The organism is Sphingomonas sp. CCH5-D11, from assembly GCF_001557395.1.
GTDB lineage: Bacteria > Pseudomonadota > Alphaproteobacteria > Sphingomonadales > Sphingomonadaceae > Sphingomonas.
Window position 1 is genome coordinate 1 of sequence record NZ_LSKH01000017.1, and the last position, 46895, is coordinate 46895.

Below are 46895 nucleotides of genomic sequence, written 5' to 3' on the forward strand. Positions count from 1 at the left end.
CCCCGGCCACCGGCGGCGCAGCGTTTCCGCTGGCTGCAGGGCAGCAATATCGGGAAGATCGGCATCGACCACGCCAGCGGGTACGCTGTCGGCTTTGGCGCTCAAGACCTCGGGCTTCCTTTGCACGCATCCCGCATAACAACTTGCGGATGTCAGGCGCATGACGCCCGATTGTGGTTTCTTTTCGGCGGCAATCTGGGCTGTAGAGGGCCGGCAGACAAGATGAACGGCGCCCGGCACATCCTCAGCTACGCTCAGACGCTTCGTGGCGGCGGGGTCGAACGCGCCCTGCTGCGTCTGGCGGGAGCATGGGCGAGGGAAGGCCGGCGCGTGACCCTGATCATCGGAGAAGCGGAGGGGCCTTTGCGAACCGAAGTTCCCGACACGGTCGAATGCGTCGGGCTGGGGACCAGTCGCTATACCGCCCTGCGAGCGGTCGCTGCCTATGCCGCGGACCTGCGCCCCGATATGATCTTCTGTCCTGGCAGCCATTATACGAGCATCGCGGCATGGACGAAGTGGCGTCTCGGGAAGGGCTGCCCGCCGATCGTGGGCAAGGTGTCCAATGCGCTGGAGCGGCCTGATTACGGGCCGGTGATGACGGTGGCGCACCGCGCGTGGCTGCGCCAGCACCCCGCCTTTCTCGACCGGGTCGTGGTTATGTCGGAGGCGAGCGCCGAGGCGGCGATCCGCCTCATGCGGCTCCCGCGGCAACGCATCGCCGTCATTCCAAACCCGCCCGCCCCGCGCCTACTGGACGCGCCACTGCCGCCATTGCCGCCGCGCTACATTCTTGGCGTCGGACGGCTGGCGCCGCAAAAACGCTGGGATCGCCTGGTCGAGATCATGCCCCGGCTGGCGCAGCGGATCCCGCTTGTCATCCTGGGGGAGGGCGAGTGCCGCGCGGCGCTGAGGGCGCAGGCGGATGCCCTTGGCGTCGAACTGCTGCTGCCCGGCCATGTCGCGGATCCGCTAGGCGCCATGGCGGGCGCCGCCGTGCTTGCCCTGACGTCCGATTTCGAAGGCGTGCCCGGCGTGCTGGGCGAGGCGCTTTCCATGGGTACGCCGGTCGTGACGACCGATTGTGCCCCTGCCGTGCGGGAAATCGTCGCGGCGCCATCGCTCGGGTCGATCGTTGCACGCGGTGATGCGGCCGCATTGGCGGCGGCGCTGGATCATTGGCTTGGGTCTCCAGTGCGCCCCCAGCCCGTTCCGCTGCCCGGCGCGGACTCGGCCGCGCGCTATCTCCGGCTGTTCGACGACCTTATTGCGGCATGACCCGGTTAGGCGCTGCCGCCTGCACGGCGGGCAGCGCAAGGCTGGCGGCTTCCGCCGCACGCAGCTTGGGATAGGCGTCCAGCGGCACGTCGAACCGCCGCGCATTGGCAAGCTGCGGCACGAGGCAGAGGTCGGAAATGTCGGGCGTGTCGCCGCCCAGGAATGGGCCGTCACCGGCCAACTTCTCTACCGCCGTCAGACCCTCCACGATCCAGTGGCGATACCAATCGTCCTTGGCGGCCTGATCCGCGCCGAACTGCGCCTCCAGCCGCTTCAGCACGCGCAGGTTGTTCAGCGGATGAACGTCCGCCGCAATGGCCAGCGCCCGCGCGAGCTGGTCGGATCGCACAAAGGGATCCTTGCTCACCATCGGCGGCTCGGGAAAGTTCGCGTCCAGCCAGTCCACGATCGCCAGACTTTGCGTCAGCGGCCTGCCGTCCACCACCAGGGTGGGCACGAACCCCTGCGGGTTGAGCGCACGGTTGGCGTCCTCGGCCTGCTCACCGGCCAGCAGGTTGACCGGCACCGTCTCATACCGGACGCCCTTCAGGTTCAGGCAGATGCGGACCCGATAGGAGGCGGAGGAGCGCCAGTAATCGTGAAGCACGATCCTCATGCGAGCGCCTCTTGCTCGCGCTCGTCCTCCACCGTCTCACTGCGCCGCTCCATTGCCGCCTTGATCATCGCGGTCATCGGATCGGCCAGCGCGAGGCCCAGAATGCCGAACAATGCGCTCGCCAGGATCTGCGCGCCAAGCGTCAGCGCCGGCGGCATGTCCACCGTACGCTTGGCAACCATCGGGATCAGCACATAGCCGTCGAAGGTCTGCACGATGACATAAGTGCCGATCGCCCAGATGCCGGTGTCCGCGCCCGCGGAGAAGCCGACGGCGATCATCAGCGCACCGGAGATGAAGGCGCCGATGTTCGGGATGAAGGCGAGGATGCCCGTCAGGATGCCGAGGATCATCGCCATGGGAACGCCGCCGATCATCAGCGCAATCCAGGTCAGCAAGCCCTCTGCGACCATGCCGATGATGCGGCCGAACAGGAGCCGCCGCAACGTGTAACCCATGCGCTCCGTCACGATCGCGAACTCTTCGCGCTTCTCCTCCGGGATCATCCACTGGAGGCCGCGTTCATAGACCCGCGGATCCATGGCGATGAACAGGCCGATCACCAGGATCATGAAGATGGTGGTGAGCGCGCCCACCGCAGTGCCGACCCACGAGGTGAGGCGACCCACCGAACTCATCGCCTGCCGGGCGATGCCGCTGATGTCCGACGCGCCCGGCATCAGGCCATGGCTGGTCAGCCAGCTGCTCAACAGCACCGCCTGCGCCTCCAGCGTCGCGCGCAGCTGATTGACCTGCTCCGCCACCTGCACGCCGGTGAGCACGAACGTGCCGATCAGGAAGATGACGGTCAGCAGGCAGACGATCAGCAACCGCCAGGCGCGCCCGATCGGCAGAACCCGGCCGAGCAGGCGTACACCGCCGTCCAGCATGGCGGCGAACACCAGGCCGGCAAAGATGATCAGCAACGGCTGCACGAGCAGCACGATCAAGGCGATGGCCGATGCCATGCCCAGCCATACGGCGGCGCGCTTTATCTCGCGGCGGGTGGCGGGATCGCGAACCTCATTCGGGCTGGCTCCTTCGACAATCCTGACGCCAGCTTCGCTCACCGTGTTTCCTCCGGGTGCAGCGAAATGCCCGCACGGCCGCTGCGCAGCGAACCAAACCACGTGACCGGGTTGATGGTTGCCGATCCATCGACGGAGAAGGTGATGAATTCGGCGCGCCCGCCGATATTTTCCCACGGCACCGGCCCGCCGAGCCCCTTTTCGCTGCCGCCCAGCGCAAAGCGGCTGTCGGCGGAACGATCGCGATTGTCACCCATCAGGAACAGGTGATTTTCCGGGATGCGGATCGGCCCGTAATAGTCGCCCGGGCTGGTGCCCAGCTCGACCGTGTCGAAGCGGCGGCCGTTCGGCAGCGTTTCGGTCACGATCGGCAGGCGGCAGACGGTGGCGCCGTCAGCGCGGGTGATCCGCGCTTCGGGATATTGCCACGGATCGCAGGTGGCGTTCCGGTCGACGGGCAGGTCGCGATAGTGGATCGGCCCGCGCGCCACTGGCCTGCCGTTCAGGATCACGGTGCCCGCGCGCACCTCCAGCGTGTCGCCGGGCAGGCCGATGACCCGCTTGATATAATCGCTCGTCTGCCCGGGCGGCGTGACGATCACGACGTCGCCGCGCTTCGGCATGGCGCCCCACACGCGCCCGCGCCATTCCGGCAACTGGAAGGACCAGCTTTCCACCGGCTCGCGCAGCACCGCTCCCCTGAAGACCGCCGCGGGATTGGGAATGGTCGGCGAGACGAAGGACCACCCGTAGGCAAATTTGGATACGATCAGCCGGTCGCCGACCTCCAGCCCCGGCAGCATGGATTCGCTGGGGATGTAAAAGGGCTTGGCGATGAAGCTGTGAAAGCCCAGCACCGCCAGGATCAGCCAGAACAGGCCCTTCGCCTCACCCCACCAATCAAAGCCGCGCGTGCGGCGTTGTTCGGGCGCTTCGTCAGCCGGGGGCTCGCCCGTCACCGGCAGTTTCTCGGCCAGATCGTTCACGTTCCTGAGGGTCACTCGTCCGGGATGGCCTCGATGATCACAAAGGCCTGCGCCCAGGGATGATCGTCGGTCAATGTCAAATGGATATGCGCGCGGTGGCGTGCGGGAATCATGGCGTCAAGCGCGGCTTTCGCGCCGCCCGACAGCGCCAGGGTCGGCGCGCCGGAGAGCGCGTTCACCACGCCGATGTCCTTCATGAACACGCCGCGGCGAAAGCCGGTGCCGACTGCCTTGGAGAAGGCCTCCTTGGCGGCGAACCTTTTCGCATAGGTGCCCGCGATGGTGAACGGCCGGCGCTTTGCCTTGGCGCGTTCCACATCGGTGAAGACCCGCTCCTCGAATCGTTCGCCGAACCGGTCGAGCGACGCCTGGATACGCTCGATGTTGCACAGGTCGGAGCCGAGGCCCACGATCATCGCGCCGCCTCCATCGCCGAGCGCATCCGACGGATGCTTTCGCCCAGCCCTGTGAAGATCGCCTCGCCGATCAGGAAGTGGCCGATGTTCAGCTCCACCACCTGCGGGATCGCCGCGATCGGCGCGACATTGTCGAAGGTCAGGCCGTGTCCGGCGTGAACCTCGATGCCGTTCTTCGCCGCCAGCGCGGCCGCATCGGCGATCCGCCTCAGCTCCTCCGCGCGTGCGCCGCCGTCGAGCTCGCAATAACGGCCGGTATGCAGCTCGACGACCGGCGCCTTCAGCCGCAGCGCCGCGTCGATCTGCCGCGCGTCCGGCTCGATGAACAGCGACACGCGCGTGCCCGCCTCACCAAGGGCGGCGACCATCGGCACCAATCGATCGAACTGGCCAGCCGCATCGATCCCGCCCTCGGTGGTGCGCTCCTCGCGCTTTTCGGGAACGATGCACGCGGCGTGCGGACGATGTCGCAGTGCGATCTCCACCATCTCCTGCGTCGCAGCCATTTCCAGGTTGAGCGGAATGGTCAGCGTATCGGAAAGCCGCGCGATATCCTCGTCGGTGATGTGCCGCCGATCCTCTCGCAGATGCGCCGTGATGCCGTCCGCCCCGGCCTCGGCCGCGAGCTGAGCCGCGCGCACCGGATCGGGATAGGCGCCGCCGCGGGCGTTCCGGACGGTTGCGACGTGATCGATGTTGACGCCCAGGCGCAAATATCCGCTCATCTACCCTCCATCCGCCGGGGCGCGGCCCGGTTCACGCTGCCGACCGGCTACCCGGCTTGATCGCGGGAATGGCAGCGAGCTCCGGCGGGAGCGAGTCCGCCTCATAGGTGGGCACATCAAGCCGGATCAGGGGAAAAAAGGGTACGCCAATGTCCGCCGTGCCGTTCGACCGGTCCACCAGCGCCGCGCCGGCGATCACCCGGCCGCCGGCCGCCTCGATCGCCTTGATCGCCTCGCGCGATGAGAGCCCGGTGGTGACGACATCCTCCATCATCAGCACCTCCTGCCCCTCTTCCAGGCGGAAGCCGCGGCGCAGTTCGAAGGTGCCGGTCGGCCGCTCCACGAACATCGCCTCCACGCCAAGCGCACGCGCCATCTCATGCCCGGCAATCACGCCGCCCATCGCCGGGGAGACCACCGCGGAGATGCGGCTACGCACGTCGGCGGGAATCCGCTCGACCAGCGCCTCGGCCAGCCGCGCACCCCGGCGCGGGTCCATCAGCACGCGGGCGCATTGCAGATAGCGCGAGGACCGGAGCCCCGACGACAGGATGAAATGCCCTTCCAGCAATGCGTCTGCCGCCCGGAATTCCGCCAGAACCTCGTCGTTGTTCACCAAAAGCCCTTTTTTCGTCCGCGCCCCGAAATACGAACGACGCGCCGGCCATGCAACGGACCGGCCGTTGCGGGTGCAAATAAAGCAACATGCGTGCTTGAGGCGCGCGAAACCCCTCCGTATAGGCGGCAGAGTCCAAGGGGTCTGCCGCAGGGGGTGTGCGGGCCTCACACTGGAGAGGCAAGGTTACCGCACGGATGAGAAGCGCGTTCAAGGGATGGATGCTGGCCGCTGGGCTCGCGCTGGCCGGGCTTGCGCCCGCCGCAGCCCAGCCGGCGGCAACGGGGGGCGATGTTGCAAGCGCCCCGGCCGAAGCGGCTGCGATCGGCAATTCGGTCAATGTCGGGGAGCGGGCGCCGGATGTGGCTCCCGCTGCACCGGGGGCGGCGGGCGCCGATTCCGCGCCGCTGACGGCAAGCCCGGTCATCGGTCAGCCGACCGATCGGCTCATGTCGATCCAGCCGCAGGTCACCAAGAATGGCCAGCGTGCGATGGATTTCCACAATGGCATCCTGTTCCCGCTGATCGTGGCGACCAGCCTGCTCGTGCTGGCGCTGCTGGTGTGGGTGGTGATCCGGTACCGCCAGGCGGCAAACCCGATCCCGTCCAAGACCAGCCACAACACCATCATCGAAGTGGTGTGGACGCTGGCGCCGGTGCTGATCCTTGTCGCCATTGCGGTGCCGTCGATCGGCCTGCTTTCGGCGCAGTTCAAGCCGGCACCCGCCGGTGCCGTGACGCTGAAGGCGATCGGCAACCAATGGTATTGGAGCTATCAGTATCCGGACCATGGCGGGATCGAGATCACCGCCAACATGCTCAAGGAAAAGAACGAGGTTGCCGCTGGTGAGCGCTTCCGTACCGATGCGGATGGCCCCCGCCTGCTCGCAACGGACAATCGTATCGTGCTGCCGGTGGGCGTGCCGATCCGCCTCATCACCACCGCCAATGACGTGATCCACAGCTGGGCGATGCCGGCGTTCTGGATCAAGCTGGATGCGGTGCCGGGCCGCCTGAACGAGACGAGCTTCACCATCGAGAAGCCGGGCATCTATTACGGCCAGTGCTCGGAACTGTGCGGTGCGCGCCATGCGTACATGCCGATCGCCGTTGAAGCGGTGTCGCCGGCGCAGTTCGCAGCGTGGATCCAGTCCAAGGGCGGCAAGATGCCGGGCGCGGCCGAGCCGTCGGCCGCTGCGATCCCGCAGCCTGGCGCGGACAATTCCGCCAGTGCCGCCGCTGAGGCGGCCGCGGCGGACAACCTGACCGGGCCGACGCAGAACGCCACCGTCGAACCTGCCACCTCCCCGCAGGGTGCCACCGCCAATCCGGGCGGCACCGGCGACACGGGACGCTGATCATGACCGATACCGCACTTCACCCGTCCGCCTTCCAGGCGCACGACGACCACGCGCACGACCATCACGACGCGGATCACAAGCCGGCGTTCTTCCAGCGCTGGTTCATGTCCACGAACCACAAGGACATCGGCACCCTCTACCTGATCTTCGCGATCTGCGCCGGCATCATCGGCGGCGCGATTTCGGGTCTGATGCGTGTCGAGCTGCGTGATCCGGGCATTCAGTATCTGCCGACCTGGCTGGCCATGCTGCATGGACCGGGCACGTTCGATGAAGCGCTCCACCTGTGGAACGTGATGATCACTGCCCACGGCCTCATCATGGTGTTCTTCATGGTGATGCCGGCGATGATCGGCGGGTTCGGCAATTGGTTCGTGCCGCTGATGATCGGTGCGCCGGACATGGCCTTCCCGCGCATGAACAACATCAGCTTCTGGCTGCTGGTGCCCTCGTTCCTGCTCTTGCTGGCCTCGCCCTTCTTCGGCGCGGGTGCGGGCACCGGGTGGACGGTCTATGCGCCGCTATCCACTTATGGTGAGCCCGGGCCGTCAGTCGACATGGCGATCCTGTCGCTGCACCTTTCGGGTGCGTCGTCGATCCTCGGCGCGATCAACTTCATCACCACCATCTTCAACATGCGCGCACCGGGCATGACGCTGCACAAGATGCCGCTGTTCGCCTGGTCGGTGCTGGTCACCGCGTTCCTGCTGCTGCTGTCGCTGCCGGTTCTCGCCGCTGCGATCACGATGCTGCTGACCGATCGCAACTTCGGCACGACCTTCTTCGATCCGGCCGGTGGTGGCGATCCGGTGCTGTACCAGCACCTGTTCTGGTTCTTCGGTCACCCCGAAGTGTACATCATGATCCTGCCGGGCTTCGGCATCATCAGCCACATCATCTCCACGTTCAGCCGCAAGCCCATCTTCGGCTATCTCGGCATGGCCTATGCCATGGTCGCGATCGGCGTGGTCGGCTTCGTCGTGTGGGCGCACCACATGTTCGCCACCGGCCTGAGCGTGAACACCAAGATGTATTTCACCGCCGCGACGATGGTGATCGCGGTGCCGACCGGCATCAAGATCTTCTCCTGGATCGCGACGATGTGGGGTGGCTCGCTCACCTTCAAGACGCCGATGGTCTGGGCGATCGGCTTCATCTTCATGTTCACCGTGGGCGGCGTGACGGGCGTTGTGCTCGCCAATGGCGGCGTCGACGATTACATGCATGACACCTATTACGTGGTGGCGCACTTCCACTACGTGCTGTCGCTGGGTGCCGTGTTCGCGCTGTTCGCCGGCTTCTATTACTGGTTCCCGAAGATGTCGGGGAAGATGTACAACGAGTTCCTCGGCCAGCTGCACTTCTGGGTGTTCTTCGCCGGCGTGAACGTCCTGTTCTTCCCGATGCACTTCCTGGGTCTTCAGGGCATGCCGCGGCGCTATCCGGATTATCCGGACGCCTATGCCTATTGGAACCAGATCGCGACCCATGGCTATGAGATCATGGCGCTGGGCATGGTGATCTTCTTCATCAACCTGGTTTGGTCGCTGGCCGCCGGCAAGAAGGCGCCCGACAACCCCTGGGGTGAAGGTGCAACGACGCTGGAGTGGACGCTGACCTCGCCGCCGCCGTATCACCAGTTCGAGACGCTGCCGGTGATCGAGGACGAAAAGCACCATTGATCGCTAGCCAATGGCAAAGAAAAAGCGCCTCGCGAGTGTTCTCGCGGGGCGCTTTTTCTTTCCGTTTGCAGCGGCGGAAGGTGCGGCGCCGACCAGGGGGCAACCGCACGGCACCGGCGCATCGCCGACGCAGCGTGCCTTTCTAGAGCCGGATGAAGAGGTTCAGCGCGGCGGCGTGAACCATGTTGACGCGCCGCCCGGGCGCGTCGCGGGTCTGGTTGAGGTATCCCGCCTCCAGCGTCGACGTGCCCGCCAGCGGGATCTCGACCCCGAAGAACGTGCGCACCTGATCAAATCCAGTGACACCGCCCCATTCGGCCGATTTCAGGCCGACAAAGCCCTCTACCGAGCCAAGCGCGGCCAGGCGTTTGCTGCCCGGCGCGAGCGGATATTCGAATCGCATCATCTGCCGCGCACGCAGCGACATGCCGTCGCCGTCGGAACGCCAGCGCTCTTCCAGCCGGGTGCGCGATTGCACCTCGAGGCGGCCGACCGTGCCGACGTTCCACGTCACTTGCTGGAACAGTCGGTCTTCCTGCAGATCGGGCCCGTTCTCCACCGGATCAATCACATGGGCGTAGCCCTGGTAGACAGTGACCTGCTTCGACAATTGCACGCCCACGGCTGGGCGCAGGAGCAGTTGCGACAGGCGCGAAACGCCGTCGCCGATCCGCGGCTGGACTTCCGCAAAGAAGACGACCGGTCCCTGGATCTGCCCCATCACCGTTCCGTTCACCCACAGCGCCTCGTCATGCGTCGTCTGGGCGGCGGCCGGAACGGCCATGGTCAGGGCGGACAGGAGACAGAGCGGCGTCAGGCGGTGCATGACGCCAACTCTAGCTGCGCGGGAGGTGAGTCGTCATGCTTTCGCGCGGCGGCAGCAACAAAATGTAGGAGAGGAAGACATGCCCGAGTTCCGGATGATCGATACCGGCCCGGTGCGGATTCGCACCGCGGTGGAGGGGTCGGGGCCGCTTGTCCTGATGGTCCACGGCTTCCCCGAAAGCTGGTGTTCCTGGCGGCATCAGCTCGGGCCCGTGGCGGCCGCCGGCTTCACCGCCGCCGCGATCGACGTGCGCGGCTATGGCGGATCGGACAAGCCGACCGACGTTGCGGATTATGCCATGGAGCATCTCGTCGCGGATATCGACGCCGTTGCCGAGGCGCTTCAACCGGGCGCACCGGCGATTCTCGTCGGGCATGACTGGGGCGCGCCCCAGGTCTGGAACGCGGCGCTCACCCGCCCCGATCGCATCCGCGCCGTGGCGGCCATGTCGGTCCCCCACACCGGGGTTCCGAGCCGCCCGTTCACCGAGGTGTTCCGGCAGGCCTTCACCAGCAAGGGACGCTTTTTCTATCAGGAATGGTTCCAGGAGGTCGGGCCGGCGGAAGCGGAAGCGGAGCGCGACGTCCGCGATTTCCTGCGCAAATTCTACTATGCCATTTCGGGCGATGCGCCGCCGGGCACATGGCCGACGAAGGCAGCGGGCGCCTCGCTGCTGGAGGGCATGGTCGATCCCGATCCGTTCCCCGCATGGCTGACGGCCGAGGACCTCGATTATTATGTCGCGGAGTTCGAAGCCTCCGGCTTCTTCGGGCCGATCAGTCGCTATCGCAATCACGAGCGCGATTTCGCCTGGCTGCAATCCTTCCGTGATCGCCGCATCGAACAGCCCGCCTTGTTCATCGGCGGGACCAAGGATCCGGCCACCATGGGCTTTGGCGCGATCACCGATCCGATCGGGATCATGCGGCCGCACGTTCCACGGGTGGAGGGTCATCTGCTCGACGGCTGCGGCCACTGGACGCAGCAGGAGCGCCCGGAGGAGGTGAACCGGCTGCTCGTCGACTGGCTCGGCCGCCTCGGCTGACCAACCGGCAGAGCGAAGGCGCCACAGCCCTTGGCGATTAGCGGCGCAGCATGAAGCCGCTTGCTCCGGCCGCGTAATAGCCGCAGCTAGTGCGCGGGGATCAAGGGGGCAGGCGGTGTGGCAGCCGGGCGGAACATGATTGGCCGGTCGCTGGACCGCGCCACCACTTTGCGCCTCGGCCGCACCCTTTCTGCCCAGGCTTATGGCCAGATTGTCACGATCCTGGTGCAGATCGCGCTCGTGCCGCTGCTGCTGCACGCCTGGGGCACCCGGCTCTATGGCGCGTGGCTGCTTCTATCCGCCGTGCCCTTTTACCTGACCTTCAGCGATCTCGGCTTCACCAACGTGGCGAAGAACGCGATGGTGATGGCGGTGGCGGCCGGCCGGCGCGATGTGGCGACGCGGGTCTTTCACAGCGTCTTTGCCCTGCTGTGCGCGGCATCACCGTTGCTGATGGTGGCCAGCGCGGCGCTCATCCTGGCCGTTGATCTCCGGCAATGGCTGGCGCTGGATGCGAAAGCGGCCGTTTCGGCCCCCGCCGTGCTCTTGCTGCTCATCCTCCAGGTTCTCCTCTACCAATTCTTTCTTCTGGTCTGCGCCGGCATCCGCTCCGGCAACCGGCCAGCGACGGAGGCCGCCTGGGCGGCCACTGCGCGGCTCATGGAGGGGGCGGCTATCGCGATCGCCGCATGGGCCGGCGGCGGATTGGTCGCCGCCGCCGCGGCGATGGTTGTCGCCCGGCTGATCGCGCTTTTCGCCGCCTATCGCTCGCTGCGGCGCCTTGCGGACTGGCTGCGGCTGGGTTGGCGACAGGCGGACGGGGCCGCGCTGGCCAGCCTCTGGCGACCGGCGCTCGCCCATATGCTGCTCCCGCTGGGGCAGGCGCTGCTGATTCACCTTCCCGTCGTGATCATCGGCGGGATCATGGGCGCGCTGGCAACGGTGACCTTCGCCACCACCCGTACCCTAGCGCGCCTCGGCATGGCTGCAACGAACATGATCAGCAACAGCGTCGCCAGCGAATATGCGGCGCTCGCCGGTCAGGGTGATCAGCATTGTGCCGCCAGGCTGCTGCGGCTCCAGGTCGGCGCCACCCTGATGCTGATCGCCGCCTATGGGCTGGCGATACTTGTCGCAGCACCCTTCGTCCTGCCGCTCCTCACGCATGATTCGGTCGGCGCCGTCTACCCGTTCCTGCCGCTGCTCGTCGCCGCCGTGGCGGCGGAGATGCTGTGGTCGGCACTGCTTACGCCGATCGCGGCGGTGAACAGGCACGGCGGCGTCACGGCCGCCTTCCTGATTGTCGCGCTCGCCACCATGGCCGCCGCCGGTGCGGTGACGGAGGCATGGGGCCTGACCGGCATCGCCGCCGCCCTGCTCGCCGCGCACGCCGCGATGATCCCGATCACTATCATCGCTGGACATCGCCGTGCGCGGTGAACGGGCCCGCTGCGTCCTCTTCATCGGCCTGTCCGCGCGGGGCCATGGCGGTATTCAGCGGTTCAATCGCCGGGTGATCGCGTCACTGGCGACCCTTGGCGTTCCCACCGTCACCGCCATGCGAGCCGAAGATACGCCGATGCGCTTTGCGGGCCGGGTCCTTTCCGGCGTTCTCGGCGCAGAACGGATCCTGATCGGGCACATCAATCTGCTGCCGCTAGCCCTGCTGATCCGCCTGCTACGGCCGCGCGCCCGGATCATCCTGTTCGCGCATGGGATCGAGTCATGGGGTGATCCCGCCTACCGCCCGGTGCGTTGGTGGGAGCCAGCGATGCTTCGGCACGTCGTCCATCGGGTGGCGATTGTCAGTAGATACTCGATGAGCAGGATGGCCGACGCCTTTGCCTTGGACGAGAGCAAATTTGTCCTCTTCCCCAATGCCGTCGATCTGCCCGGTGCGCCTGTGCGGCCGGAGGGCGAGACAATCCTGACGGTGGCGCGCCTTCAGGCTGGCGAACGCGAGAAGCACGTCGACAAGCTTGTCCGCGCCTTGCCGCTCCTCCCGGCGGCGCGTCTCATGGTGATCGGTGACGGGCCATTGCGGGCGGAATATCGCGCGCTTGCCGTTCAACTTGGTGTGGAGGCGCGCGTCGCACTCCCTGGCGCCGTTTCCGACATCGCCCTCGCCCGCGCTTATGCGGAAGCCCGCCTCTTCGCTCTTCCATCCTCGAAGGAGGGCTTCGGGATCGTCTATCTGGAGGCGTGGGCGCGCGGGCTGCCGGTGGTCGGATCCTGCTTCGGCGCGGCGGGGGAAGTGATCAGCGATGGGGTGGACGGCTTCACGATCGATCCCGCCGATGTCGGCGCGTTGGCGCACGCGCTAGGCCGATTGCTGGACGATCGGCGTCTGGCCGATCGCATGGGGGCGGCCGGGCGCCTGAAGGTCGAACGGCATTACACCGGCTCTGCCTTTACGCGAAACCTTGAGGCTCTTCTCTACAGCGACATGCCATTGACCGGGATGACCTGAACCGTACGCGCCCGCCGGGTACGGCCGATCAGCAGCAGCAGCGCGGCCACCAGCAGCAGAAACGGAAAACCGCGGCAGAAGAAGGACAGCATCGTGCTCGCCTCTTTCTCGGCGAGATGGGCCGTGGCGGTCAGCACGAACGCGCCCCAGACATTGCCGGCAAGGCGACCACCCAGCAGATCCAGCGCGACAAAGGTCAGCGTGCTCACCAGCACGGGGAGCAGCAGCACGCCGGCAAGCCCGAACGCGGCAAGGCTGCTGGCCACCAGCCCCACCACCGGGCGCGCGATCGAGCCGTTGGCGCGAAAGCCATAATGCCAGGCGATGCGGTCGGGGGCGTTGGCCAGCGACTTGTTCATGAGAAAACCGGGAAGCAGGGTTTCCGCCGGATCGCGCCAAAGGTCCGCGCCGCCCATGGTTCCGCGCTCCGTCAGCCCGCGCGCCACCAAATCGATGGGCTGGATCATGGTGAACCGCTCCGTGTTCCAGGCCAGCGGATAAATGTAGCTGTCCCGCCAGACGAGCTGATGCCCCTGCGCGATCCGGTCCGCCTCGGCGGTCAAGCGTGCGGGATCAAAACCGGCATCGCGCATCACCTGCCAGGTGGCGGTGATCCGCCCGGTGCTGCGAACATCGGCCATGGTGCGCACGATCTGGATCGCCGGCATCACCAGCGCGAGCAGCAGCACGACGCCAGCGACGGCCGGTACGATCCAGCGCAGCCGCAGGCGCTTTCCGTGGACAAGAAAGACGAGGGTGATCGCCAGCAGAAAATCGAACAATGTCCGCTTCGTGTTGTCGGCCAGCGTCAGGGCCAGAACGATCACGGCCATGGCGGCCAGCACGGCGAGATGGCGCTGTTGCCGGGGGTGGCGCGCGACCAGGCCGGCCTGCATGGCGGCGCCGAGCGGTAGCAGTGGATAGAAGGTGCCGAAGCCGCCGAAGCCGCCAGCCTCGAACCCGCCCGCCACGGCAATCGGGCGAAACTGGGTCTGCAGAAACAGAAACGCGCTGCCGAGGAGGAATGTGGGGACAGCCAGCCGCGCAAGGTCGGGCGAATGGCTCGTGATCGCCCGCAGCTCCCCTGTCATGCGCGAGGACCGGCGAACCATGCGGCTCATCATGTAGCCGATGCTGATCGAAGAAAAACCGAGAAGGAGATAGCCGGCAGAAAGCTCCGGGACATGAAGATTGGTATGAACCGGCTGTCCCGCCATCGTCTTTATCATAAGCGCGCCCGTGCCGAAGTAGACGGTCATGATCATGTAGAGACCGTCAGAAACGCGCCAGTTTTGGACTACAAAAGGTAATAGCGCGGCGCTGGAGATCAGCAGAAGGACAGCGAGAAGCCACAGGTCAGCGCCTAGGAAAAGTTGCAAAATCGCCGCCACCGCAAGGCCAGCTAGATATATCCAGCCAAGCGACTTCATGAGCGTACGCACATCCTCCCCACTTCACTCCAACGAGCTTCTATCAACCAAGGGTATAAACGTCGATCCACCCAGTTGCGGTAAGTTAATGGATCGCTTAGTCTTGACGGCGGGGGGAGAAAGCAATGGCAAATCGCGATGGCGCGGCCGCTTGACGGGCGGATCACGCGTGCGTGGGAGGGGGGACCGAGCTTCGCGCTGAGCAATCGGCTGTACCGGCTCGCCTGGGCGGTGACCTGGTGGCTTCTGATCCGCTGGACGCCGCCGCCGCTGCGCGCGTGGCGACGATTGCTGTTGCGTTTGTTCGGCGCGCGAGTCGCGCCAACGGCGAATGTCTATGGCAGCGTCCGGATCTGGTCGCCCGCCAACCTTTCGATGGGCGATCATGCGGCGATCGGGCCTGGGGCGATCATCTATTCCATGGCGCCGGTCATCATCGGGTCGCATGCGGTGATTTCGCAGCGCGCCCATCTGTGCGCCGGCTCGCATGACGTGGAGGATGCCGCCTTTCAGCTTCTCGCGCGTCCGATCACCGTGGGCGCCCGCGCTTGGGTGGCGGCAGAAGCGTTCGTGGGGCCTGGCGTCACCATCGGTACCGGCGCGGTGCTGGGGGCTCGCGGCTGCGCCATGCGCGATCTGGCGCGATGGACCGTTTACGGCGGTAACCCGGCACGCAAGTTGCGCGAGCGGCGCATCCGCTTCGGAAGCGCGGCGTGATCCTGCGGGCGCCTGTGGAGGCTCCTCAGCGTTCAGATGCGAAACCCGACCTCACGGTCGTGATCCTCACCTTCAACGAGGCGCATCATGTCGGCCGCGCCATCGCAAGCGTACGCGGCATCGCGCGCGATGTGCTGGTGGTGGACAGCTTCTCCACCGATGCCACCGTAGAGGTGGCGCAGGAGGCTGGCGCACGGGTGGTGCAGCACCCGTTCACCAGCCATGCCGCGCAGCTGCAATGGGCGCTGGATCACGGCGCGATCGCCACCGGATGGACGCTGCGGCTGGACGCCGACGAGCTAATCGAGCCGGATCTCGCCAGCGCGATCGTGCGCACCCTGCCCATACTCGACGCCGGCGTCACCGGTGTCCTGCTGAACCGCAAGCACATCTTCATGGGTCGCTGGATCCGCCACGGTGGTCGCCATCCCTTGTGGCTGCTGCGGATCTGGCGCACCGGGGCTGGGCGGGTGGAACGCCGCTGGATGGACGAACATGTGGTGGTGGGTCGCGGCAGGACGATCCAATTGGCCGGCGGCTTCGCCGATGCCAATGCAGGCGACCTGACCTTCTTCACCGCCAAGCATAACGGTTACGCCAGCCGCGAGGCGGTGGAGGTGCTGGCGGCCCGCTACGCCTTGTTCGACAGGGATGGTGACAGCGAAGCCGTCGCCCTTTCCCCGCCGGCACGGCGCAAGCGGCAGGTGAAAAGGCTCGTGTACGATCGCCTGCCGCTCTGGGCGGCGCCGCTCGGCTATTTCCTATTTCGCTACGTCGGTCAGGGCGGCTTTCTCGATGGCCGGCCGGGGCTGATTTATCACGTGCTGCAGGGCTTCTGGTATCGCTTCCTGGTCGCGGCCAAGGTGGCGGAATGGGACCGGGAATTAGCCGCCTGCTCCTCCGGCAGCGCGCGTCTCGTGCGTCTCGCGGTGCTCAGCGGCCTGCCGATTGCGCCCTCGGCATGACGCGCATCCTGCGTATCATCGCGAGTGCCGATCCACGCACCGGGGGCCCGATCGAAGGGGCGCGTCGGGTAGGGGAGATCTGGGCCGGGCAGGGGCACCGGCAGGATATGCTGACGCTCGATCCGCCGCAGGAGCGCCACCTGCCCGATTATCCCGGCACCATCATCGCCCTGGGTCCGGATCGCGGGGCCGGGCCGCTGCGCCGCTATCGCTATGCGCCGCACATGGTGCCCTGGCTTCGCGAACACGCCGGCGCCTATGATGCGATCATCATATCCGGTCTGTGGCGCTATGCCGCCCGCGGCGCAGCGGTTGCGCTTGCGGGCGGGCGCACGCCTTACTTTGTTTTTCCCCATGGAGCGCTTGATCCGTGGTTCCGCCGTGCCGCCCCGCTGAAGCATCTTGCCAAGCAGGCGAGCTGGTGGTGGACCGAAGGACGCCTGCTCGCTGGCGCGCGCGCCGTGCTCTTCACCAGCGAGGAGGAGCGATTGCGCGCCCATGGCGCATTCCGGCCCTATCGGCTGCGGAGCGCCGTAGTGAATTACGGCACGGCCGACCTGGGCGACCCTGACCAGGATTTCGTGGCGGCCTTTCGTCGCGTGCTGCCGCCGCTGCGCGGCCGCCCGTTCCTGCTCTTCCTCGGCAGGATTCATCCGAAAAAGGGCTGCGACCTGCTGGTCGAGGCGTTTGCGAAGGTCGCCGCCCGCGACCCAGCGCTCGATCTGGTGATCGCCGGCCCGGACGAAGCGGGCCTTGTGCCGCACCTGCGCACGGTGGCGGTGCGCGCCGGATTGGCGGAGCGGGTTCATTTCCCCGGCATGCTCGACGGCGCGACCAAGGCCGGCGCGCTGCAGGCCGCCACCGCCTTTGTTCTGCCCTCGCACCAGGAAAATTTCGGGATCGCCGTGGCAGAGGCGCTTGCCGCCGGCACGCCGGTACTCGTCAGCGATCAGGTCGCCATCTGGCGCGAAGCGGTGGCGGACGGGGCGGGACTGGTGGCTCCCGACACGCAAGAAGGGACGATCGCGCTGTTGACGCGCTTTCTCGATTGTTCTCCGGCCGAGCGCGCGGCCATGCGGCGCAAGGCGCGCGCCTCGTTCCTGACCCGCTTTCACATCTCACAGGCCGCCGACAGCCTGCGGACCCTGATCGAACGCGAGATCGCCTGACGGGGCCTGTCCTACATCCTTTCGCCTGCTGTAGAACATAAGCGGAACACAGCAGGAGTGACGATAGTGGCGGAAGTGGAGATACCCGCGGGGTTCGTACCGCAATATGCAATGGCGTTCGGCGCGGTCGACGCGCCGGCGGTTGCCGTTCACGATGGCAACCCATTGCCCGTGCGGCTGTTGAAGAAGCCGGCCGGGTCGGTGCCACTGGCGGGTTCGCTGGGGGCCAGCGGACTTGCCGGCCCTTTCCTGCCGGAACTGGATCGACCGATCTGGGTCACCCTTTCCGGCGACTGGTCCGGCACGGTGGACCTGCTCCGCTCGGTCGATGGCGGCGTCACCAAGTTCCCGCTGACGGCTGGCGGTGCACGCTGGGCGCGCTTCACAGCCAACGCCAATGAAGCCGCCGCCGAGGAAAGTGAGGTGGGCGCGAGCTATTATCTCTTCGCCACGCTCACAGGCGGCACCCTCACCTATCGGGTGGCGCAATGAGCGCGCGTGATCTGGTGGCGCGCGGCCTCACCGCTCGCGTGCGCGACGCCGTCACGATGGCCGGGCGGCACAACTTGTTATCCCGCGCGGCGGCCGCGGCGGCGGGGCGCAACCCGGTGGTCCTGCGGCCCTGGCTCGCGCCACCGGCCTATGCACCCGGCACGCCCTATGCGGTGGGCGAGATCGTCAGCCACAATGGCGGCTGGTATTTGTGCGGCCTTGCCGGCACATCGCCTTCCACGGGCGCCGGCCCTGCCACCACCAGCAGCGGCCAATATGTCGCGGACGGCAACAGTTCGCTTTACTGGACCTATCTTGGCGGCGCGTGCGCTGCCGATCCCGCCGATGGCGCGCCCATCGTCTCCTTTGTGACGAGCAATCCTTCCCTGGGAGCGACCTGGACACCGGCCAGCCATCCCGGCGCCTATACGGTTCGCGGCGCGGCCACCGCGCCGTTGCGGACCAATTTCTGGACGCTGGCGAGCTTCGAGGCAAAGGCCGGCATGCCCATGTGCGCCGGCGCATCCGTGTCCTTCACCTGTGATGGCGACAGATTGGCGTTATTCCTTCCCGCAGGATCGGCGCAGGTCAGGGTGATCGTCGACGGGCGCTATCTGATGCCGGGCAGCCATGTGGTTGCCGGTCAGGACCAGTGGATGGTGATCGACTGGTCAGGAAGCACGGGACGGCGGCTCCGCCATTATGAGCTCGAAACCGGCAAGAGCGCGTCCTGTTTCGGCGGGGTCCAGGCCGCTCCATCGGCGATCGTCAGCGCTGGCGGCGGCGGCGCGCCGCGCATGGTCGTCATCGGCGACAGCTATAATGCCGGGTCCAGCTATGGTCCGTGGCTGGCAGGCGGATCGATTGCCCAGTTGCTCGCCAAGCGGCTTGGCTGGCGCGATACCTGGAACCTCTCGGTCGGCGGCACCGGCTACTGCAACGCCTCGCCATCCGGGTTCGTGACCTTTGGCCAGCGCGTGCCGCATGCGCTGTCGCTGTCACCTGATGTCGTGCTGCTGATGGGATCCACCAACGACGCCGGCTATGCGCCTGCGCAGGTGCAGGCGGCAGCCCTCGCCACGTTGCGTGCGCTGCGCGCGGGCACCGCGGCGCCGGTGATCGTGGTTGGCGTGCCGTCCATCAACGTGCCCGGCGCACCGGCGACCGAGGCCGCGATCGCTGCGGCCGTGGCACAGCATGGCGATCCGCTCACCTTCTTCATCCCGATCTGCGGCGCCGTGCCGCCCTGGGTGTTGGGCGCGTGGAACAACGGCACCGGCGTGCCGGCTGGCGTGGCGAACGCCGGCTTCTATGTGGCGGCCGATAACGTCCACCCGCCGGAACTCGGCTTCGATCATTATGCCCAGCGGATCGAACAGGCCATCCGGTCCGAGGTTCTGCCAGCGCTGGCGCTGACACCAGCCTAGGCGAGCGCGCGCGTGCGCTCGCCCCCGGCGGGGGGTCAGCGCACGCGCATGCCGCGCACGCTGCGTCCGCCGACGTTGATGAAATAGCTGCCGATCGCGCCGCGGCGGATGCGGATCTTGTCACCGGCCTTGGGCGGGAAGGTCATCGCCTCGGTCGTCTGCCACACGGCGCCATCCTCGCCGTTCAGCCGGATCTCGGCCCGTCCGTTCTGCAGCGAGCGGGCGGATGCCACCGTGGTGTTGATCTCGGTGAACTCCTCCTTCTTCGCCTCTTCCTCATCCTCGTCGAACAGCCCGACGCGTGGCAGCGTGAAGCCGAACAGCGATCGACGGGTGCGCCGCACGTCTTCCTTGTCGAGGATGCGCACTTCCTTTGCTTCCACCGCCTGCGCCAGCGATGCTGCTGCCTTGTCGAAGCAGGCGAGGCGCTGGTCCGGTGCCGTGATCGTGCGGCATTGCGAGAATGACTGAAGAACTCGCTCGCCCGCGCCGTCCTGCGCCTGTGCGCCCGCGACACCGGCTGCGGCGAACATTACGGTCGCGGCCGCGCCGACCGCCAGCCTCTGGAACTGCGCCATTTTTTGTCTCCCTGAACTGGCCCCGGCGATAGAGAGTGTCGTGAAAACGGACAAGCCGGACAGGAAAGTGTTGCCTTCCTGTTACACCCGCGCCGCAATGTTGCAGTTGCGTTGGGTGGAGATTGCAGGGGCGTGAATTGCTGATTAGCCCTTTGCGCCATGTGGGTCGTCAATGCCGACCGCACATTAGGGCAAGCCGATAAACCGGGTTCAACCGGGGCATCAAAAGGGAAACACACATGCGCACAACTTTTCGCTCGCGCTTGTTGACGACGACGCTGTTCGTCGGCGCCGTCATGGCCGCCGGCTCGGCATCGGCGCAGCAGGTCGACTCGACCGTCACCCCGGGCACACCCGCACCGGGCGTCGTGACGCAGGAAGGTGCCGATACGTCTGAGACCGCGACCGGCGACATCGTCGTCACCGGTACGCTCATCAAGAACCCGAACCTCGTTCAGGCGACCCCGGTCAAGGTCGTCGGCGCTGACGAGATCGACCTGCAGCAGGCGAACGTCGCCGAAGAGCTGCTGCGCGAACTGCCGGGCATCACCCCGTCGATCGGTTCGGCCGTGAACAACGGCAACGGCGGTGCATCCTTCGCCAACCTCCGCAACCTCGGTTCGAACCGCAACGTCGTCCTGCTCGATGGCGTGCGCCTCGTGCCGGCCGAACTGAACGGCCGCTTCGACCTTAACAACGTGCCGCTCGCTCTGATCGAGCGCGTCGACGTGCTGACCGGCGGTGCTTCGACCACCTATGGTGCGGACGCGGTTTCGGGCGTCATCAACTTCATCACCCGCCGCAACTTTGCCGGTCTGGAAGCGAATGTTTCGCAGCAGATCAGCGAAGAAGGCGACGGCAGCGTGTTCCGTGCCGACCTGACGATCGGTGCGAACTTCGATGACGGTCGCGGCAACGCCGTGTTCAGCATCGGCTACCAGGAATCCGACCCCATCTATCAGGGCGGCCGTGACTTCGGCGTTCTCGCGCTCAGCTCCGCCTCGGGCGGCGGCGGCGGCTCGGGCACGGCGGTTCCGTCGCGCTTCTCGCTGCCGGGTCAGGGCACCCGTCAGGTCAACGCAGACGGCACGGCTTTCCGTCCGGGCACGGCGTTCACGGCGTTCAACTTCAACCCGTACAACGTCTACCAGACGCCGTTCGAGCGCTTCAACATCTACGGTGCAGCCAACTACGAAGTCAGCGATGACGTCGAGGTCTACACCCGCGGCATCTTCTCGAAGAACACCGTCTCGACGATCATCGCGCCGTCGGGCTCGTTCGGTGTCGCCGTTGACATTCCGCTCAACAACCCGTTCCTGACCGATTCGCTGCGCAGCTCCTTCTGTTCCGCGAACGGCATTTCGGCCGCGGCCTGCGCCGCTGCCGCCAATCCGGCTCTGACGCCGGGCGATGCCGGCTATCAGACGGTCACCAGCGCGCTGTTCCGCCGCGCGACCGAGGTTGGGCCCCGCGTCAGCGAATATTCGACCACGTTCTTCGATTACCGCCTCGGCGCACGTGGCGGCATCACCGACACGATCGACTGGGATGTCTTCGGTTCGTACGGTGAGTCGGAGAATCTGCAGGCGATCCAGGGCTACACCCTGAACTCGCGCGTGGCGGACAGCTTCCTCGCCAACAACACCAGCAGCTGCTTCGCTGGCACGGCCTCGGGCTGCGTTCCGATCAACTGGTTCGGCCCGGAGAACAATGCTTCCTGGACCGACCAAGCGATCGACTTCCTGAACGAGACCTCCACCGTTCGCACCCGCACGTCGCTGGCGCAGGCGCGTGCAACGGTCAGCGGCGATTTCGGCGTGGCAAGCCCGCTCTCCGAAAACCCGATCTCCTTCGCGGTCGGCGGCGAGTATCGCAGCTACACCGCGTCGCAGCAGTCGGACACGCTGGCAGCTGGTGGTGACCTCGGCGGTGCCGGTGGTCCGGCTCCGAACATCGACGGCGGCTATGACGTGTACGAAGCCATCGGCGAGCTCATCGTTCCGCTGATCCAGAACCGTCCGTTCTTCCAGGATCTGACGGTTGAGGGTGGCGTGCGCTACTCGAGCTACACGATCGACGCAGCGGGCGACCCGGGCTTCAACACCACCACCTGGAAGGTGGCTGGTAGCTGGACGCCGGTCAACGGCCTGAAGATCCGCGGTAACTATGCACGTGCGGTGCGCGCGCCGAACATCGCCGAGCTGTTCTCGCCGGTGTCGACGGGTCTCACCAACCTGCAGGACGATCCGTGCGCGACCTTCAACGACAACGGCGAGCGGATTCGTCCGAACCCGTCGGGCACGCTGCGCGCCATCTGCCTTGCGCAGGGTGCATCGGCCGCCAACGTTGACTCCATCGCGCAGCCGATCTCGGGTCAGGCCAACTCCACCGGCGGCGGCAACCTGCTGCTCGATCCGGAAGTGGGCAAGAGCTGGACGGCCGGTGTCGTCTTCCAGCCGACCTTCGTGCCGCGTCTGTCGATCTCGGTTGACTACTTCAACATCAAGGTCACCGGCGCGATCACCTCGCCCACCCCGGGCGATGCGATCACCGCGTGCTTTGGTGAAGATGCGAACAACCCGCCGGCCAGCGCTGCTGGAAGCGCGGCGTGCACCGCGATCCGTCGTGATCCGCTCACGGGCGGCCTGAACGGCGATCCGAACACCACGCCGGGCCTGTTCCTGACCACGTCGAACCTCGGCATGCTGGCAACCAGCGGCATCGACTTGACCGCGAACTATGCGCACGACATCGGTTTCGCGAAGCTCAGCCTCGCGGGCTCGATGACCTGGACCGACGAATCGAAGTTCCAGGCGGTGAACGGCAGCTATGTCCGTGACTGCGTCGGCTATTACTCGGCCAACTGCGCCCAGCCGATCCCTGAGTGGCAGTGGTCGGTTCGCGGTACGGCGACGATCGAGGGCGTGGACGTGTCGCTCCTGTGGCGTCACATCGGCGGCACGCGCTACGAAGGCGCGGCTGACGACTTCGCCGATCGTGGCTTCACCGCGACCTCGCGGTTCATCTTCGAAGGCACGCTGCCGGCAAGCGCAGGCGTTCTGGCGGGTAAGGAAGTCAACTTCAACCGCATCAAGGCGAAGGACTATATCGACCTGACCACCCGCATGAACGTGGGCGAGAACCTGACGTTCACCGTCGGCATCCAGAACCTGTTCGACATCGAGCCGCCGCTCGTTGGCGGCGAGGCTGGCTCGACCACCTACAACAGCGGCAACACCTTCCCGTCGACCTATGACTCGATCGGTCGCCGTTACGTGATGGCTGCGAAGATCCGCTTCTAAGCGCGAGCTTCACGACCAAAGAGAAGGGCGGGCCTTGTGCCCGCCCTTTTTTTGTCTGCCGCCGACCGGCGAGGCGGCGCTGCGCCCGACCGATCCAATGCCAAGAAGGCTCTTCGACAGGAGCCGAGCGTCGCATGGCTCCTGAAGATACCACGCACGGCTCAACCCGGCGGTGTGCTCGGATCCGAGCGTCGCGACCTCAAGGTCTTAAGATTTGCAGCCTCGTAATTGCGGGGACGAGCCCAGCGGGTGACGCATAGATGTACCGCCTCCCGATGCAGGAGGGCGCTCGGATCACCCCATGGCGTCAGGTGAGCAGCGGCGCCGGCAGCGACAAGGCGACGCCATTCTGCTCCGCAAGCACCATCGCCCAGGCAAGCACCTTGTCGATCTCGTCGCCATGCGCCGCGACCGCCGCCGCCTGTTCCGCCGCGCGATCGCCCGTCGAAAAGGGCTGCCCCGATTTGCTGTGGCGGCCTAGCGCCGCATGGCCGGCGAAGCGATCGGGCGGCAGGCCGAACCACGTGGCCGCTGCGCCGGTCACGCCATTGGGGTCCGCCAGCAATGCCTCCGAGCTGAGCGTGCGCACGCGATCGGGAAAGTGCTGCGCCAGCAGCGCGAATTGCCGGTGCTGGGCCAGCCAGCCCACCGCCGCCACCTGCAGGTCGCTTAGCCGGAAATAATCGTTCGGCCCGAATCCCAGGTCGACCAGCCCGTCACGAAGCAATCCTTCCAGCAACTCGCGCGCCCACAACCGGCACCACAGCCCCTTGCGCGCGACCGAGGCGAGAAACGTCGCCAGTGGCGCATGGAGCAGGATCGCCTTCGCCGTCGGGCGGAGCGCCAGCATCGGTCGCTGCAACCCGCACAGGATGTTGGACGGCTTCACGACGACGCTTTCGCCCGGTGCCCATTGACGCGCGAGGAGCATCATCGCCTCGTCCAGCAGCCGCGCCAGATCGGCGCCGGTGCGCTCACCCCGTCGGCGGATGCCGGTCACGTCATTGAGCAGGACGGGCTCGGACAGGCCCATTGCGACGCCGGGGACGTCAAAGGCGCGCACCAGCATGGTGGAGGCGCAAAACGCCGAGTGGAAGATGAAGTGCAACGGTGCAACATGCCCGCGCGCCGCCGCCACGCCCGCCGCCCGGTCCAGCACCTGGCTCGGCTGTTCGCCGACCAGTTCGTCGGTCAGGAATGGTCCGGCTTGATGCATCTCGCGCGGAACATGCCGGTAGAGAAGTTGATCGCGGACGATTTCATATCGGTGTGCCAGCCAGCGCGCATCGGCAGGATCGAAACTGTTGCCTGAATACATGATCTGTCACTAGCCTATGTTCGCGCGCGCAGCATCTTCTTCCAAAGGGTGCAGTTGCATCATAGGAAGTTGTCATGTCGCTGACCTCTCAGGAAGCCAATGCCCGCGGCCTCGCCGCCCTGCGCAATCGCGACCACGCCGGCGCCCGGCGCTGGTTCGAACAGGCGGTCGCGCTTGATCCGGCGGCAGGCAGCCTGTGGCGCAATCTTGCCCATGCCAGCCGGCTGGCAGGTGACGAGGCCGGCGAGCGCGCGGCGCTTGAAGGGGCCCTGGGCCTGGATGCGCGCGATCTGCCGGCGCTGGTGCGGCTGGCGCAATGGTTCGAGCGTGCGGGCGACCGGCGGGAAGCGATGCTCCGCTGGTCCGGCGTGATCCAGCTCGGCGGGCAGGTCGCCGATCCCAGCGAGGAACTGGTCCGCCTCATCGATCATGCGCGCCGCTATTGCGCCGAGCAGGGTGCGGCGCTCGCCACGCCGATCCGCCAGGCGCTCGCCCCGCAATACGACGGGTTCGGCCAGACGAGCCGGCGCCGTGCCCAGGCATTCGTCGACCATGCGCTCGGCACCCGTCGCATCTACCCCAATGTCTGCGCCGGCATCCATTATCCTTTCCTGCCGGCGGACGAATTCTTCGACGATCACCACTTTCCCTGGTTCGCGGAGCTGGCCGCCGATACGGCGGCGATCCGGGCGGAGCTGGAGGCGCTGATCGCCGATCCCGGCCCGGCGCTCATACCCTATGTCCGCATGGAAAAAGGCGTGTCGGGCAGCCAATGGGATCCGCTCAACAACAATCTCGATTGGGGCGCCTGCTTCCTGTGGGAATATGGCCGACCCAACCAGCCGGTGCTGGATCGCTGCCCGCGCACGGCCGCCGCGCTGGATCGCCTGCCGGGCGCGCGCATCCCGGGACGGGCGCCCAGTGCCTTCTTTTCCATGCTGAAGCCGCATACGCGCATCCCGCCGCACACCGGCGTCACCAATACGCGTGCAATCGTCCACTTGCCCTTGATCGTGCCGCCCGGCTGCGGCTTCCGGGTGGGTGGGGAGACCCGCGAATGGGTGGTCGGCCAACCCTTCGCCTTTGACGATACGATCGAACATGAAGCGTGGAATGACAGCGATGAATTGCGCGCCGTGCTGATCTTCGATGTTTGGAACCCACATTTGTCGCCGGAAGAACAAACCATTGTCGCTGACTATTGCGGCATGGTAGATGATCTATCCAGTTCCCCGGTCACGGGGCGATGACTCTGCTTACGATTGGGGAGAACGGGCATGGCGAATGTTTCGGTTGCGTTGGCGATCCTGCTTCAGACATCGATCACGCCCCCTTCTGCCATGCCAGTATCGGCAACTGATGAAACGCCGGTTTGCCGCCGTATCGAGGTGACGGGTTCGCTCGCCCGCAAGGAACGTGTCTGCAAGACCAAAGCAGAGTGGCGCGCCGCCGAAGACAGCGGCAATAGTCGGGCGCGCGCCATTGTAGATTACAGCACCGGGCGTCCAAGCGGTCAGTAATGATCGGCGCACACGACTGGTCGGGGGCGGCAGTCGTGCGGTACATGGCCAGGTTTGATCCATTGCGCTGGTTTCACTGCCACGATGTTTCGAGCCACATGGCTAGGCGCTGGAAACAGGATTGACGCCGGCCTGGTCTTCGGGCGGCGTGTTGCGGGGAAACAACAATGATCGTGTTGTTGGGACATTTGCTTCAGGTCGCGGCGGCGGCCGCTTCGGCGTCATCCCCGGCGACGCCGGCAGAACCGATTTGCCGCAAGATCGAGATCACCGGCTCGCTGGTGCGCAAGGAGCGTGTCTGCAAAACCAAGGCCGAATGGCGTCAGTCAGAGGATTGGGGCAATCGCCGCGCCCGGGCGATCATGGAGCATAGCGCCGGGCGCCCGCTGAGCGATACCATGTAGGCTTCCGGGCGCCGGTCAGCGGACGCGCAGAAAGGGGCGGAGGATCAGAAGATCCCCAGGAACTTCTTCTTCTGCTCTTTGCCCGGCTTGTCCTTGCCCTCTTCGTCCTTCGCCGTCGTGCCGCGGCCCACGTCGTCGCGCTTCTCGCCCTTGCTGGTCCGCTGCGCCGCGGCGTTGGCGCCGGCCAGCACCGGGCCGCACGCCGCCGATTTGGCGTCGCCGATGTCCACGAACGCCAGGATGCCCGCCAGCGGCGTGGCGGCGACGGCAAGGCCCAGCCCGGCGCCTGCCCTGCCAACCAGCTGCGGGCTGATCACGTCCAGCGCGGGCGCGGAGAAATAGCCGTTCAGGCCAACGGGCGACTGGCCGGAAAACAAGCTGAACTTCTTGGCATCGGCGCGGATCGCAAGGTCGATCGCCTCCGTGCGGAAGCTGAACCCGCCGCGGCCCAGGATCACGTTCTTGCGCGTGTCGATCAGGATCGGGTCCGCCGCCGCGATCCCGCCCCGCACGGTGAAGCCGACAAGGCCGCAATTGATGCTGACCGGCTCCTTCAGCTGGCCGGAGAACATCTTCTGGACGAATGTGCCGATGTCGATCTCGGCCAGCTGCACGTTGCGCGTCCACAAGGTGCCCTGCGGCATGACAAAGGCGATCCGCCCGCTGGAGGTGGCGAGCGAGTCGGCGATCGAATCGCCACGTCCGCTCAATTGCACCCGTCCCTTGATCGTGCCGCTGGTGCCCGATTCCTCCACGCCCCAGCCGGCGAACAGCCGCCCCATCGGCGTCGGCGCCAGGCGGATGTCGTATTTCACCGCGCTCGGCCGCTGGCGCGTGTCGAACACGATGTCGGTGGCGACATTGCCGCGCGACATGGCGAAGCTGAACGGTGACAGCGCCAGCCGCCCGCGATCGAGATCGAGCGTCAGTTCCATGTTCGAAATCGGCACGCGTCGCGATTTCACCTGCCGGACCGTCCAGCGGAGGTCCGCGTCAAAGGCGCGCATCTTCTTCACCGGCAGGTCATTGTCGGGCAGCAGCTTCTGCGGGCCCGATCCGGTCGCGGCGGCGGCGGCAACCGCGCCCTTTTCCTCGACGATGTCGGGATTGTAGCCGACCAGGACGGAGGCATCGACGATGTCGAGGCTTCGGGTGGCGATGGTCGAATCAAGGTGCAGCCGCTCGCCATTGGTGACGGTCAGTCGCCCGGCAACGTCGCTCTTGCCGACGATGCCGGCCATGCGGGTGAAGCGATAGACCTCGCCATCCTTCACCATCTGCGCCTTCAGATTGTACGCCCGCGTCTCGGGCAGGACCACGCCGATGATGCCAAGCAGTTCGGATAGGTCGCGCCCGCGTGCGCGGGTCTGCAACGGCACGTTCTCGATCTCGGCGAGCGAGGGGAGGGTGCCCGACACGTCCACCACATTGTTGGCCGCCCAGGCGCGCGCCGTCAGCTTGTTCTCGCCGCGGTTCACCGTTGCGTCGGGCGACAGCAGCTGCCCGGCGACGCGGAACGGCGTGTCGCGGATCCGTCCCTCGCCTACCACGCGCACCGCCTTGCCGATGCGCGCGTCTTCCGACCGGATGTCCTCGATCCCGAGGTCGGCGAGCAGCCGCATGCGGGGATCGAGATAGCGCACGGTGGTGCCGCGCACCGTGGCCACGTCGATGCGCGGGAATTCCAGCGGCTTGCTGCCCTTTTTCTCGCTGAACGTCCAGGTATTGGTGCTGTGTTCGGCGTTCCACTCCAGGTCCGCCGCGCCATTCTCCAGATCCAGCGAATAGAGCCGCCGCTTGCCGAACAGCAGCGACAAGGGCGCGATGCGCGTGTCGATCCGATCCGCGCGGAACAGATACGGCCGCGTCGCCCAGGCCGGATTGGCGATGGTGAAGCGCTCGGCGTAGAATTTGATCCGGAGCGGCGCGAAGTAGAGCTGGAAGTCGCCGCCGACGCGCACCTCGCGGTTGGTCATGCGGCCCACGATCGTCTCGAACGGTCCCTTCAGGAACCGCCCCTTGGTGATGAACAGCACCAGCCAGATCAGTGCCGGGATCGCCAGGATCGCGATGATCGTGTTACGCACGATGCGCCGTCGCCGCTCGCGCGTGGCTGCGGGGGCAGGGGGCACTGGCCGGTCGTTACGCTCACTCGCCATGTCCATCCGGGCGAATCGTTCGGGCCGCGCATTGGTTGCATTTGCGCTCTGCCACCGCTATGCGCCCCGCTTCTTCCCAGCGAGGCAAAACGAATCGCCCGGCCATCAGGGCTGCCGCGGCGGTTCCAGTCTCGCTCGATTTGAAAGGACCAAAATGCCCAAGCTCAAGACCAAGAGCGGCGTGAAGAAGCGCTTCAAGCTCACCGCCACCGGCAAGATCAAGCACGGCGTCGCCGGCAAGCGTCACCGCCTCATCAGCCACAACGCCAAGTACATCCGCCAGAACCGCGGCACTTCGGTGCTGTCGAAGGCCGACACCGCCACGGTGAAGGCATGGGCGCCGTACGGCCTGAACTGAGCGACGAGGAGGTTTAAGACATGGCACGCATCAAGCGGGGCGTAACCACTCGCGCCAAGCACAAGAACATTTTGGAACAGGCCAAGGGCTACCGCGGCCGCCGCAAGAACACCATCCGCATCGCGCGGCAGGCGGTCGAGAAGGCCGGCCAGTACGCCTATCGCGACCGCAAGGTGAAGAAGCGCACGTTCCGCGGCCTCTGGATCCAGCGCATCAACGCCGGCGTCCGCGCCGAAGGCCTGACGTACAGCCAGTTCATGCACGGCCTGAAGCTCGCCGGGATCGATCTCGACCGCAAGGTCCTGGCCGACATCGCGATGCACGAGGGCGAGGCGTTTACCGCGCTGGTCGCTCAGGTGAAGGCTGCGCTGCCGGCTGCGGCGTAAGCCACTTCTCCTGAAGCGACACGAAGGGCGTGGGTGGCAACACCCGCGCCCTTTGCGTTTTCGTCATTCCCGCGGAGGCGGGAATTCATACTCTCCGAACCGTGGTGAGGGAGGGGAAATGGTCAAACAACCCTGCGTCTACATCCTCGCTAGCGGGAAGCACGGCACGCTCTACATTGGCGTCACCTCGGATCTGATGGTGCGCCTATACCAGCACCGCGAAGGATTGATCGAAGGGTTCACCAGCCGCTACGGGGTTTATCGTCTCGTGTGGTTCGAGATGGCCGACACGATGAAAGCCGTCATCACCCGGGAAAAGCAGCTGAAGAAGTGGAATCGCGACTGGAAGCTGCGGCTGATCGAGGAAGGCAATCCGGGGTGGGTGGACTTGTCGATCAACCTCGGCTTCGAGCCAATTGAGAAGACAGCGGGTATGGATTCCCGCCTCCGCGGGAATGACGGGATAGTTACCGATGACCGAGACTGACGACCTGAAAACGCACCTCCTCACCGCGGTCGATGCCGCGGCTGGCCTGGAGGCGCTCGAAATCGTTCGCGTGGAGGCGCTCGGCAAGCAGGGCCGGGTCACCGCGCTCCTCAAGTCGCTCGGCAGCATGAGCCCGGATGAGCGCCAGGTGCAGGGCCCTGCGATCCACGGTTTGCGCGAAGCCGTCACCCAGGCTCTCGCCAGCCGCAAGGCCGCGCTCGAATCCGCCGCGCTGGAGGCGAAGCTCGCCGCCGAGCGCGTCGACATGACGCTTCCGGTCGACGTGCCGCTCGCCGGCACCATCCACCCCGTCAGCCAGGTGATGGACGAATTGGCGGAGATCTTCGCTGACTTGGGCTTCGCCGTTGCGACGGGCCCGGAGATGGAGACCGACTGGCACAATTTCACCGCGCTCAACATTCCCGAAAGCCATCCGGCCCGGGCCATGCACGATACGTTTTACCTCGCCGGCGATCATGTGCCCGAGGACCGCGAGCGGCCTCGCTTGCTGCGCACGCACACCTCGCCGGTGCAGATCCGCACGATGCTGGCGAACAAGCCGCCGATCCGCATCATCGCGCCCGGCCGCACCTATCGCAGCGACAGCGATGCGACGCACACGCCGATGTTCCACCAGGTCGAGGGCCTCGTGATCGACAAGGGCATCACGCTTGGCCACCTCAAGTGGACCCTCGAAACCTTCCTCAAGGCCTTTTTCGAGCGCGACGACATCGTCCTGCGCCTACGCCCGAGCTACTTCCCCTTTACCGAGCCTTCGGCCGAGGTCGACGTCGGCTACACCCTCCAGAAGGGCAAGCGCGTGATCGGCGGCGGGGGCGATGTGCCCAACGGCGGCTGGATGGAAGTGCTGGGCAGCGGGATGGTGCATCCCAAGGTGATCGCCGCCTGCGGGCTTGATCCCGATGAATGGCAGGGCTTCGCCTTTGGCTGCGGCATCGATCGCCTGGCGATGCTGAAATACGGCATGGACGACCTGCGCGCCTTCTTCGATGGCGATATCCGCTGGCTCAAGCACTACGGCTTCTCCGCCCTCGATGTGCCCACGCTGTCGGGCGGCGTCGGCGCGGCTTGATCGACACGCTTAAGCTTGGACCGCCACGGCGCCCCATTTCACCACGTCATCCCGGACTTGATCCGGGATCCATGGTTCCGCGCATACCGACCCCGATGCGTTCGCGGCACGATGGACCCCGGATCACGTCCGGGGTGACGGCGTGACCTTGGCGACCACACGACCTACGATAGCTCACAAGACCCCCGCCTCGGCCGGGGCGACGGATTGAGAAAACCATGAAATTCACGCTTTCCTGGCTCAAGGACCACCTCGACACCACGGCATCGCTGGACGAGATCCTCGTCGGCCTGACCCGCATCGGCCTCGAGGTCGAGGGCGTCGACAATCCCGGCGAGAAGCTCGCGGCCTTCCGCATCGCCCGTGTGCTGACGGCGGAGCGCCACCCGCAGGCGGACAAGCTGCAGGTCCTTTCGGTGGATGCGGGCGACGGCCCGTTGCAGGTCGTGTGCGGCGCGCCCAACGCCCGCGCGGGTCTGGTCGGCGTGTTCGGGATGCCGGGCGCGACGGTGCCGGCGAACGGCATGGTGCTGAAGGTTGCCGCGATCCGCGGCGTCGAATCGAACGGCATGATGTGCTCCACGCGTGAACTGGAGCTGGGCGACGATCATGACGGCATCATCGAACTGGCCGATGATGCGCCGGTCGGTGAGGTTTATGCCGAATGGGCCGGCCTCAACGATCCGGTGATCGACGTGTCCATTACGCCCAATCGGCAGGATTGCATGGGCGTGCGCGGCATCGCCCGCGATCTCGCCGCCGCCGGCCTCGGCACGCTGAAGCCGCTGAGCGTTCGTTCCTCTTCCGTTATCCCCGCGGAGGCGGGGATCCATACACGCAGCGGCAGCGATGGCGCCGAGACGTCAGAGGATATGGATTCCCGCCTGCGCGGGAATGACGGGTCGCATGTGGCGCCCGTCGCTGGGGACGGCCCCGGCCCCGACGTGCGCACCGACGATCCCGCCGGCTGCCCGGCCTTCTTCGCGCAGGGCGTGAACGGCGTCACCAACGGCGCATCGCCCGAATGGCTGGCCAAGCGGCTGCGCGCGATCGGCCAGAAGCCGATCTCGGCGCTGGTCGACATCACCAATTACGTGACCGTCGATCTCGGCCGCCCGCTCCACGTCTATGACAGGGCGAAGCTGTCGGGCGGCCTCGTCGCCCGCAAGGCCCGCCCCGGCGAGACGGTGCTGGCGCTCAACGGCAAGACCTATACGCTCGATGAAACGATGACGGTCATCGCCGACGATGCCCATGTCCATGACATCGGCGGCATCATGGGCGGTGAGGAATCGGGCGTGTCGGACACGACTACCGACGTGGTCATCGAATGCGCCTATTTCGATCCGGATCATATCGCGCGCACCGGTCAGAAGCTGCTGCTGACCAGCGACGCGCGCCAGCGGTTCGAGCGCGGCGTCGATCCCGCCTTCCTTGAGCAGGGCCTCGCCATCGCGACCCGGCTGGTGCTCGACCTCTGCGGTGGCCAGGCGACCGGCATCACCCGCGCCGGCGAGCCGCCTCTCGGCACGCGCAGCTATGCCTATGATCCGGCCCGCGCGGAAACGCTCGGCGGGCTCGCCGTCGCGCCGGATCGGCAGCGCGCGATCCTCCAGTCGCTCGGCTTCACCGTCACCGACGATTGGCAGGTCACCCCGCCGACCTGGCGCCGCGATATCGACGGCCCGGCCGATCTGGTCGAGGAAGTGATCCGCATCGAGGGCATCGACAACGTCCCCTCGGTCCCGCTGCCGCGTGCGCCGGGTGTCGCCACGCCGACTGCGACGCCGGAGCAGAAGCTGGAACGCCGGGTCCGCCGCGCCGCCGCCGCCCGCGGTCTCGACGAAGCGGTGACGTGGAGCTTCATTTCGGAAGGCGAGGCCGCGCCCTTCGGCGGCGGCGCCTTCACGCTCGCCAATCCGATCAGCGAGGATCTGAAGGTCATGCGCCCCTCGCTGCTGCCCGGCCTGCTCTCGGCGGCGTCGCGCAACGTGCGTCGCGGTGCTGGCAGCGTGCGGCTGTTCGAAATCGGCCGCCGCTATCTTGCCGACAAGGAACGCGCGACGCTTGGCCTTGTCCTCGCCGGTGAGCGCCGCGCGCGCGGCTGGCAGTCGGGCAAGGCGCAGGCCTATGATGCCTTTGACGCCAAGGCGGAGGCGCTGTCGCTGCTCGCCGCGGCCGGTGCGCCGGTGGACAATCTCCAGGTGTTCGGGGAAGCGGGCGATGCGTGGCATCCCGGCCAGTCGGGCACGCTGCGGCTTGGGCCGAAGACGGTGCTTGCCGCCTTCGGCATTCTCCATCCCCGCGTCACCCAGGCGTTCGATCTCGACGCCGGCGTCGCTGCGGTGGAGCTGTACCTCGATGCCATCCCCGGCAAGCGATCGGCCGGCTTCATGCGCCCGGCCTATACGCCGCCCGCGCTTCAGGCTGTTCGCCGCGACTTCGCCTTCCTTGTGCCCGAGGGGCTCGCCGCGGACGCGCTGGCCCGCGCGGTGAAGGGCGCGGACAAGACCGCGATCGTCTCCGCTCGCGTGTTTGACGTGTTCGCGAAGGATGGCGAGACTTCGATGGCGGTCGAGGTCGTGCTTCAGCCGGGCGACAAGGCGTTCGTCGAGGCGGAACTGAAGGCGATCGCCGACAAGGTGGTGGCCGCCGCCGCGAAGCTGGGCGCGTCGCTAAGGGGCTGATACCGCCGCCGTTCGCCCTGAGTCTGTCGAAGGGCGTGCCACAACGCGCAACGCTGCTTGGCACGGGCTTCGACAAGCTCAGCCCGAACGGGGTAGAAATGGCGACAACACCGTGGAGGTAAAGTGACCGACTGGATCACCATCGCGAACGATCACCTATCCGCCGCGATCAACCCCCTTGGCGCGGAACTCTCCTCCCTGAAGGACGCTGCCGGCCGCGAGCTGATGACCGATGCCGATCCTGCGTTCTGGACGGGCCGTGCACCCTTGCTCTTCCCCGTTGTCGGCAAGCCCGCCGGCGAGGTGATCCGGGTCGACGGCCGCGCCTATCCGATGAAGCAGCACGGCTTCGCCCGCCGCCTGCCGTTCACGCTGATCGACCATGGTCCCGCGCACGCGACCTTCCGTTTGCAGGATACCGATGAGACGCGGGTCCATTATCCCTTCGCCTTCACGCTCGAGGCGACCTACCGGCTCGAAGGCGCGACGCTCCGGACCGAGATCGTCATCGCCAATCCGAACGCGGTCGATCTGCCCGCGAGTTTCGGTTTTCACCCCGCTTTCGCCTGGCCGCTGCCGGGCGGCGCGGAACGTGGCCAGCACGTCATCACATTTGGCCAACTTGAGCCGGATGGCATCCGACCCATTGCCGATGACGGGACGATAAAGGCCGGTTCACTCCCGTCCCCGCTGAACGGGCGCACGCTCCACCTCGCCGACGATCTGTTCACGCACGATGCCCTGGTGTGGGATAACGTCCGCTCGTCCAGCGTCACCTATGGCGCGCCCGATGGCCCCGCCCTGCGGATCGACTTTCCCGATACGCCGATGCTCGGCATCTGGACCAAGCCGGGCGCCCGTTACATCTGTGTCGAGCCTTGGCACGGCATCGCCGATCCAACCGGTTATGCGGGGGAACTTGAACTTGCTGATAAACCCGGCATTTTTCTCGTGCCGCCGGGTGGTTCCAAGTCCATCAGCATGGCGGTAACGCTTCTTCCATGAAACTCGATACGCTCATTGGTGAACCCTGGGGTGATTACGGCCTGGTCGATTGCGGCCATGGCCGGAAGCTGGAACGCTATGGCGACTATCGCTTCATCCGCCCCGAACCGCAGGCGCTCTGGGCCCCCGCGCATGAGAATTGGGATGCGCACGGCGAGTTCATCCCCGGCAGCGACGAGGACGGCGGCGGGCAGTGGCGCTTTAACCGTGCCACCCCGCGCGACGGCTGGCCGCTCGCCTGGGGAGTCGGTCCGGGCACCGTCCGCTTCACCGCGCAAAACACGCCGTTCCGACACCTCGGCTTCTTCCCCGACATGGCGCCGGTCTGGTCATGGCTGCGCGAGCGGCTGGATGGCGTGGCCGAGCCTGAGGCGTTGAATTTGTTCGGTTATACTGGCGTCGGGACGCTCGCGCTGTCGGCGGCGGGCGCCAAGATGGTGCACGTCGATGCCTCCAAGAAATCGGTGGAGGCGGCGCGCGCCAATGCGAAGCTGTCCGGCATGGCGGATCGGCCGGTGCGCTGGATCGTCGACGATGCCGCCAAGTTCGTCGCGCGCGAGGTGCGCCGCGGCCGCCGCTACGATGCGATCCTGCTCGACCCACCCAAATACGGCCGCGGGCCGGATGGTGAGATCTGGCGGCTGGAGGAGCATCTGCCGGGCCTGATTGCCGACTGCCGCCAGCTGCTCGACGGTAATTCGCGGGCCTTGTTCCTCACCGTCTATGCGGTGCGCATGTCGGCGCTGGCGATCGGCGAGATGCTGCGCCAGGCCTTCGCCGATTTGCCAGGCACGGTGGAAGCCGGTGAGCTTGGCGTCCGCGAGGAGGCGCGCGGCCTGGTGCTGCCGACCGCGATCTGGGCACGCTGGTCGAACGACTGACTTGCACCGCGCACCCTGCGGACCCAGATGCAGAGCCAATCACGGAGAGCAGTCGTCCATGGATCAGTTGAACCTGTCGGAAGGCGAATGGAAACAGCGGCTTAGCCCGGAGCAATATCACGTGCTGCGCGAAGCCGGCACGGAGCGCGCGTTTGCCGGCAAGTATAATGACTATAAGGCGGACGGCATCTATCACTGCGCCGCTTGCGCGCTCGAGCTGTTCGACAGCGCCGATAAATATGATTCCGGTTCCGGCTGGCCCAGCTTCACCCAGCCCATTTCTCCGGAGGTCGTTTCCGATCATCGCGACACGAGCCACGGGATGGTGCGGATCGAGACCCGCTGCGCGCGATGCGATAGTCATCTCGGGCACGTCTTTCCCGATGGCCCGCCGCCGACCGGTCTTCGCTACTGCATGAATTCGGTCAGCCTCGATTTCCGCGCCCGCAAGTGACCGCTCCTCCGTCCGCCGGCACCGTCTGGCGCGGCGGAGGTAGCCCATCTTGTTAAGCACAGCCTAAGCTTCTATCCCACAAGGCGCTTCGATGGCCCGCGCCCCTGCTCCCCGTTCGCCCTGGCGCCGCCGCCTTTCGATCACGATCAAGCTGATGATCGCGCTCGGAGTGCTGGCGCTTGGTGCTCTTGTCACCGCGGTGTACATCGCGCGTGCGCAGCTGCCCTCGTTCGAGGAGCTGAAATCCTCGCCCAACGGCCAGATGATCCGCGTGCACGCGGTGGATGGCACGGTGCTGGTATCGATCGGCCCGAGCTACGGCGAATGGCTGCCTTTTGATCGTATCCCGCGTGTGATGCGCGATGCGACCATCGCGGTCGAGGACAAGCGCTTCTACAGTCATCTGGGCGTTGATCCGATCGGCGTCGCGCGCTCGGTCAAGGTACGCCTCGATCGCGGGCGCTGGGTGCAGGGCGGCTCCACCATCACCCAGCAGCTCGCCCGCAACGTTTTCCTCAACAATCAGAAGAAGTTCGGCCGCAAGTTCCGCGAATGGATCCTTGCGCTGGCGATGGAGCGCAAGTTCACCAAGGATCAGGTGCTCGAGCTGTACCTGAACAAGGTCTATTACGGCGGCGGCGCTTATGGGATCGATGCCGCGTCGCGCAAATTCTTCGGTCATGGCGCCAATCGGCTGTCGCTGAGCGAGGCCGCGATTATCGCCGGGCTGGTCAAGGCGCCGTCCAACTACTCGCCCACCGCGGACGCGCAGGCGGCGGTTGACCGTGCGCAGGTCGTGCTGCGGGTGATGGCGGAAAACGGCGTGATCAGCGCGGGCGAGGCGGCCGATGCGAACCCGGACGCGGTGAAGCTCGCGCCCGAGCCCAAGCAGAACAGCGTTCGTTACTTCACCGATTGGGCGTTGCCGCAGCTCGAATTGCTGATCGATGAAACGGAACGGCCACTTGAGGTCTGGACGACGCTTGATCTGAACATGCAGCGGGCGGCCGATGCGGCCGTGCGCGCCAATGCCCCCGCCGGCGCGCAGGGCGCCTTGGTGGCGCTGGACCGCGACGGCGCGGTTCGGGCGATGGTCGGCGGCAAGGACTATGTGTCCTCCATCTACAATCGTGCCACTCAGGCGCAGCGCCAGCCTGGCTCCGCGTTCAAGCTCTTCGTCTATCTGGCGGCGCTGGAAGCGGGAATGACGCCCGAATCCACCGTTGTCGACGAGCCGGTGTCGATCGGCGGGTGGAGCCCCCGGAACAGCTCCCGACGCTTCTCCGGACAGGTCACGCTGCGCACGGCGTTCGCCTATTCGCTGAACACCGTGGCGGCGAAGCTTGGGCAGCAGGTCGGCTTCACCACCGTTGCCGACATGGCTCGGCGTTTCGGCATCACATCCACGATCAACACGCATCCGTCGATGGTCCTTGGAACCTCGGACGTCCGCCTGATCGACATGACCCGCGCCTTCGCCAGCGTCGCCAACAAGGGCGTGGCGGTGACGCCGTTTGGCATCACCAAAGTGACGGCGAACAATGAAGTGATCTTCGAGCATGAGGTGGATCGCAGCCGCGTGCTTGTCGCGCCCTATGTCGCGGCGCAGATGACGGATCTGCTTCAGACGGCGGTCAACACCGGTACCGGCCGCGCGGCGCAGATCGGACGGCCGGTGGCTGGCAAGACCGGCACCACCTCTTCATCCAAGGACGGATGGTTCCTTGGCTTCTCGTCCGGGCTCACGACGGGCGTCTGGATGGGGCGTGACGATGCGAAGGCGGTCGGCGGCCTGCAGGGCGGCGCGGCGCCGGCCCGCGCTTTTGCGCAGTTCATGGGCAAGGCGGTGGCGAAGCGGCCGATCGAACAGTTCGAAACCGAAGTGACGCTCCCCGAATGGCAGCTGGAGCCAGATGAAGAGAGCTATTTCGGGGAGCCGGACAATAGCGTCTTCGTGGATGAAACCGGCGCGCCGATCGCGGCGGACGGCGTGCCACTGCCGGATGACGGCTATGGCCGGGGCGTTGAGCGACCCTCGCCGCGTGGCGAACGTCCGGTTCCCGAAGGCTATTATGAGGAACCGCTAGCGCCGGCAGCACCCGAACAGCGGCTGGATCAGGATTGGATCGACCGCGTGACGGGGCGCGAGCCGCCCCGCGAACCGCGTCGCGATCGACGGGTTCAGCCGCCGCCGCCGCCGGTCGAGGAACGCCCGTACCAGTGAAGCGAAGCGCCGTTGGTGCGTAGCCATTGGCGATGCGGGGTCGGATCTTCGCCATAGATCGCTTCAACCAGAGCGTGAAACGCGGGCGAATGGTTCATGTGGATACGATGGGCGACCTCGTGCGCGGCGGTCGCCTGCCGCACGGCGGCCGGCGCCAACAGGAGGCGCCAGCTATATCGTATCGCTCCGTCGCTGGTGCAGCTTCCCCAGCGGCCGCGCGGGTCACCGATCGACACGCGCGCGACGCGCACACCGGCGCGATCGGCATAGAGGCTGGTGTCAGCCTCCAGCAGCCGCAGCGCTTCCCGCCGCAGCCAGCCTTCGACCCGCCGAGCCACGGTTGCGGACGCGCCGGAGAGTAGCAGCCGATTGCCTTCCCGCCGCACGATGCGTGATGCGCCCTCCCGCCACTCGATCGTCACCCAGTCGTCTGCGACCGGAATGATGGCGCCCGGCGCGAATGGTCTCGCCTGCGGCAGATTGGCACGCTGCGCTGCGATCCACTCGCGGTGGCCCGCGGCCCAGGCAAGCGCCTTGGTGGCGGAGGCCCGCTTGGGGATCGTCAGGCGAATCCGGCCGCTTGCGGGATCGAACGCCAGCTTGACCCGGCGGGCGGTCGGATGGCGGACAATCTCGATGTCTTCGGTCACAGACCGCAGGATATCGCCAGATCGGTGTGCCACGCGGCGATCACAGCCGGCGGTCCGTCATGTGATACTCAAGTTCGCCGGCATCATCTTCGCTGATCGTCCATCCGCGAACGGACTCGCCGGCGCGATGCACCGCCTCGCGATCACCGGAGACAAGGTAATGCCATGCCGGCAGCGGCTCGCCATTCAAACGCAGCCGGTAGGCGCAGGTGCTGGGCAGCCACTCGATCGCATCCACGTTGCGCATGGAAAGGCGCACGCATTCTGAGACATAGGCGTGGCGATGGCGGTAATTGGAACATTGGCCGCTGCGGCGGTCGAGCAGGCGACAAGCAACGTTGGTGGCGAACAGCTCGCCTGTTTCCTCATCCTCCAGCTTGTGGAGGCAGCACTTGCCGCAGCCGTCGCACAGCGCCTCCCACTGTGCGCGGTCCAGCTTGTCGAGCGGCGTGTCTTCCCAGAAGCGGTTCATTCGGCCCAGCGTTTGATCTCATCGGCAATCGCCTGAGGTGCGCTGTCCTGCGGGAGCAAGGCGAGCGGCTTTCCCTCTGGCGACATCAGGTAAGCCTGGCGGCTGTGATCCATCAGATAGCCGTCCGGCGTGCCCTTGCCTCGCTGATAGAAGATGGCGAACTCCTTGGCCACCTTGGATATTTCGTCCTGCGTCCCGGTCAGGCCAATCATCCGCGGGTGAAAGGCGGAGACGAACTGCTTCAGAACCGCCGGTGTATCGCGCACCGGGTCGATGGTGACGAACACGGGAACGATCCGCTGGGCCAGCTCCGGATCGCTCTTGTCGAGCAGCTTCAGCGCGGCTGCCAGGTTCTGCACGTCGACGGGGCAGACGTCCGGACAGAAGGTGTAACCGAAATACATGATCCGGTACCGGCCCGCGAGGGACGAGTCGGACAGGCGCTTTCCATCCTGATCGGTCAGCGTGAACGAACCGCCGATCCTCGCTCCTTCCAGCGGCGGGCGGGCCGGCGATTGCGCCGGGGAGCAGGCGACAAGGGCGAGTGGCACTAACCAGGCAAGGGCACGGACATTCATGGCACCGCCAGCCTTGATCTGTTAGGGCGGGCGCCGCAACCATCAGATGGATCGTTTGCCAGTGAAGACGCTTAGCCGCCTGTTCGTCCCCCTGTTCATTCTTGCTGCGTTTCCGGCCGCCGCGCAGCAGCAGTCGCAGGGGTACAAGTTTCTTGAAGCCGTGCGTAAGTCCAAGGGCGATGAAGTCGTGCAGATGCTTGATCAGCCCGGTCAGCGCATCGTCAACGCCCGCGATATTACTACGGGTGAAGGGGCGCTGCACATCGTGGTGAAGCGCGGCGACGGAACCTATCTGCGCTTCTTGCTGGCACGCGGGGCCGATCCGAACATGCGTGATGGTCGCGGCGACACCCCGCTGCTGCTGGCGGTGCAATATGGCCAGAATGCGCTGGTCGACATTCTAACGGCAGCGAAGGCGAACCCGAACCTGGGTAATGGCGGTGGTGAAACGCCGCTGATCCGTGCGGTCCAGAAGCGTGATCTTCCGATGGTCCGCAGCCTGTTGGCGGCAGGCGCCAACCCCGACCAGACCGACAATATCGCCGGCATGTCCGCCAGGGACTATGCCAAGGCCGACACGCGCTCTCCCGCCATCGCCAAGCTGATCGACGAAAAGCCCAAGCGTGCGGTCCGTGCCGTCGCTGGTCCGCGGATGTAATAGGGCCGACGGACGGTAAGCGGCGGCAAAAGAGCTATGACGCATCATCCGATCGCCTGCGTGCTAATCGGCGCCGCTGCCCCGGCGGCTAGCGCGGGCGCAGGCCGTCAAACATCAGGCGAAGGGCGCCGCTGACCTGTGCCGCCGCCCGCTCGCGACTTTGCGACGGACGCACGACTGCACTGGCCATGCGGGCGGCCAGAACGATGTCGCGCGGCATGATCGTGTCGGCGATTTCACCGCGCTGCCGCGCCACCGCGACAGCTGGCTCCAGGATACGTTCGAGCCTGCCGGCGAGCGCGTCAAAGGCTGCCCGGTTGCCCTGATCAAGCTGAAGATCGGCAGCGATCCTGGCGAACAGGGATGCCGCGACGGCGCCGTCCAGCACGAAGGCGGAAAGTATCTCGATCAGCGGGCGGGCGGGATCGAGCCCGCTTTCCAGCCGGTCCGCCTCACGCGAGAAGATCGCCAGGACCAGCGCCTCGCGATCCTTGAAGTTGCGGTAAAGCGTCCCGCGACCGACGCCCGCGCGCTCCGCGATCGTGTCGAGCGGTACGCGATAGCCCTCTGCCGTGAAGCACAGAACGGCCGAGGCTATCAGTGCCTCCCGGCGTTCCTGCGCATCCCGTCGCGGCGCTCGGCTCCGCTGCCGTTCTGGTTCATCGAGCCCCATGCCAGGCTCCCCTATAGGCAAAAAGTCGCGATTGTACCGCCCAACCATCGGTTCGGAGGGGCAATTTTTCGGTATTGTCGTGGCCCGAAACGGGATCATCCTGGCCGTGGAACGGCCTCCATCCGGGGAAAGCCGGCCATTGGCGCAAACGCCGCTGGGCAAGCGCCGCTGGGCAAGGCAGGCGTGCCGATCTAAGCAACGCGGACGGCGCGGTCCCGTGCAGGTCGGCGCGAAAGGGGAGAGAGATGGACCACGAAGCCAGGGCTGACCTGTCACATCTGCGCAAGGTGGTCGGCGCGTCGATGGCAGGTACCATCGTCGAATGGTATGAGTTCTTTCTCTACGGTACGGCCGCCACGCTGGTGTTCGGCAAGCTGTTCTTCCCGCAGACCGGCAACAACCTCGACGGCATCATCGCCGCCTTCGCCACTTATGCCGTCGGCTTCATCGCCCGGCCGCTTGGAGGGATAGTGTTCGGCCATGTCGGCGACCGGATCGGGCGCAAGTCGCTGCTGCAGTTCAGCCTGGTGCTGATCGGCGCCTCGACCTTCTTGATGGGCTGCCTGCCCGGCTTCGCGACGATCGGCTATTGGGCGCCCGCGCTGCTGGTGACGCTGCGCTTCATCCAGGGCTTCGCACTGGGCGGCGAATGGGGCGGTGCCATCCTGCTGGTGACCGAGCACAGCCCGAACCGCAGCCGCGCCTTTTGGGGCAGTTTCCCGCAGGCCGGCGTGCCGCTGGGCAACGTGCTCGCCACCGTCGTGCTCCTGCTTCTTTCCACCTTTTTGACGGAGGACGCCTTTCTCGCCTGGGGCTGGCGCGTCGCCTTTTGGCTGTCGGTGATCATCATCGCGATCGGCTATTACATCCGCACGCAGGTGAGCGACTCACCGCTGTTCCACGCCGCACGCGCGGAGGCGGAACAGCGCAAGGATGCGGGGCATGGCGTTTCGCAGGTGTTCCGGCGCTATCCGCGGGCCGTGTTCAACGCGATGGGCCTGCGCTTCGGCGAGAACATCCTCTACTACATGGTCGTCACCTTCTCGATCACCTATCTGGCGCATCGCGGCATCGCGACCAGCCGCATCCTGGGGCTGCTGTTCCTGGGCCATTTGCTTCACGTGATCGTCATCCCAGTGGCCGGCGCGCTGGCGGACCGGATCGGGCGGCGTCCGGTCTACATCCTGGGTGCCGCGCTGGCGATTGGCTGGCCCTTTGCGGCCTTTCCGATGTTCAACACCGGGGACACGGCAACCATGCTGGCCGCGATCATGGCGGGCCTTGCGGTGCACGGCCTGATGTATGCGCCGCAGCCCGCCATCATGGCGGAAATGTTCCCGACGCGAATGCGCTATTCCGGCGTGTCGCTGGGCTATCAGGTGACGGCCATCGTTGCCGGCTCCTGGGCGCCGCTGATCGGGGCGGCGATGCTGCGTGCCTATGACAGCTGGGTCCCGCTTGCCATTTATGTGGGCCTGAGCGCCGCCGTCAGCCTGGTCGCCGCGCTGTTCATGCGCGAAAGCCGGGGCGTGTCGCTGCGCGCGCTTGATGCGGAAGATCGGCGGCGCATGGCCGGCTGATTGGGGGCCGGCTCAGCTTTCGGCGCTCGCTTCCTCGCGCACCGGATCGCGCTGACGTCGCAGGCGAAGCCCCACGAAGAGCACGGTCGGCCAGAACAGCGTGTTCAACGTATCGCCGATCGTGTCCGGCCACCGCCATGACCCGTGATTGTACCGATCAATACATTCATTGAGCAGCTGAAGAACCACCACGAACACCAAGGGCACTGGCGTGGCGAGCGAACGGCGCGTGATCAGCCGGGCCAGCATGAGCGCGGCCATCCCGCCATGAACATGCGCGATCGTGTCGCCACCGCTGTTGAACAAGCCGGCAACGAAGTTCTTCAGGGCGACATAGTCCATGGAGCGCGCTTAGCTGTTGCGGCAGGCGCCTGTCATCCGCCGCCTTGCTCCCGATGGTCACTTCGTTCCTCAACAGGACGACCCGTGCGGCCCGTCCGCCAACATTCTGTCTCGCGGGGCGAGCTACGCGCTGATAGGCTGAGCCACGGGGATCCTGGGGGAAACATGCGGTTCGTTGGCTTTTCGATCGTTCTGGCGAGCGCGCTCGCCGGCAATGTGGCGGCGCAGTCGCGCCCTTCCGCAGCGGACGCGGCGGGTAAGCGCGTGGCCAGTGGACGGGAGGTGCGTTACGCGCCCAGTTGGGACTGGGTAATCGCCCCGCCGGCCGCAACCGAGGCACCGCTGCCGCCGGGCGCCCCGCTGCGCTTCGTCTATTCGGACAGCCAGGTGCGCGTCAGCAACGGCGTGCAGGACGAGTACCAGGCGTGGAAGGCGAAGCTTCTCTCGCCCGAGGGCCTGGCCATCGGCAACATCGCCGTCACCTGGTCCCCGGCCAGTGAGGAGATGATCGTTCACCGGCTGGCGATCATTCGTGACGGCAAGAGCATCGACGTGCTCGCGGCACAGAAGTTCGCCGTTATCCAGCGCGAGAATGATCTCGAACAGTCGATGCTTTATGGCGATCTGACCGCCACATTGCAGGCGGCGGGGCTTCAGGTCGGGGACGAGCTGGAGTTCGCGGCGACCAAGCGGCGTCGCGCGATCGGACCAGTCGACCGGGCCGATGGCTTCATGCAATTCCCGCTGATGGGCATGCGCGGCGCGTATCGCTTGCGCGTGCTGTCGCCCAAAGCCACGCCGTTGACGTTCCGCAACGCCGCCGACGTGCCGACCCCGATCGTGCGTGATCTGGGCGGTGAGGTCGAGCATCAATACCTGCTGGTCGATCCTTCATCCGTGACCGTGCCGGAGCAGGCGCCATTACGGTATATGGTGAAGCGGCTGGTGCAGTTCAGCGACTATGCCGATTGGGCAACCCTCTCGCGGTCGTTCGCCGGCTCCTATGTGCAGGCAGCGGTGCTAGCGCCGGACTCGCCGGTGCGCGCCGAAGCTCGGCGGATCGCGGCGGAAACCAGTGATCCGGCGGGCCGCGTGGCAGCGGCGCTGCGGCTGGTGCAGGATCGCATCCGCTACGTCTATGTGGGGCTGGACGGCGGTAACTACCGGCCCGCCAATGCCGACGAGACGTGGAGCCGCAAGTTCGGCGACTGCAAGGGCAAGACCGCGCTGCTGATCGCCCTGCTTCAGGAGATGGGCATCGCCGCCGAGCCCGTGCTGGTGGCAAGCAAGGGCGGCGATGGCTTGGACGAGCGACTGCCCAGCCCGTCGCTGTTCGACCATGTGGTGGTGCGTGCGACGGTCAATGGCGCGCCGGTGTGGCTTGACGGCACGCGGCTGGGCGATCGCTCGCTGGACGCGCTAGACCCGCCCTTGTCACGCTGGGTCCTGCCGCTGCGCGCCAAGGGCGCGGCGCTGGAAGCGATCGTCTTACCCGCCCCACGCCTGCCGAACCGGGTCGAGGTGGTAGACATCGATGCCACCGCGGGTTTCGACAAGCCCGGCCGTTTTCGCATTCAGCAGACCCTGCGCGGCGACGAAATCTACGGCATCCGCGCGCAGCTGGCCGGGGTGGCCGCCAGTGACGCGGACAAGATGCTCGCCGCCTACTGGCGGCAGCAATATCCCGCGGTGGAGGCGACACGTACCACCTGGCGCTTCGACGAGGACAATCGCTTGCTCGTGCTTGGCCTGGAGGGCGAGGGCAAGGTCGATTGGGAGGGCGACGCCAAGGAGGGGCATACCCATTATCTCTTCGGCGGCGGCTTTCCGCCCCCGTCCGAGCTGAAGCGGCCCAAGGATCAGCCGCAGGACGCGCCCTATGCCAATGATTATCCTGCCTTCTCCTGCTATGCCACGACGGTGAAGGTGCCACCGGCAGGCAAGGGCTTCCGCTGGTCCTTTTCCTCCAACCCGATGGATCGTACGCTGGGCGGCATCTCCTATTGGCGCATCTCGTCCTTCGACGGGCAGGTCGCGCGCATGGTGAAGAGCCGCCGGGTCGACGCGCCGGAGATCAGCGCCGCGGAGGCGGCGGCGCTGAACGCCGCCATATCAGCGTTCGACAACAACAAGGCTTATGTCTGGGAAGTGAAGAGCAAGGGCTCGTCGATTGTGGCGGACGCGACCAACCGGTTCGGCAGTTTCGAGGATTTCGCCGGTGCCGCGCCGCCGTGCCAGAGCCAGGTGCGCACGATCGCCGCCGCCACGCCCGCGAAGGCACCCGCAGACAGGACCGAGAAGAGCGACGCGAACTAACGGGCTGCGCCGGATGGCGCTTTCGCGCTAGGGGCGGCGGCATGGAAAATCGCGCCAACCCTTCCGCCGAGGCACCGTCCGGCGACCTGACCTATACCGGCTATCTCCGGCTGGACGAGCTGCTCGCCTGCCAGACGCCGCTGTCCGACACGCATGATGAAATGCTGTTCATCGTCATCCACCAGGCATCCGAACTGTGGATGAAATTGTGCCTGCACGAACTGACCGCGGCGCGCCGGGCGATTGCGGAGGATCGGCTCGACACCGCGTTCAAGATGATGGCGCGCGTTGCGCGGGTGCAGCAGCAGTTGATCGGCAGCTGGGAGATCCTGGCGACGATCACCCCGGCCGATTATTCCGCGATGCGCGGCAAGCTCGGCTCAAGCTCCGGCTTCCAGTCGCACCAGTATCGCGCGATGGAATTCCTGATGGGGAACAAGAACGCCGGAATGATCCGCGTGTTCGGTGATTCCCCGCATCTGCAGGCGCTGCTGCAGGATGCGCTGGAGCAGCCGAGCATCTATGATGAGGCGCTGAGAGCGCTGGCGCGGGCAGGGCTGCCAGTCCCGCAGGAGCAGCTGACGCGCGATGTGACTCAGCCCTATGAGGCGTCGCCCGAGGTGGAGGACTGCTGGCGCACGGTCTATGCCGCGCCCGAGCGTTACTGGAACCTCTATGAACTCGCCGAAAAGCTGGTCGATTTGGAATATCGCTTTCAGCTCTGGCGGTTCGGGCATCTGAAGACGGTGGAGCGGGTGATCGGCTTCAAGCGCGGGACGGGGGGCACGGCGGGAGTGCCCTATCTCGCGCGGGTGATCGATCAGGTGTTCTTCCCCGAACTGCTGACGGTGAGGGCGGTGCTGTGACCCGGTGGCCCGATCTCGCCCAGGTCAAAGCCATGGACGCGGCCGATCCGCTGCGCGCCTGTCGCACGCGTTTCGCGTTGCCCGAAGGGCTGATCTACCTCGACGGCAATTCGCTGGGCGCGCTGCCCGTGGACACGCCGGCGCGGATCGCCGCCACGGTCGAGGGGCAATGGGGTACGGACCTGATCGCGAGCTGGAACAAACATGGCTGGATCGACGCGCCGGTTAGGCTTGGCGCGCGCATCGCGCCGCTGATCGGCGCGGCGACGGATGAGGTGATCGTGGCCGATTCCACTTCGGCCAACCTGTTCAAGCTGATCACCGCCGCCTGCCTGGCGCAGCCTGGGCGGTCGACGATCCTGACCGAGCCGGGCAATTTCCCCACCGATCTGTATATCGCGCAAGGCGTGGCGGCGGTGCTGCCGGAGCGGCGGGTACGCACGATGCCGGCGGCGGAGATGGCGGCGGCGATCGACGGCGACACGGCCGTCGTGGTGCTGACCCATGTTCACTACAAGACCGGGGCGATGCTCGACATGGCCGGGCTGACGGCGGCGGCGCAGGCGGCGGGCGCGCTGATCCTATGGGACCTCAGCCATAGCGCCGGTGCGGTGGCGGTGGATCTTGGCGGTTGCCACGTCGATCTGGCGGTCGG

Annotated in this window: 45 protein-coding genes; 29 read left to right on the forward strand and 16 right to left on the reverse strand. The window is 66.3% G+C overall.

What is annotated here, in order from left to right:
- The first annotated feature begins 171 nt into the window (after nt 1–171).
- The gene (locus AX702_RS00720) at nt 172–1278 is read left to right on the forward strand and encodes a glycosyltransferase (protein ID WP_231731675.1); all 1107 of its coding nucleotides are present in this window, start codon (nt 172–174) and stop codon (nt 1276–1278) included.
- Here the strand turns inward: AX702_RS00720 and maiA are convergent.
- From maiA to pyrE, 6 genes are read right to left on the reverse strand one after another with little or no spacing between them, the layout of a single operon-like run.
- Nucleotides 1265–1894, reverse strand: a complete 630-nt coding sequence (gene maiA, locus AX702_RS00725; protein ID WP_066775047.1) for a maleylacetoacetate isomerase — start codon at nt 1892–1894, stop codon at nt 1265–1267. The two genes, AX702_RS00720 and maiA, sit on opposite strands and share 14 nt — an antisense overlap.
- A complete protein-coding gene (locus AX702_RS00730) occupies nt 1891–2964 on the reverse strand; it encodes an AI-2E family transporter (protein ID WP_066775050.1) in 1074 nt (357 codons plus the stop codon). The genes maiA and AX702_RS00730 overlap by 4 nt, the downstream gene beginning before the upstream one ends.
- Complete coding sequence (gene lepB / locus AX702_RS00735; protein WP_082745902.1) at nt 2961–3923, reverse strand: signal peptidase I; 963 nt, start codon at nt 3921–3923, stop codon at nt 2961–2963. The genes AX702_RS00730 and lepB overlap by 4 nt, the downstream gene beginning before the upstream one ends.
- Nucleotides 3920–4324, reverse strand: a complete 405-nt coding sequence (acpS, locus tag AX702_RS00740) for a holo-ACP synthase (protein ID WP_066775054.1) — start codon at nt 4322–4324, stop codon at nt 3920–3922. Before acpS ends, lepB begins: the two co-directional genes overlap by 4 nt.
- Entirely contained in the window at nt 4321–5049 is a 729-nt protein-coding gene (locus AX702_RS00745) for a pyridoxine 5'-phosphate synthase (protein ID WP_066775056.1), read from the reverse strand. The genes acpS and AX702_RS00745 overlap by 4 nt, the downstream gene beginning before the upstream one ends.
- 31 nt (nt 5050–5080) lie before the next feature.
- Nucleotides 5081–5665, reverse strand: a complete 585-nt coding sequence (gene pyrE / locus AX702_RS00750) for an orotate phosphoribosyltransferase (protein WP_066775058.1) — start codon at nt 5663–5665, stop codon at nt 5081–5083.
- 197 nt (nt 5666–5862) lie between these two features.
- Between pyrE and coxB the strand changes: the two genes are divergently transcribed.
- Complete coding sequence (coxB, locus tag AX702_RS00755; protein WP_066775061.1) at nt 5863–7023, forward strand: cytochrome c oxidase subunit II; 1161 nt, start codon at nt 5863–5865, stop codon at nt 7021–7023.
- Between the two features lie 2 nt (nt 7024–7025).
- On the forward strand, nt 7026–8708 hold the full coding sequence (gene ctaD / locus AX702_RS00760; protein WP_066775065.1) for a cytochrome c oxidase subunit I: 1683 nt from the start codon (nt 7026–7028) through the stop codon (nt 8706–8708).
- A 142-nt stretch (nt 8709–8850) separates the two neighbouring features.
- Here the strand turns inward: ctaD and AX702_RS00765 are convergent, their stop codons facing one another.
- On the reverse strand, nt 8851–9534 hold the full coding sequence (locus tag AX702_RS00765; RefSeq protein WP_066775067.1) for a DUF2490 domain-containing protein: 684 nt from the start codon (nt 9532–9534) through the stop codon (nt 8851–8853).
- A 79-nt stretch (nt 9535–9613) separates the two neighbouring features.
- On the opposite strand from AX702_RS00765, the gene AX702_RS00770 reads away from it, so the two are divergent.
- The 3 genes from AX702_RS00770 (at nt 9614) to AX702_RS00780 (ending at nt 13049) form a co-directional block, all read left to right on the forward strand.
- Nucleotides 9614–10579, forward strand: coding sequence for an alpha/beta fold hydrolase (locus AX702_RS00770; protein ID WP_066775069.1), 966 nt, complete (start codon nt 9614–9616; stop codon nt 10577–10579).
- Between the two features lie 135 nt (nt 10580–10714).
- Nucleotides 10715–12019, forward strand: coding sequence for a hypothetical protein (locus tag AX702_RS00775; protein WP_066775072.1), 1305 nt, complete (start codon nt 10715–10717; stop codon nt 12017–12019).
- Nucleotides 12009–13049 carry a glycosyltransferase family 4 protein gene (locus AX702_RS00780; RefSeq protein WP_066775075.1) on the forward strand — a complete coding sequence of 347 codons (1041 nt, stop codon included), beginning with the start codon at nt 12009–12011 and terminating at the stop codon, nt 13047–13049. Before AX702_RS00775 ends, AX702_RS00780 begins: the two co-directional genes overlap by 11 nt.
- Here AX702_RS00780 and AX702_RS00785 read toward each other — a convergent pair.
- Complete coding sequence (locus AX702_RS00785; protein WP_066775077.1) at nt 13016–14314, reverse strand: hypothetical protein; 1299 nt, start codon at nt 14312–14314, stop codon at nt 13016–13018. The genes AX702_RS00780 and AX702_RS00785 overlap by 34 nt on opposite strands.
- A 303-nt stretch (nt 14315–14617) precedes the next feature.
- Between AX702_RS00785 and AX702_RS00790 the strand changes: the two genes are divergently transcribed.
- The 5 genes from AX702_RS00790 to AX702_RS00810 are packed head-to-tail and all read left to right on the forward strand — an operon-like array spanning nt 14618 to nt 19249.
- A complete protein-coding gene (locus AX702_RS00790; RefSeq protein WP_066775080.1) occupies nt 14618–15196 on the forward strand; it encodes a putative colanic acid biosynthesis acetyltransferase in 579 nt (192 codons plus the stop codon).
- Nucleotides 15193–16161: a glycosyltransferase family 2 protein gene (locus tag AX702_RS00795; protein ID WP_197420452.1), complete on the forward strand. Its 969-nt coding sequence runs from the start codon at nt 15193–15195 to the stop codon at nt 16159–16161. Before AX702_RS00790 ends, AX702_RS00795 begins: the two co-directional genes overlap by 4 nt.
- On the forward strand, nt 16158–17330 hold the full coding sequence (locus AX702_RS00800) for a glycosyltransferase (RefSeq protein WP_066775084.1): 1173 nt from the start codon (nt 16158–16160) through the stop codon (nt 17328–17330). Before AX702_RS00795 ends, AX702_RS00800 begins: the two co-directional genes overlap by 4 nt.
- Nucleotides 17331–17387: 57 nt before the next feature.
- Nucleotides 17388–17822: a hypothetical protein gene (locus AX702_RS00805; protein ID WP_156455297.1), complete on the forward strand. Its 435-nt coding sequence runs from the start codon at nt 17388–17390 to the stop codon at nt 17820–17822.
- Complete coding sequence (locus AX702_RS00810) at nt 17819–19249, forward strand: GDSL-type esterase/lipase family protein (protein WP_066775089.1); 1431 nt, start codon at nt 17819–17821, stop codon at nt 19247–19249. Before AX702_RS00805 ends, AX702_RS00810 begins: the two co-directional genes overlap by 4 nt.
- 35 nt (nt 19250–19284) lie before the next feature.
- On the opposite strand, the gene AX702_RS00815 is transcribed toward AX702_RS00810, so the two are convergent.
- Entirely contained in the window at nt 19285–19827 is a 543-nt protein-coding gene (locus AX702_RS00815; RefSeq protein ID WP_066775091.1) for a hypothetical protein, read from the reverse strand.
- 239 nt (nt 19828–20066) lie between these two features.
- Here AX702_RS00815 and AX702_RS00820 point away from each other — a divergent pair, with 239 nt between their 5' ends.
- Complete coding sequence (locus AX702_RS00820; protein WP_066775095.1) at nt 20067–23129, forward strand: TonB-dependent receptor domain-containing protein; 3063 nt, start codon at nt 20067–20069, stop codon at nt 23127–23129.
- A gap of 307 nt (nt 23130–23436) precedes the next feature.
- Here AX702_RS00820 and AX702_RS00825 read toward each other — a convergent pair whose 3' ends face one another.
- Nucleotides 23437–24447: a hypothetical protein gene (locus tag AX702_RS00825; protein ID WP_066775098.1), complete on the reverse strand. Its 1011-nt coding sequence runs from the start codon at nt 24445–24447 to the stop codon at nt 23437–23439.
- A 74-nt stretch (nt 24448–24521) separates the two neighbouring features.
- On the opposite strand from AX702_RS00825, the gene AX702_RS00830 reads away from it, so the two are divergent.
- From AX702_RS00830 to AX702_RS00840, 3 genes are all read left to right on the forward strand, one after another.
- Entirely contained in the window at nt 24522–25697 is a 1176-nt protein-coding gene (locus tag AX702_RS00830) for an aspartyl/asparaginyl beta-hydroxylase domain-containing protein (RefSeq protein ID WP_066775101.1), read from the forward strand.
- A 27-nt stretch (nt 25698–25724) separates the two neighbouring features.
- A complete protein-coding gene (locus AX702_RS00835; RefSeq protein ID WP_066775104.1) occupies nt 25725–25967 on the forward strand; it encodes a hypothetical protein in 243 nt (80 codons plus the stop codon).
- A 167-nt stretch (nt 25968–26134) separates the two neighbouring features.
- Entirely contained in the window at nt 26135–26371 is a 237-nt protein-coding gene (locus tag AX702_RS00840) for a hypothetical protein (protein ID WP_066775106.1), read from the forward strand.
- A 44-nt stretch (nt 26372–26415) separates the two neighbouring features.
- On the opposite strand, the gene AX702_RS00845 is transcribed toward AX702_RS00840, so the two are convergent.
- Nucleotides 26416–28530: an AsmA family protein gene (locus tag AX702_RS00845; protein WP_156455299.1), complete on the reverse strand. Its 2115-nt coding sequence runs from the start codon at nt 28528–28530 to the stop codon at nt 26416–26418.
- A 154-nt stretch (nt 28531–28684) separates the two neighbouring features.
- Here AX702_RS00845 and rpmI point away from each other — a divergent pair, with 154 nt between their 5' ends.
- From rpmI to AX702_RS00890, 9 genes are all read left to right on the forward strand, one after another.
- Nucleotides 28685–28888, forward strand: a complete 204-nt coding sequence (rpmI, locus tag AX702_RS00850; RefSeq protein WP_066775110.1) for a 50S ribosomal protein L35 — start codon at nt 28685–28687, stop codon at nt 28886–28888.
- Nucleotides 28889–28908: 20 nt separating this feature from the next.
- Complete coding sequence (rplT, locus tag AX702_RS00855; protein ID WP_066775113.1) at nt 28909–29274, forward strand: 50S ribosomal protein L20; 366 nt, start codon at nt 28909–28911, stop codon at nt 29272–29274.
- A gap of 118 nt (nt 29275–29392) precedes the next feature.
- Nucleotides 29393–29761: a GIY-YIG nuclease family protein gene (locus AX702_RS00860; protein ID WP_066775117.1), complete on the forward strand. Its 369-nt coding sequence runs from the start codon at nt 29393–29395 to the stop codon at nt 29759–29761.
- Nucleotides 29748–30854: a phenylalanine--tRNA ligase subunit alpha gene (gene pheS, locus AX702_RS00865; RefSeq protein ID WP_066775120.1), complete on the forward strand. Its 1107-nt coding sequence runs from the start codon at nt 29748–29750 to the stop codon at nt 30852–30854. The genes AX702_RS00860 and pheS overlap by 14 nt, the downstream gene beginning before the upstream one ends.
- A gap of 218 nt (nt 30855–31072) precedes the next feature.
- Nucleotides 31073–33541 (forward strand): phenylalanine--tRNA ligase subunit beta, encoded by a 2469-nt coding sequence (gene pheT / locus AX702_RS00870; RefSeq protein ID WP_066775124.1) that lies wholly within the window; start codon nt 31073–31075, stop codon nt 33539–33541.
- Nucleotides 33542–33664: 123 nt separating this feature from the next.
- A complete protein-coding gene (locus AX702_RS00875; protein ID WP_066775128.1) occupies nt 33665–34546 on the forward strand; it encodes an aldose 1-epimerase family protein in 882 nt (293 codons plus the stop codon).
- Nucleotides 34543–35427 (forward strand): class I SAM-dependent methyltransferase, encoded by an 885-nt coding sequence (locus AX702_RS00880; RefSeq protein WP_066775131.1) that lies wholly within the window; start codon nt 34543–34545, stop codon nt 35425–35427. The genes AX702_RS00875 and AX702_RS00880 overlap by 4 nt, the downstream gene beginning before the upstream one ends.
- A gap of 58 nt (nt 35428–35485) precedes the next feature.
- Nucleotides 35486–35881, forward strand: a complete 396-nt coding sequence (msrB, locus tag AX702_RS00885; RefSeq protein ID WP_066775134.1) for a peptide-methionine (R)-S-oxide reductase MsrB — start codon at nt 35486–35488, stop codon at nt 35879–35881.
- A gap of 91 nt (nt 35882–35972) precedes the next feature.
- Nucleotides 35973–38105 carry a transglycosylase domain-containing protein gene (locus AX702_RS00890; protein WP_082745903.1) on the forward strand — a complete coding sequence of 711 codons (2133 nt, stop codon included), beginning with the start codon at nt 35973–35975 and terminating at the stop codon, nt 38103–38105.
- Here AX702_RS00890 and AX702_RS00895 read toward each other — a convergent pair.
- From AX702_RS00895 to AX702_RS00905, 3 genes are read right to left on the reverse strand one after another with little or no spacing between them, the layout of a single operon-like run.
- Nucleotides 38063–38755, reverse strand: coding sequence for a M48 family metallopeptidase (locus AX702_RS00895; protein ID WP_066775136.1), 693 nt, complete (start codon nt 38753–38755; stop codon nt 38063–38065). The two genes, AX702_RS00890 and AX702_RS00895, sit on opposite strands and share 43 nt — an antisense overlap.
- Before the next feature lie 40 nt (nt 38756–38795).
- Entirely contained in the window at nt 38796–39227 is a 432-nt protein-coding gene (locus AX702_RS00900; RefSeq protein WP_177179130.1) for a YcgN family cysteine cluster protein, read from the reverse strand.
- Nucleotides 39224–39805: an SCO family protein gene (locus tag AX702_RS00905; protein ID WP_066775141.1), complete on the reverse strand. Its 582-nt coding sequence runs from the start codon at nt 39803–39805 to the stop codon at nt 39224–39226. The genes AX702_RS00900 and AX702_RS00905 overlap by 4 nt, the downstream gene beginning before the upstream one ends.
- A gap of 61 nt (nt 39806–39866) precedes the next feature.
- Between AX702_RS00905 and AX702_RS00910 the strand changes: the two genes are divergently transcribed.
- The gene (locus AX702_RS00910; protein ID WP_331710368.1) at nt 39867–40463 is read left to right on the forward strand and encodes an ankyrin repeat domain-containing protein; all 597 of its coding nucleotides are present in this window, start codon (nt 39867–39869) and stop codon (nt 40461–40463) included.
- Between the two features lie 88 nt (nt 40464–40551).
- Here AX702_RS00910 and AX702_RS00915 read toward each other — a convergent pair whose 3' ends face one another.
- Nucleotides 40552–41136: a TetR/AcrR family transcriptional regulator gene (locus AX702_RS00915; RefSeq protein ID WP_066775145.1), complete on the reverse strand. Its 585-nt coding sequence runs from the start codon at nt 41134–41136 to the stop codon at nt 40552–40554.
- Nucleotides 41137–41381: 245 nt separating this feature from the next.
- On the opposite strand from AX702_RS00915, the gene AX702_RS00920 reads away from it, so the two are divergent.
- Nucleotides 41382–42716: an MFS transporter gene (locus AX702_RS00920; protein WP_066775153.1), complete on the forward strand. Its 1335-nt coding sequence runs from the start codon at nt 41382–41384 to the stop codon at nt 42714–42716.
- 12 nt (nt 42717–42728) lie between these two features.
- On the opposite strand, the gene AX702_RS00925 is transcribed toward AX702_RS00920, so the two are convergent.
- Entirely contained in the window at nt 42729–43058 is a 330-nt protein-coding gene (locus AX702_RS00925) for a hypothetical protein (protein ID WP_066775156.1), read from the reverse strand.
- Between the two features lie 165 nt (nt 43059–43223).
- Between AX702_RS00925 and AX702_RS00930 the strand changes: the two genes are divergently transcribed.
- The 3 genes from AX702_RS00930 to AX702_RS00940 form a co-directional block, all read left to right on the forward strand.
- Complete coding sequence (locus AX702_RS00930) at nt 43224–45374, forward strand: DUF3857 domain-containing transglutaminase family protein (RefSeq protein ID WP_066775159.1); 2151 nt, start codon at nt 43224–43226, stop codon at nt 45372–45374.
- A 41-nt stretch (nt 45375–45415) separates the two neighbouring features.
- Entirely contained in the window at nt 45416–46240 is an 825-nt protein-coding gene (locus tag AX702_RS00935) for a tryptophan 2,3-dioxygenase (protein WP_066775162.1), read from the forward strand.
- Nucleotides 46237–46895: aminotransferase class V-fold PLP-dependent enzyme (locus tag AX702_RS00940; RefSeq protein WP_331710369.1), on the forward strand; the 659-nt coding region annotated here is incomplete at its 3' end. The genes AX702_RS00935 and AX702_RS00940, both read left to right, overlap by 4 nt.

Bases quoted from the DNA above. Each gene is read 5' to 3' on its own strand.
- maiA (WP_066775047.1), bottom strand. From the start codon at position 1,894: ATGAGGATCGTGCTTCACGATTACTGGCGCTCCTCCGCCTCCTATCGG.
- acpS (WP_066775054.1), bottom strand. From the start codon at position 4,324: ATGATCGTGGGCCTCGGCTCCGACCTGTGCAACATCGAGCGTATCCAG.
- AX702_RS00745 (WP_066775056.1), bottom strand. From the start codon at position 5,049: ATGAGCGGATATTTGCGCCTGGGCGTCAACATCGATCACGTCGCAACC.
- coxB (WP_066775061.1), top strand. From the start codon at position 5,863: ATGAGAAGCGCGTTCAAGGGATGGATGCTGGCCGCTGGGCTCGCGCTG.
- ctaD (WP_066775065.1), top strand. From the start codon at position 7,026: ATGACCGATACCGCACTTCACCCGTCCGCCTTCCAGGCGCACGACGAC.
- AX702_RS00765 (WP_066775067.1), bottom strand. From the start codon at position 9,534: ATGCACCGCCTGACGCCGCTCTGTCTCCTGTCCGCCCTGACCATGGCC.
- AX702_RS00770 (WP_066775069.1), top strand. From the start codon at position 9,614: ATGCCCGAGTTCCGGATGATCGATACCGGCCCGGTGCGGATTCGCACC.
- AX702_RS00775 (WP_066775072.1), top strand. From the start codon at position 10,715: ATGATTGGCCGGTCGCTGGACCGCGCCACCACTTTGCGCCTCGGCCGC.
- AX702_RS00785 (WP_066775077.1), bottom strand. From the start codon at position 14,314: ATGATCATGACCGTCTACTTCGGCACGGGCGCGCTTATGATAAAGACG.
- AX702_RS00790 (WP_066775080.1), top strand. From the start codon at position 14,618: ATGGCGCGGCCGCTTGACGGGCGGATCACGCGTGCGTGGGAGGGGGGA.
- AX702_RS00800 (WP_066775084.1), top strand. From the start codon at position 16,158: ATGACGCGCATCCTGCGTATCATCGCGAGTGCCGATCCACGCACCGGG.
- AX702_RS00810 (WP_066775089.1), top strand. From the start codon at position 17,819: ATGAGCGCGCGTGATCTGGTGGCGCGCGGCCTCACCGCTCGCGTGCGC.
- AX702_RS00815 (WP_066775091.1), bottom strand. From the start codon at position 19,827: ATGGCGCAGTTCCAGAGGCTGGCGGTCGGCGCGGCCGCGACCGTAATG.
- AX702_RS00820 (WP_066775095.1), top strand. From the start codon at position 20,067: ATGCGCACAACTTTTCGCTCGCGCTTGTTGACGACGACGCTGTTCGTC.
- AX702_RS00825 (WP_066775098.1), bottom strand. From the start codon at position 24,447: ATGTATTCAGGCAACAGTTTCGATCCTGCCGATGCGCGCTGGCTGGCA.
- AX702_RS00830 (WP_066775101.1), top strand. From the start codon at position 24,522: ATGTCGCTGACCTCTCAGGAAGCCAATGCCCGCGGCCTCGCCGCCCTG.
- AX702_RS00835 (WP_066775104.1), top strand. From the start codon at position 25,725: ATGGCGAATGTTTCGGTTGCGTTGGCGATCCTGCTTCAGACATCGATC.
- AX702_RS00840 (WP_066775106.1), top strand. From the start codon at position 26,135: ATGATCGTGTTGTTGGGACATTTGCTTCAGGTCGCGGCGGCGGCCGCT.
- AX702_RS00845 (WP_156455299.1), bottom strand. From the start codon at position 28,530: ATGGCGAGTGAGCGTAACGACCGGCCAGTGCCCCCTGCCCCCGCAGCC.
- rpmI (WP_066775110.1), top strand. From the start codon at position 28,685: ATGCCCAAGCTCAAGACCAAGAGCGGCGTGAAGAAGCGCTTCAAGCTC.
- rplT (WP_066775113.1), top strand. From the start codon at position 28,909: ATGGCACGCATCAAGCGGGGCGTAACCACTCGCGCCAAGCACAAGAAC.
- AX702_RS00860 (WP_066775117.1), top strand. From the start codon at position 29,393: ATGGTCAAACAACCCTGCGTCTACATCCTCGCTAGCGGGAAGCACGGC.
- pheS (WP_066775120.1), top strand. From the start codon at position 29,748: ATGACCGAGACTGACGACCTGAAAACGCACCTCCTCACCGCGGTCGAT.
- pheT (WP_066775124.1), top strand. From the start codon at position 31,073: ATGAAATTCACGCTTTCCTGGCTCAAGGACCACCTCGACACCACGGCA.
- AX702_RS00880 (WP_066775131.1), top strand. From the start codon at position 34,543: ATGAAACTCGATACGCTCATTGGTGAACCCTGGGGTGATTACGGCCTG.
- msrB (WP_066775134.1), top strand. From the start codon at position 35,486: ATGGATCAGTTGAACCTGTCGGAAGGCGAATGGAAACAGCGGCTTAGC.
- AX702_RS00890 (WP_082745903.1), top strand. From the start codon at position 35,973: ATGGCCCGCGCCCCTGCTCCCCGTTCGCCCTGGCGCCGCCGCCTTTCG.
- AX702_RS00900 (WP_177179130.1), bottom strand. From the start codon at position 39,227: ATGAACCGCTTCTGGGAAGACACGCCGCTCGACAAGCTGGACCGCGCA.
- AX702_RS00905 (WP_066775141.1), bottom strand. From the start codon at position 39,805: ATGAATGTCCGTGCCCTTGCCTGGTTAGTGCCACTCGCCCTTGTCGCC.
- AX702_RS00915 (WP_066775145.1), bottom strand. From the start codon at position 41,136: ATGGGGCTCGATGAACCAGAACGGCAGCGGAGCCGAGCGCCGCGACGG.
- AX702_RS00920 (WP_066775153.1), top strand. From the start codon at position 41,382: ATGGACCACGAAGCCAGGGCTGACCTGTCACATCTGCGCAAGGTGGTC.
- AX702_RS00925 (WP_066775156.1), bottom strand. From the start codon at position 43,058: ATGGACTATGTCGCCCTGAAGAACTTCGTTGCCGGCTTGTTCAACAGC.
- AX702_RS00930 (WP_066775159.1), top strand. From the start codon at position 43,224: ATGCGGTTCGTTGGCTTTTCGATCGTTCTGGCGAGCGCGCTCGCCGGC.
- AX702_RS00935 (WP_066775162.1), top strand. From the start codon at position 45,416: ATGGAAAATCGCGCCAACCCTTCCGCCGAGGCACCGTCCGGCGACCTG.